Origin of the sequence: Longicatena caecimuris, assembly GCF_004341945.1 — a bacterium.
Classification (GTDB): Bacteria; Bacillota_I; Bacilli_A; order Erysipelotrichales; family Erysipelotrichaceae; genus Longicatena; species Longicatena caecimuris.
The window spans coordinates 115,343-165,580 of record NZ_SMBP01000004.1 but is presented as its reverse complement, the minus strand read 5'-3'; the positions used below and the strand labels follow the sequence as shown (position 1 = coordinate 165,580).

Genomic DNA, 50,238 nt, shown 5'->3' with positions numbered 1-50,238 from the left:
AATGACTTTTCCGTTGGTGTTACTAAAAAGTATGGTTTCCCATCTTTCTTTCTCTTTCTCCAATGTTGAAAATCAAATCCTACGAAAGTAAAATCGTCATCATGAAAATCTACTATCTTTGTCTTGTTCATGGCTATTTCCAATCCTAATTCTTGGATTACTTTTTGCGCCAGTTCTCCTGCCTCTATGATTTTCTCTTCACTTTCCGCAAACAGTAGAAAATCATCGGCATATCTTACAAAGTAGATTCCTGCTTTCGCCAGTTCCCAGTCCAGTTCATTCAAATAGATGTTTGCCAGTAATGGAGAGATTACTCCTCCCTGTGGTGTTCCACTATTTGTCTCAAGATATTTTCCTTCTTCCATATATCCTGCTTTCAGCTATTTCCATATGAGGTTCAGCACTGTACCATCTGCGATATATTTATTCAATACGCGCATTAACTGTTTATGTGGGATATTATCAAAGAATCCTTTTATATCACAGTCGTAGATATAATTTCTTCCTTTTTCTATATTCCACAGTATCAACTGCATTACTTTCTCCATACCATAATTTGGTCTGTATCCACAGGAACATTTATGAAAGATTCCATTCTCAAACTTTGGACTTAGTATATTCACTAGGGTCTGTTGTATGATTCTATCTTCTATCACAGGTATTCCAAGTGGTCTTTTACCTCCACTCTTCTTAGGTATATACACTCTTCTTACAGGTGCTGGTGTATACGTTTTTGTCTTAAGTTTTTCTAGGATTTCAAGGATTCTTTCTTCCGACTTTTTATCAAATTCCGCAATGGTCTCCCCATCTATCCCTCCGCTTCCTTTATTTGTCTTTACTTGTTTCCATGCCTCCCTCAGTTTCCTGTCTCTTAGCATTTGACCATATAAAGAATGCCACTTTAATTTTAGTGGTTCGTTCATAAAACTCTTTTCCTCCTTCCCCACACATTTGGTTCGTCTATACCTCAGTATCGTGACCATTGCCATTGTGTGAAATTTAGTTAAGTCGCATAAGGTCAAGCCTCTTCACATTCAGTCAAGCTTTGGTTTCTTGACCTACTCCGCTACTACAAGCTTGTCTGACTACTCCATACGTCTTATGAATTTCGCATTACGCTTATATCATAAGACCCTTTGCGAGTATGGAGTCCTCACAGGGTCATCGCTATATCCCTACTGACATGCCAACTATCATCACGTTAATACTCCTATCTTCCCATCCAATTCATTGAAGAAGATTAGTACATAGACTTCCCATTTTTTCGCATGGTCGCCAAGTATTCCCGCCGCCTATATAGTTCACACTACATTTCGGCCTGCCAGTCCGTCTATGGACCTCTCGGTTATCCACAACTCCTTCATACGATTTCTCACAAAACCGCACTAGTTTAGACTTTCTGTCTTGCATTGGAGCTCAACAGAGTAGGACTTTCACCTACATGACACCTATCTTTTCAGGATTCATTTATTTTCGTTTATACTCTGTATCGTAAATACAATCCTTAATAAGAAAGAAAATTCAACCATGCCTGTACATGGTTGAATTATAGCGACTGCCTGTCGCACAAAAAGTCATTCACCTTTTATGAATGACCCTTTCCCTTGATTATTTTTATTTCATTTCAAAAAATCGCCGATTCTGTTCTACTTCTCGACTCTTAGGCTTATACACTCCGGCCAATTCGTTATATTGAACCGCTCGATCCTTATCCCCTAAACGCCACCAGCAGACACACAATTGAATGGCTGGTATATACCCATAACAATCTTCACGAATAAAAGCACCACTGGTTTCATTCATCGGTACTTTCATAGCACATTCATACCAAAAGATAGCCTCTTTATACTTCGCTCTATCCATAAAATGCTTTGCGATATCGCAACATAACTCGGCGTGTGGTACTTCATATTGTAAAGAGCATAAAAAACTTTCTAATGCCTTTTCTTCTTTATGCAAGGCATAGTAACAATATCCCAGCATCTCACAGGCATCAATTTTATTTTCTATCCAGCCGCTATCTTCTTTTAAAAACTTTTTGAATGCTTTAACGGCATCTTTATAGCGCTTATGATAGTATAGCTCTCTGGCATAATAAAACTGTTCCCGCGGATTTAACTTTTTTCCTTTATCCAACATAGCTTCAAAGATGCGCAAATTGCGATTGGCATCACTCACATGCACCTTGCGATGACAGATTCCGATATCGGTATAAAGCAGTCTGCCTGTTAAGGGAATCACTTCATGAATTTCCCCTTCCCATAAATGCAATTCTTCCCGTTTTACCATACGTTCCCGATAATACGAAAAAGAAGGATTTCCATCTTCATCAAACGCCGTATGATATTTCATCATAACGATGGAAACTTTTTTATCTAGTTCTTTTTTTAGTTTCTGTATCTTCTCAATATCCTCATTTTCTACCACATCATCCGCATCCAGCCACATACAATACTCCATACTCGCCTTGGAAAAAGAAAAGTTACGAGCCTTGCTGAAATCATCACACCATGAAAAATCATATAACTTATCCGTATACTTCTTTGCGACTTGCTTTGTCTTATCCGCACTTCCCGTATCGACGATGATGATTTCATCCGCAAACTTCTTTACACAGTCTAAACATCTTGCCAATACATCTTCTTCATTTTTTACGATCATACATACACTGATGCTTATCAACGATATTCATCCCCTCTCTCTCAAAGAAAAGGATAGTTTCCCATCCTTTCACTGTGCATTAGTTATAGACATAATAAGAACTAACGTATCTGATAAATAATCAAATATGCATTTACGGTATGATGATTGCTACAAGATTCTATCGTATTGTGGCAGTCTGATACCAAACGAATGCTATTGTTCGGATGCAATTCTAACATGACACAGCCTCTTACAAATTGGTTTTCGCATACTAATGGCATGCGGGATTCTTCTAACAATTCTTCATTATTAATTTCTAAAGCAAATGCATCGCCATCACATACCGAAGAACTGATTAAAACACCATATTCCGCGATATACGTGCCTTCCTGTTGTGCAATCAGACTTGTATAATCATTTGAAATCGTAAAGCCATCACTGACATTGCCGCAATCAAACACCAAAGCATCTTGAGGACATAGTGATTTTGGTGTAAATGATGTTAGCGATGCGGATGCATAATGGATGATAGGTGCACTTTCTCCGGCAGGTCCGGTGTTTCCTTGCGGTCCCATAGGCCCTGTTGCACCAGTAACACCGGTTGCGCCGGTATTTCCCATAACTCCTTGTATACCTTGTGGTCCGGTAGGTCCAGTAGGCCCCTGAATACCTGGCACTCCTTGTGGACCAGTTACTCCTTGCGGACCTCGAATGCCTTGTAAGCCTTCTCTGCCTTGTTGGCCTTGTAATCCTCTGGGACCCTGTGGACCTCTTGGTCCTCTTGGACCCATGGGACCTGTTGGCCCCATACCTGGCTGAGGGCACCATGCCTCTTGGTTTCGATAATCTTCCATTGGATGAAAATCATCATAAGCACAATTGCCATCCGGATAATCATAATTACCGTTATAGCCAAAATCCGCCTCATTTCCTCTATCATCACAGTTACCATAATCGAAACGGTTTTCATCATTTGGATGATGCTCATAGCCGTAGTCGTTTCCATATCTGTTCTGGTACATAACATTCCCCTTTCCCTTGTACGCTTATCACGTTCAATCCACTATATGCAGGTATCGGGATAGTTGTGCCGATGAAATCGCACAGTTCATGATATATGACCAGAACAAAGAGAATTCAACTTGGCTACTTCATAACCATGGCGCAAAATACGTTCAAAATCATCTTTCTTTACCCGCTCTAAGGTCGTCTTATAAGAACTTACGCGTAATACATCACTTTCCTTTAGCGATGCATGAAGCAATTCTTGTTTACGGGCAAAAGATATATCACAATGACGCAGCATATCCTTACTTTGACTGCCTATTTGTAAGAAAAGTCCTTGTTTATTTTGCTCCATAAAATCTATTACTTCCTGCTTACGGAGGAGCTGGCTTTGTGTCATACTGATTGCTAATAATCGTTTTAGATTACTGAATGAGTATCCAATGGTCCGCATCTTGTGCTCCAGCTTGTCCATAGATGCATTACTGACAATAAGATAATTAATATCTGGACACAGCTTATTTTGCCCTTGAAAGGAAAAAAGCGGGTCTAAGCCCATATTATCATAAACACCGCCATCCCATAGATGCAGGGTTTCATCTCTTACCCGAACAATCATAGAGCCTGTAACATCACTCCATACATACGCTTTTGTCTTTAATGTATATGGTCCGATGAAAACAGGAAAACCGGCACTTGCACAAATCGCATGACTAAGAGGAAAGCGCGGACGTTGCACAAAGCTATACTGTGAGCCCATTCGCTTTGCGGATATGCGAAAATCTTTTCCCGTTTCATAAGCAGTTGTATTGATGGTCCATAAAGGAAGTGTCGGGATATCTTGTAAACAGGCCGTGATCTTCCATCGTTTTTCCATGACATGCGCTAACAGATTTGCTTTTTTATTCCAATAATAAGGGGATACAATAAGCCTGCATAAAGCCGTCCATTGAATATCTTTTGTGATAATATCACGTTTCATAGCCGGAAGAACTTTTGATAAAAATGTTACATCGGATGGCCATTGATTATCATTGTTCGCAAAAATCAGACCTACTGCAATACTTGCCCCGGATACACTTGAAATATGGTGAATCCTTTTCAGCAAACCTTGCTCAGCAAGCCATTTTAAGACACCTAAATGAAAGATGGCAGCACGCATACCGCCACCAGATAATGCCAACCCTATTTTCATATTCTGTTTCAACATGATATAGCCCCCTTTATAGTCTATGCCTAGGATTTTGCCAATATGAAAGGACATGGACCATATCGTACATGCTTTACGATGCGCTGATGAAGCATAGAAAAAAGAGGTGTAACCTCATCAACTTGTCAATCTTGTCTATTTCGTTACATCCTCTTCCATGCATTTGCAAATATCCTTATCCTTGCTCTTTAGGAAATAGTGCCTGACGCACATAACGCTGAGCCTCTTCTAAATCATCATTTCTTACATAAAGCTTATATGCTATGCTCATATCATAAGAAGAGCCTTTTATGACTTCTTCCGTATACTCATCATGAACCTTCGTCGTTTTAACGGTGTATTCTATACCATGTAATGCTAACGTACGAGTTACTTTATCCAAGTTTTCTTTCGTATACGTTATAAATACTTCACTGCGATTAAATACATGTAACATCTTCTTCATCTCCCTTTTCTTATCCTTACTATAGTGCTGCAAGTGGATTTGGTTACATAGAAAATCACCTTATGCGTTTCAAAGTATGCTACTTGATCTTTTTTTCTTGTTTGCTGTTGTGACAAGCATTCCTACTAAGATCGTAAACGTCTGTTTATCTTCAGCAATCAAAAAGGCATCGTTCATAAAGAAATTTACTTTCCCATAATATTTTTTCGCTTATCTTCGAAATGCCTGTTATCCTATTTTTATTATAACGGTTATTTCCATAAAATGTCAGTAAAACATGATAGAATATAAAGCTTTAAATAATACTATAGTATTAAGATGAAAGAGGCTGTAATAGTTGTTTGATGCATAACCGCTTGATGATGGATTCCTTTATTCGCATTCTATATAATGCATAAACCAATTGATGATATATACATGCAAAAGTATTCTTTGGAAGCGAACTCGGCTGTTTTTTTTCGCATACATATATAAAAATACGATGATTGACTTGCTTTGATCGTAGCATTTCCTTATTGTGCTTTCAATCCTACGCCGATAGAAAAAAGTGACAGATTGCTCCATCACTTATGTATTTGCTCATGTGAGATAAAGAAGTAAAAGAAGTGTAAAAAATTTTGCCGTTCCCTGTCCGGCTGACTGCCGGACGGGTCGGGCTTTAGTCGGGCAATTCTACCTTGCCGACAAAAGAGTAATAGATTTCGATTTCCTGTCTGCGGAGCTTCCCCCGGCGTTTCCCGTCAAGGGCTTCCGATTCGTGGATTACGATTTTCTCCACAAACTCCCGCAACAGGGTAGGGGTGAGTTCCTCAAAGCTGGTGTACTTGCGTACCACTTTCATAAACTTTTCAGCGTTTGCCGTGGCTTCCAGCGTTTTAGAAAGTTCGCTCTGCAAAGCGGCGGCTTTCTCTTTCAGTTCCTTTTGCTCGGCTTCGTAGTCTGCCGAAAGCTCCGTGAAACGCTCGTCCGATATGCGCCCGGTCACGCTGTCCTCATACAGCCGCTTGAAGATAGCGGAGAGTTCCGCAATCCGTTTTTCTGCCGCTTCCAGTTCTTTCTTCTTGGCGGCGTTGCGGCGTTTGCTCCCGTCCTCGGTCTGCTCGGTCAACAGCTTCATGAACCGGGCTTCGTGCTTGGCGGCGTAGCTGGTGACTTTCCGTAGGTTCTCGGTCACTCCGGCGGTTAAAAGGTCGGTGCGGATAAAGTGCGCCGTACAGTCTGCCGTGCGCTTCTTGTAGCTGCCGCATATGTAACAGTCCTGTTTCCGCTTGTCCGTCTGATACCTCTGCTGGTACATGACGCTTCCGCAATCCGCACAAAACAGTATGCCAGAAAACAAGCCCACTTCATCATAGCGGTTGGGGCGTTTGCGCTGCTTGCGTAGCTCCTGCACACGCTCCCATGTGTCCTTGTCGATTATCTGCTCGTGATGGTTCTCGAAGATTGCCTGTTTGTCCTCGCTGTTGTAGATAATCTTGCTGCACTTGTAGGATTGCGTGGTGGTCTTGAAGTTCACAAGGCAGCCCGTGTATTCCCGGTTTTCAAGGATATGCACCACGGTGTTCGCCGCCCACTTGCACTCATAGCCGGGGTGGTAGCGGCGGGTTCTCCCTGTCCGGCGGTATTCCAGCGTTCCCGGCGTGGGGATTTCCTGCTCCGTGAGCATACGGGCTATCTTGGTCGGACCGTTCCCGGCAAGGCAAAGGCTGTATATCTGCTTCACCACGGGGGCGGCTTCCTCGTCAATGATGAAATTTTCGTCCTCGTCCATGAGGTAGCCGTACACGGGCTTGCTTGTGACAGGCTTCCCACTCATGCCTTTTGAGCGTTTTACCGCCCGGATTTTCTTGCTCGTATCCCTCACCAGCCATTCGTTAAAAATATTACGCAAGGGCGCAAAGTCATTCTCGCCCTGTGCGCTGTCAACGCCGTCATTGATTGCAATGAAACGGACGCCGTTCTGTGGGAAAATCATTTCCGTGTACATTCCCACTTGTAAGTAGTTCCGCCCTAACCGTGACATATCCTTTACGATAACCGTTCCCACAAGCCCCGCTTCAATGTCGGCAAGCATGGACTGGAAGCCGGGTCTTTGGAAATTTGCCCCGGAGAATCCGTCGTCCGTGTACCATTTGAGGTTGGAAAAGCCGTTCTGTTTTGCGTAGGCTTCAAGGATTCGCTTCTGGTTGCTTATGGAGTTGGATTCGCCTTGAAGCGTGTCCTCGTGCGACAATCTCGGATATAGGGCGGTAATCAGTTTTTGGGTGGTCTGTCTTGTCATGGTTTCCTCCATTTCCGACAGCCAGCCCCACTATTCCGTAGGTTTATTATACCATAGGGCGGGGCTTGCTGTACAGTCCTTTTTGCTACTTTATGTCGAAAAATATCACGTTTTTTTAACAAGGTTTATCACAATAAATGCGTGGTGGAAAATTGGGGCTTCATGTGCTATACTTTACTAAAATCAAAAACCAATTTACAGACAGAGAGGGTCAACATGGACGAAAAAAACAATGTAACAGAGCAGTTAAAGGAACTTATTACCATACACGGTTTTAACAAAAACACGCTTTCCCAATATTTGGGATTACCGCTGGACAGCATAGAGGATTTGTCGAATGGAAACATTGACTTTCTGCCGGACGATTGCTCATATCGGTTTAGGCTGTTTAACAAAATCTCGTTCCTTTATGCAAGCGCAACAGAGGACAAGGATTTGAAATTAACCGCATTTTTACAAGTGCTTCTTTCACATCATGGCTTGTCTAAGAAAACGGTTGCTGCTATGGCTGGTGTGGAAACAAAAGACATTGAAAGACTTTTATCAAACCCGCCCAAAAAAGTATCTGAGGAAATCAAATTCAAAATAGCAGTTACCGTTATGTCATTGCGCTTTTTCTTGAAAGATTGTGAACCACAATTATAAATCCCCTGTTCCAGCGGTCACGCTCCCTGGCATGACCGCTTTCTCATGCCCGGTTTATGCGGTAAAAGGCGACTTGTGCCCGGCTGCGCTTTCTGCTTCCAGCACTTTCATCATCTTGTCGGTGGCGGTGGCGGTAGTGCCTTGTTTGAAATAGCCGGAAACCACAAGGACGGTGTTCCCCCGGCGTACTTCTGTCACGCAATCCGGGCGGCGGGCGGTGGTGGCGGTGCTTCTCTTGGGCGTGTCGGTCATAGGCAAATCTCCTTTCCGTTCAGCAGCTTTTTAAGGTGTTCCATTTTCTCCCGTGCTTTGGCTTTTCTGAAATTCTCCCCGGTAATGCGGACGGGGGTACACATTTCCGTAAGGCGGTCATATATCCGGGCGTGGGCGGTGTCCTCCGGGTTCTGCAATTCTTCCAGTGTCAAATTTGTTGTGACAATCAGCGGCTTGCCGCTGCGGTATCGGCTGTCAACCACGTTGTAAACCTGTTCAAGCCCGTATTCCGTGCCACGCTCCATGCCAAAATCGTCAAGGATAAGCAGAGGGAAGCTGCAAAGGCGGGCTATGTATTCGTTCCTGTCCTTGTAGCTGGCGGCAAGGTCATTGAGGATAAGGGCAAAGTTTGTCATGCACACGGAAACCTCTTTCTCCATGAGGGCGTTGGCGATACACCCGGCGAAATAGCTTTTGCCTGTGCCTACCATGCCCCATAACAGATAGCCGATATTCCCGGCTTTCATTTCCTCCCAACACTCTACATAAGCATGGGCTTTGTGCATTTGGGGGCATTTCCCGTTGTCGTTTTCAAACGTCCATTCCCGCATAGCCGGGTCGGTGAAGCCTGTCCGTTTCAGCCGTTCCACTTCCTCCCGGTGCTTGTATTCCCTATGGCTGGCTTCCAGCATTTCCCGGCGTTTTCTCTGGCAGTCACATTCTTTCGGGTGGCGGTCACGCCCGAAAAAGGTTTTGCCCTCCGGGAAGTAGGCTTCTTTGGGCTGGCGGCAGCTCCCGCAGTATAAAAGCCCGTCCTCCCCGGTGTAGTCCTCCGGCTCTGCTTCCTGTGCCGTGGCAAGCCGGAAAATGGCGTTATTGTAATCACACATAAAATCGTTCCTCCTTGTTCATGGTCTTTTACGCCCTGTTTACGGGGCGTTGTGTCTATGCGGTCAAAGGCTCTCGCCCTCTTTGTAGGAATAATCGGGGATTCCTTTCTTTCCTGTGCCTTTCCTGTCACGTCTTGCCCACATACGGACAGCGGCGGCATGGTTGGCGTACACTTTCCCGTAGGCGGCTATGAACTCGCTCAATTCCTCAATGAACCGTTCCAGCCTGTCCGGGTATTCCCCTTTCAGCTCCGCATACTCGGATTCGGAGAGGAAAAGGTTTTTATATCTGCCAAAGGGTGCGGGCTGCTCCCCACTCACTCCTTTTCGTTGGTTCTCTTTTAGTTGGTTTATAGTAAGTTGGTTAGGGGTCGGTTTTCCGTCCAACGCAAAGGTCGGTTTTCCGTCCTTATGAGGGTCGCTTTTCCGGCTATCAGAGGGTCGGTTTTCCGGCTGTATGGCTGTCATATGGTCGGAAAACTGTACCACTGGCATTTGCGGTATTTTCACATAAAGGCGGTTCGGTGCGGAGAAGCCCCGGCGTTCCCTCACCAGAAGCCCGGCAGCGTCCAGCTCGTTCAGTGCGCTTTTTATGGCGGTGCTGCCTTTATCCAGCGTTTCCGTTATCTCCGAAACGGGATAGACAATATATGTCCTGCCCTCGCTGTCCTGCCAGCCGTTCTTCTGTGAGAGGGTGGAACGGTCAAGAAGCAGCCCATAGAGCAGCCTTGCGGTATGCGACAAGTCCATTTTCAGCAGAAAATAGGGATAGGGCAGAAAACGGGGCAATATGGTGTCGGCTGTGATGTAATCGGTTATGGTTCTCACCTCCTGTCTGTGGCTTCCTGTTACGCAGTTAAAACGCTGTTTTCGGGGGTAAAGGATAAATGTATCGGCTACCCTTTGAGGGCGGTCAAAAAAGCCTTGATTTACGGGGGTCTGGAATATCCTAAAGCGTGACATTTATCCCTCTGTTTCCGCTTGCGCTGTGCGGCTTTGATTCTTTTCATGCGTCCGGCGCACTCCGGGCAGTATTTCCCCCGGTTTGACTTGGGGAGAAAATACCCGCCGCACTCGGTACAGCGTTTCCTGTCTGCCCGGTGGAGCAGGGCGGCTTCCAGTTTCCCGTCCAGCGGCAGAACGGCGGTAATGAACCAGCGGCATAAAAGGGAATAGCTGATACTCTGGACGCATACGCAAGGCTCGCCGTTATCCAGCAAGATACAGTTACCGTTATCATAGTTACAGCACTCATGCACAAGGCGGCGGGCGGCTCTGTACTGTGGGTAGTCCATGCAGGGGCGTTTACCGTTCATTTTCCCGCCCCTTTCCCCGTTCCGGCTCACGGCGCAAGATTTTGTCAAGATTACTTTTCACGGTCTGCAATTCCCGGACGTTCTCTTTCTTCTCCCGGTACTCGTTGTAAAGGGCGTTTTTCTCTTTGGTAAGCTGCTCAATCTCCGCTTGTAAGGTCTTGGAAGCTGGCAGCTTTGGGATTCCCTGTGCCTTGAAATACCGGGCGGCAGATTCGGAAATGATAAACTCGCTTTCGTGCTGCTCCCGGTAGGCTCTCCGGGCTTTCTCTGTTTTCTGCGCCCGCAGTCCGTCACGGGCTGGCTTGGTCTTGATATACGCCAATAGCTGTTTCTGCAAGTCCTTTTTCTCCCGCAAGGTGCTTTCCACGGCTTTCAGTTTCCCGGTAGTTTCATGCAATCCGGCACTGGCGGCGGCAAGGGCGGCTTCCAGTTCTTCCGGGGAAGAAAAGCCGGATTCCTCGTAAACGCTCACGGTAGCCGCCATTTGCTTCAAGTTGTACAAGGTCGCCCATTTCTCGTAGCCTTTCCCCTTGCCCTCGGCTTTCTTGGCGGCTATGTCTACCATGCACTGTACGCCGTCTTGTTTCGGGGCGTTTATGGCGGCTTTGTTACGCTGTAAGCGGTCTTTTATGCTCCGGGGGTATTCCTGTTTGGGTGTGGGCGTTTCGGCGGCTCTGGCGGCGTTCTGTGCGTTTATGGTGAGTGTTTCCAGTATGGCGGCTCGGTCAAAATCATCACCCAGTTTCCGGGCGGTGATGGGCTTCGTCCTGTCCGGCGTGAGATATGACAATCTTCCCCGGCTCTCCTTGACGGTCACACCCTCCCGGAGCAGCAGAGAGGAAAAGTCGTCAAAGGTGGCAGCGGCGACAAGGGCTTTCCGTATGGTCTGCCGTAGCTTCTCCTTGTCGGTTTCAAACTTAGTCTGCTTGGTCGGCTCTCCTGCGGTGGCTTGGGAAGCGTTCTCTTTATCCAGTGCGGCTTGTCCTTTCCGCTTCGCCCAATACTCACGCTCGGTAATGCGATTTTTGCTCCCGTTCAGCAAGTCAATCTGATAGAGGTTTTCCCGGTGGCACATCTCCATGACTTCCGCTTTGAAGTATTCCATAGCTGCGTCCGTACAGCGGTGCTTGCAGCCCTCCCTTGTGTCGGCTGGTCTTTCCATGTAGGGAAGCAGCGGCACTTCCGCAATCCGTAGGGAATTGATTACGATATGCACATGAATGTTGCCGCTGTGGTTATGCCCGTCCGGGTGGGTGCATACAAGGGCTTGGTGTCCGGGGAAATGCTCTTTACAGAACTGCTCGCCTAACTCCTGCGCCCGGTCTACGGTCAAGCCGTTGTCTGGTGCGTCACGGGGGTCAAAGCTGATGATATAGTGGTGGCTCTTTACGTCCTCCCGTTTCTGGTTTTTGCCGTATTTGAGATTGGAGCGCATACAGGCGATTGCAAAATCTTCCTCACCGCAATTCAGAGAGGAAATGCGGTAATCGTCACGGAGAACAAGCCGCCCGTTTCCGTCCAGTGTGGGCTTCATGGTAAACTCGTCATGCTCAAAGGTTAGGTACTGTTCAGCCGCCCCATAATCGGCATTTTTAGAGCTGATATGTTTGAATGTTGCCAACGGCTTCACCTACTTTCTGCAAGACTTCAAACTTCAAGGCGGCAAGCTCCGCTGTGGCGGCTCGTACCTCTTTTGAGAGAGCGTTATAGGGTGCGCCGTACTCGTTTAGACAGCGGGCAATCTGGTTCAAGTTGCCGCCGATTTTCCCGTACTCGGCTGTAAGTTTCCCAACGGCAGAGAGTAACTCATCATTGACCGGGGAAACAGTAATGACCGGGCGTATGCTTGACTTAATGAGGGCTTGTCGGATAAATTCGGCTTGGCTCATTTTGCAGAGGGTGACACGCTCGGAAAACTCGACGTATTCTTCCTCGGTCAAGCGTGTCTTGATTATCCTGTGGCGGTGGGGCGTGTTATATTTCTTCATGGCTGTGAACCTCCTTTCGTGGGTGGATTTTTTCAAGCGGCGCAAGCCGCAAAAAGGCGGGCTTGGGGTGGCAACCCCAACAAGATTCCCATAGGACAAAATGAGCCGGTAGGCGAAATTTGGTACTGTGGTAGAATCTTGCTCTAAGAAAGTGGCGGCTTCCTCTGTGTGGGCTTTTGCTGATACCCCCGGCTTGTTCGGCGTGGATTCTGCCAACTATGCGGCGGTATTTCTCCCTCTATTACTTACTACGCACGGCAAGGCAAATCTGGCAAAGTTCCCCGGAATTTCTTTTCGTGTTTTCATAATAGCATTTGACAAAAACGGAAGAATCAGTTCCGTTTTGCAGTGATATACGGACGGTTTCAAAAAATGCCAAACTTTCCGGCAATTATTTTTCCCCTTATTACCTACTACGGGAAAAAAGAAAATTTAGGCAATGTTTTCCGAAAGTATTTGAATTAATTTATTGCGGCGCAAAATCCGGCTTGGTTTTGGGCGCAAAAAAACAGGAAACCTTTTCTTGATTTCCTGTCTTTGGCTGCCGCTGATGGGCGGCGGTTATTCTGTTATCATTCCCCGGAAGCAAACTTGTAGCCCACGCCTAAAACGGTCTTTATGTAAGTGGGCTTGCCACTGTCCGGCTCTATCTTTTTCCGTAGATTGCATATCACATTTGCCACATTTGACTGGCAGCTTTCGCTTTCCATGCTCCACACGGCTTCAAAGATTTGCGCCTTTGTGAATACCCTCCCCGGACTGGCGGCAAGGTAGCAAAGTGTGCCGTACTCTAAACGTGTGAGAGGAATGTCTGACCCGTCTTTCAGTACCCGGCGTTGGTGTAATCTGATTTCCAATCCCGGAAAAGTAAGTGCCGGGGAGTGGGGCGGCTGCATGGCTTCCAGCGGTATCATATCGGCAAGGGCGGCTATGGCTTTCTCAACCGCTTTTTCTTCGGTGTCGTTAAACATAAGCATAACTATTTTTGCGACAAATCTCACCTCCTGTTAGGTAGGCTGTCCGTCAAAGCGGAACTGGAACAGGGCAGCGATAAGCCGCCGTTTAATGTTGTCCTCGGTGTCCTTGTTGACCTGTCCGTTTTCAAGGGAAGCAAGCCGGATTCGCTTGCTGTAATGCCGTAAAACCTCGTCAATGGCTTCCGGCTCTCCGCTGGTTGCTCTGACAATAGTTTCATACGGTACAAGTTTAGGATTCCTCATGGAAAAGCACCTCCATTTCCTTATGCAGCATTTGCAAGGCACTGTGTATGTGATGCCACGCCGTACTCCGGCAGCGTCCGTATAGTTCCCCGATTTCCTGCTGTGTGTAACGTCCAAAAAAGTATAGGTAGATGATTTCCCTCTTTTTCTCCGGCAGAGAGGACAGAGCTTCGGCAAGATTTCCATTTGTGAGGATAACCCTCTGACCACATATCGTAACAGGGTATTGCTTGTAAGGGTCTATGAAATATGTGTCTGACGTACAAAATGGATAAAACTTTTCTTCTGTGAGGTATTCAAAAGATATTTCCCTTTGCCGCCGCTTGTCCCTGTCACGCCATGCGTTGATTGCTGCATAGTGTATAACAATTCTGCAAAAAGCGTTAAATGTGTATTCGATATGTTCTTTGTATGCTTCCGAAGAAGTCACTGGCAATTCCCCCTTTCCACCACAATAGGAACTGTTATTCAAGCTATAAAAGATAACAAGTCGGCAGGTCTTTCCAAAAAATAATCTGCCCGTATGTGCTTATTATGGCTACCCCATACTGCCAAAGCAAAATCAATTCCAGCATTTTCTGCACTTATACTGTCATATTTGCTATCTCCGATATAAAGCACTTTCCTATGTTCTGTTTTTGATAATTCCACATATTTCAAAAGCGGTGCGGCATTGGGTTTATGTTCCTGTGTATCGTCCGCACATATGATTGTTTTAAAATAATGGCTGATACCAAACTGGCAAAAATCATGTGTAAATTCTTCCCTTGTCTTTGAGGTGACAATTCCCATTTTATAATCCAGACTTAGAAGATTTTTCAATAGTCCGGTTATTCCGTCAAATACTTTAATAGTATCTGCATATTTACACATATTTTTATCCCATAATTCTGTCGCATAGGAAATGTCTTTTATCTCAAGTTTTTTCAAAGCGTCTATCCCGGTAATCCCTAACGCAAATTTTAGTTCAGAGCATGGTATCTCTCTCCCCAACAATGCCCTTATGGTTTCCTGTAAGGAATGTAAGACAGCATATTCCGTATCAATCAGAGTACCGTCAATGTCAAAAACGATATGCTTATATTTCATGTAGCCGCCTTTCTTTGTCTGTATCAAAATGACGTATCACCCTGCATGGATTCCCTACTGCAACACAATTAGCCGGGATAGGGCGGTTTACAACACTTCCAGCCCCTATTACGCTGTTTTCTCCTATGGTGACTCCTGGCAGAAGAATACAGCCGCCGCCAATCCAGACATTATTTTCTATCTCTATCGGACGTGCATAGGTTCTAAAAAATGTTGTCTGGCGTTCCCTCCAATCCGGCACAAGCCTTTCCATTGGTAAAACAGGGTGCGAAGATGTATAAATCTGCACATTTGAAGCAATCAAAACCCTGTCACCAATTCGGATAGTTTTGTTATCCACAAAGGTACAATTCATATTGATTATCACATCATTTCCCAAAAAAATATTTTTTCCATAATCACAATGAAAAGGTGTGTCGATTGCCACATTTTCCCCAATTCCCCCCAACAGCTTCCGAAGAATGGAAGTGCGTTTTTCCATATCTCCATAATCAGAGAAATAATATTCCCGTGTTAATTCCCTTGTGCGGGCAATCTGCTTTAATGTATCGCTGTCCGCAGTTTCTAAAAAATCGCTTGCTTCGTAATACACAATATCCCTCCCTAACGAAAACTGTTTTCCACAACGCCCGGAAGCAGAGTATAAACAGAGCAGCCAATCTGTTCTTCAAACAGTTCTTTAATCTCTAAAATTTTTTTCCACCTGTCTATTGTCGCCGGGTGGATGCCGTACCGTATTGTCACATCTACGAATCTCTTTTCCAAAAGGCAGAACCCCGTAGGCATAGCCAATGCGTCACATAGCTGTACCAGACGGTCATAATCATCATATACCGCATTTGCAACAAAATCTTTCATAAACAGGTAATCCTCATCACTGACATCAAACTCTCCGATAGAAGTATCAATATCCTGTATCATAAATGCGTGGGATATACATATCTGTGCAGCTTTTCCCCACCCACGCTCCATACAGTAACGATAGCCGTCTATCAAATGCCTTTCCGAACTCACTCCGGCATAACGTCCAATATCATGTAACAGCCCGAAAAGATACGCCTGTTCAGAAGATAAATCTTTACAGTGTGACGCAATATTTTTACAGGCTTTGGCTACATACCGGGAATGGTCTACCCATGCCCCCGGATTGGACTGCGCCGCTTCCGTTAATGTCATTTCCACGGTTTGAATGTTTAGTTCCATTTTAACTCCTTTCAAAAGGGCGGGGCTGGCAGATAAACCGTCCAGCCCCTTTATGATGAAATATTTACAGACAAATCAACAATCCCCGGCATAGTATGAAACAATGCTCATATAGTCCGTTGGATTAGGAATTTCTAAAACAAACCGCAGGCAGTTTTTGTTTTGGCGGTACTGCCGCCACAAACTGTCCTGTACCCTTTCTTCCCCATTGATATTTCGTTTTTTACCGTCCGGGCAGAGCATATTTACTTTGCCGGTACAGGCATTGACCGTATCTAAAAAATTTTTCATGTTCAGAATGTTCATTTTTACCACCTTGAACCCACCTCCTGTAAATTGCTGATTTACTTTACAGGTATCATTATAATGCAGGAAGTGCAGGAAAAATATTTCATTTCTGCCCTTATCTATCACTATTCTGCCATTTCTTCCGATATTCTGTTGGTGAACAATGTGCGTACTCCCGAAAAACTTTTCCAAAATAGCTGCTGCTCCCCAAACCGCAGTCATGGCTGATAACTGTAACAGGTTCCTGCCCCTTAGCCAACATCTGACAGGCGGCTTGCAGACGGTAAGCCTTTATATAGTCTACGGGGGTCATGTGCAGACAGTCATGGAACACTCTGTAACATTCCCTTTCGCTTAGATATGCTGCCGCTGCAAGCTCCGGGATAGAAATTTTCTCCTTATAATGCTCGTGAATGTATATCATCATCAACTTTATTTTATCGTTGCTCTTGTTCTGTTCTCCCGCCTTTTCACGCATAGGGCGGGATAGTTCAAAAATCATTAGCCATATTTCCGTTAGGATTTCCCGAAGTCTTATTTCATACCCAAATTCATCACCGGAAAAATGAAATGCTTTAAGAATAAGTTTCAAAATGTTTTCTTCTGCTGCATTGCCCGGAAAAAAAGGAATTAGTTCAATCTGCGGGGCAGTTATAACAGGGGCGATATACTTTTGCTCAATCCTGTTTCCCTGTTCTCCGGCAAGTAGGGAAACATCAAAAATATGAAGTAGTTGTATATTCTTTTCCCACTGTGATATTGCTTTTGTCATATGGAGTACGTTGGAATTTACCATGCCGCCGCTTCCGGCAGGAAACAATAGCTTTCCTCCCGGCGTATCATATTCAATGCTGCCGCTTTCCATGTAAAAAAGTTCCACCGTTTTATGCCAGTGCCACGGAACATAACGCCCTATATACTTGTCAAGTTCCGCTCTCGAAGCGATATAGGGAAAATCCTTTTCAAAATTGGGAAGCAATTCTTCCTTGCTTCCAGTATAAAATTCAATGCTGTGTATATTTTTCATGTCTATTCACCTGTATATCTGCGGTTTCGTCTGTTTTATTAAATATACTGGAATAGCTCTGTGATTGTCAATCAATATAGCGTGTTCTTTAACATCAAAAAAGAAGGAATGAGCGGGATTCCGTAGTAGTCGGCATTGTGGTAATGTGCATAACTTGCTGTCTTATGGAGTTGTGGGAAAGTCTGTTTGCAGAATGTGGGAAAGCTGCACTTTAGCTTTTCCATGTTCTGTGAACGGACTTTTCCATGACGGAATAGCAAGTTATACACATTTCCACGGTGCTTATCTTTTGGTCTTTAGTTCTTTTGTTCGGAATAGTGTGGTGCTGGCGGTCTATCTCTTGTTTTCGGTTGCTTGCTTCTTTACCGTACATGAGCATTAGATTACGGCTTCAAACTGCGGCTTGATTTTTTTCTTTGTGATAAAGAAAGAAATGACTAACAACAAATAGGTGATATCAAAATTTGACGGTGATACCAGCTTAATGAAGACACACGCTAAGATTGTTGCGGCATCGACACGCATATAAAAGCTGCCAAATTGATAACGACGAATGATTCTGCGTTTGATCTTAAAGTTTTGAAAAGCGATAGCCCCAGCAATACAAGCAACGATTGCGTCAATTGCATAATTGGCCAGGTAATCTTTTGTCAACAGATTCTTTAAGAAGAATAAGACCATCGCAATCGCAAATACCATCCAAATACTGCCAATCTGCAGTTTCTCATAATCCTGATTGCGTAATTTCTTTTTCATTTCTTTATACACAGGACCTTTGGAATACTTCGCCACATAGTCTTTCAAATCGCGAGGAATCACAAGTTGTGGCTTTTTCTGTGCCTTCATGCCTTCCATACATTGTTCTAAAGCAATATTGGCAATGATACTTTTATCCAAGTCACTCTTTTTCGTATCCTCTAACAGATAATCATACAACCGATAAAAGGCTTTCTGATAATCTTCATCTAATTTCTTTACTAGATATAAATTATCAATATGCAGTTGTTTTCTTGCCTTTCCATCCGCCATTAGTTCTCTTGTACCTCAATGCTTTCACTATCGGTAATATGTAAATTGGTATTATAGAATGTAGTTAATGCTTTTACCATATAGTAAGAATCTTTAATACCGGCTGTTTCATAAGATGAATGCATTGCCAACTGAGGTAAACCGATATCTACGGTATGCATAGATACTTTCTGACTGGATAAGTTACCTAACGTACTTCCACCGGCTGCATCACTGCGATTAGCAAAGTATTGTACTGGTACTTCGGCTTTTTCACAAATACCGCCAAAGACCGCAGAACTGATAGCATCTGTCGTATATTTCTGATTTGCGCTGAATTTTACAACGATCCCTTTATTCATATATGTACAATTGGTAGCATCTGTTTTTTCCGGATGATTTGGATGTACCGCATGCGCATTATCACAAGAAACCATGAAGCTTTTTGCGACTGCTCGATAGTAATCTTCCTTTGTGAATCCCATGTTGTCATTTATACGCTGTAACACATCGTATAAGAAGGTTGAACATGCACCTTGTTTTGTCCCTGAGCCGACTTCTTCGTTGTCGAAACAAGCAAATACATTTACCGCATGAGTATTCCCTTTACTTTCTAATAATGCTTTTAAAGATGTAATGGCACACTGTAAGTCATCCAGTTTAGGGGATGAAATGAATTCTTCTTTTGCACCCCAGATAGATGGTGCCATACGATTATACAAATACAAGTCACAACCGAAGATGTTTTCTCTGGTAGTGCCTAAAGCATCGGCAATTAATTCATAATAATCATTTTCTGCACATTCTCCTGCGGAAAATAATGGCAATAGATCTACTTGATTATTGTATTTCATACCATTGTTTACATCGCGGTTCATATGGATTGCCACATTAGGAATTAATACAAGATCCTTATCGAAGCTAAGCAGCTTACTGACAAAGGTATTGCCTTCTTTTACTAAGACACGTCCGGCAATGGATAATGGACGATCCATCCATGTTGCACATAACATACCGCCATAGCCTTCTGTATTCAGTTGTACATATCCGCCTTTTCCTTTTAATTCCGCAACTTCTTTCACTTTGAAAGTAGGTGAATCGGAATGTGAGGAAGTTACCTGGAAATGATAATCATCTAAATCATTTCCTATCGCAAAAGCAATCAAACTGGAACCATTGCGTGTCGTAAAATATTTACCACCGCGCTTTAATTCCCAGCTTTCACACTCTCTTAATTCTTCATAACCAGCATTTTTTAACATTGCAGCCATTTCCGCAACAGCATGGAAACAGCTTGGACTTTTTTGAATGAAATCTAACACTTGTTTTGCAGTTTCTTTATACATATATAAGCCTCCTAAATTACTCGTTTGTATTATAGCATTTTTCCATGTACAAGCCAAACAAAAAGGCAAGACTCCTTAAGAATCTCACCTACTTTGTTTTTATTTTGTGCTAGCTTTTTCGTTTTTCTTAATCAAAGGCAGAATCATACCTAATGCAGTCAGAACGATTGGTGTCACTACGTTTAAGAACATAGTGAATAAATCATCTGAATACATACCCATGATACAGCAAGCTGCTGTGACAAAGAAGCACCAGAAGCCCATTACCAGTGCAACCGGCTGATTCTTCGTGAAACGATATTCCGGATGGAATTTATCTCTAGCTTTACGCAATGCGATATAAGCCGCAAATACCCACAGATAACGCAAAGGCATCGTTACAGAGTTCAGCTTGTTTAACTGTGCCAATACACCGGCTGCCCCTGAACCACCAATGATCTGAATCAGGATGATCGCACCTGATAGTGCAACAACCATCCAAATACCATTGATGTAAGCACCAAATTTGTTCTGTTTCAACAGTTTAGTTGGAATGAACTGACGTGCATCTTCGTTATCCAACAGCATACGCAATGGTGCATCAATGCTGACAACCAACGTAGAGAACTGACCGATTGCATTACAAGCCGCATAGATGATCATCAAAAGATTACCTACATGATAGTATTCACCCAGCTTCTGGAAGGCCCAGTAAGAACCATTGGATACATAAGAGTTAAAGCTTTCAGTAGAACCATTGATCAAAGCAGGATCAAACATCATGCCCATTGCAATTGTTCCCAGAATTGCACATACCATAACCATGATTGCCAATGCAATCATACCTTTTGGGAAGCCCTTTGCAGGATCTTTTACCTTGTTTACGTATGGTGAAATCTTCTCACATCCACCAACAGCAAATACCAGAATGGATAGTGATGTAAAGTAATTTACATTGAACTGTGGAATGATGTTATCCCAACTGAAATCCATGCTTAAGTAACCACCGTTTGGATTGATGATAGGTGCCGCAAACATCATGACGATGTAAAGAATTGACATAACGAACATACTTGTTCCTGCCAATGTTGCTAATTTCTTCAATGGATTTAAACCACGGCTGGCAACCCAGCAGAAGAATAAGAATACACCTAATGTTGCTAACTGCACACCGATCGTAGGGAAGGTATCGTATGTAGAACCATCTTGGAAGACCATCCAGCTTAACGCTTTCAAGCCGCCGCTGCCCTTACTTGCGATGTAAGTGATGTGGCATGCCCAATAAGTCCAACCTGCATAATAAGCAAATTTAGGACCGATTGTTTCGTGAATCCATGAAGAAACACCGCCACCTGAGTTTTTAAATGCGGAACCAAGTTCACCAACCATCAATGCATAAGGCACGAAGTATAAAGCGAACATCAGAACCCAGCTGAATATAACCTGAATACCGTTGAAATAAACGAAACCATTTAATACGTTTCCGAATCCCCAAACAGTAGAGAATGCCATGAAGGCAAGGTTATACCAGAGAATTTTCTTTGAACTTTCCATTGTAACCTCCTTAAACTCAACGTTCCAATAATAGCATAAATCAAAACTGAACGCTACAATAATTTAGCTTTATACTTACATTTCGTATATTTTGTCTATCGCATGAAAACATGAATTGCTAACTATTGGAATATCATTTTTAGATAATTACGCAAAAAAAGGAACCTCATCAAAAAGGTTCCAAATATGCTAAGCAATCGTTAATTAAATATCCATGTATTTCTGTGCAGCTGTCACAATCGCCATTTTGAATACTTCTTCGGCATTGCAGCCACGAGATAAGTCATTGATAGGTGCATTTAATCCCTGCAGGATTGGTCCGATAGCTTCCCAGCCGCCTAAACGCGCCGCGATCTTGTAGCCGATGTTACCGGCATCAATATTGGGGAAGATAAACGTATTGATCTTACCAGCCACCTTAGAATCAGGTGCTTTTAATTTTGCTACTTCTGGTGCTACGGCACAGTCAAACTGAATCTCACCTTCTACCCCGAAGTCTAATGGCATACGTTTTAAACGTGTTGCAGCCTCTTTTACTTTATCCACACTGCTGCCCTTTGCTGAACCTAAGGTAGAATATGATAACAAGCCAACACTTGGTTCAATACCAAACTGGCGAACCGTATGTGCTGTCTGTAAAGTGATTTCCACCAGGTCATCTGCACTTGGATCAATATTGATAGAGCAGTCACCCATAACCAACTGTTCTTTATCTTTTAATAAAATGAAACAACTTGATACGATAGAGTTTCCCGGTCTTGTTTTTACCAGTTGTAGTGCAGGACGCACTGTATCCGCTGTTGAATAGGTAGCACCACCTAACAAACCATCTGCACAGCCTAATTTTACATACATAGTACCGAAAAAGTTTGTTTTCAAACAAGCTTCACGTGCCTGTGCTTCATCTAATTTACCTTTACGTAATTCAACAACTTTGGTAACCATCATATCCATATTCTTATATTCTCTAGGATCCAGCATTTCAATGCCTTCCAGATCATATCCCAAAGATGCGGCAGCACCTGTAATTTCAGCACGGTTTCCTAACAGTACAGGCACCAGGATGTTTTCCTTATGTAAACGAACAGCAGCTTCCAGAATACGTGCATCTGAACCTTCTGTAAAGACGATACGTGTTCCTTTACCCTTAATTTTTTCAATCAATGTGTCAATCATGAAAATATCCTCTCTTTCTTATTTTCTTGCTTTACCATTTTTTATTATACACCGCTTGTTTGCATAAAAAAAGGATTTTTTCACAAATGATTATTTTCACAAAGAAAGATACTGCCATTTGTCAAAACGGTTATATAAAAGGATGGAAAAAGGGATACGTCTTTTGATACGTTCCCTTCTTTCATCTATTATCCTAAAATGCCAAAATAAGTTAATGCAATTGCTGCGATCATGATACCGAAAATCAATCTTACCGCTTCCTTGCCATTGGTTTTCTTCAAACGCCAATAACAGAATAGCGTAACTAATACCGGTAAGAAACAAGGCATGATCTTATCAATGAGTTCCTGAACGACAATCTTGCCATCACCACTGGCAAATTCTAAAGGGACACTTAATTTAACGGTTGTGGAAACCAAGCAACCGGCTACACAAAGACCTAAAACGGTAGCAGCACCGGAGATGCGTTTAATGACTTCATCACCCGAACCGGAGTTAATGATATCCATGCCTTTGGTATAACCGATACGGAAACCAAACCATTTCACTCCCTGATTGATAACATTGAAAACGACAAAGGTGAAGATTGCGCCAAAGATATTTCCGGTAACCGCCATAGTTGCGCCGATACTTGCGCAAATTGGCCACAAGGTAAACCAGAATAAGCCATCACCTAAACCGGCAATCGGTCCCATCAAACCTGTTTTAATGGAAGTGATGCTGTCTTTTTCCGCTTCTGGTGTATTTACCTCCAAAGCGGCGATAAGACCAAACAATAATGGAGCTAGGGTTGCATGTGTATTAAAGAATTCCAAATGCCGTTTGATTGCTCGTTCTCGTTCCTCAAGTGGTGCATCCTTATATAACCGTTTTAAAACTGGTGTTAAGGTAAACAAACAGCCATCCGCTTGTTGGCGTTCATAATTCCATCCCCATTGGAAGGTCAGATGATTGATAAACATTTCACGATAGACCTTATTGGTCATTTCAAATTTTTCACTCATTATAAATCAATGCCTCCTTCCAGCTCCATCGCTGTATCACGTTCTAATTTTTTACGTTGTACATAATTGTAATCGTGAATACCGGCAAATACGATGCCAATTAAAGAAACTCCTAATACCGGAAGACCTAAGTATGCGGCAAAGACAAAACCAGCCACCAGATACATCCACATATCTTTTTTCAACATCATTGTCAGCAACATACTAATACCTACAGCAGGAATGATACCGCTGGCAACATTTAAGCCATTAATGATAAATTCAGGCAACCATTCGATGAAATCAGATAATACGGTATTGCCAATATAAACAGCGATAAAACATGGAATCGCACGTGCTAAGAATAACAGAACACCACTATACAAATGCCAGCGATTCGCTTTGTTGAAGTCACCCGTCGCAGCATCAATTTCCGCGCGGTGAATATGAACGGATAAATAAGTTTGTAACAAGACAATCAGCTGCAGAATCAAGGTTGCTGCCGGAACGGCAAAGGCAACACCGGCTGCCACACCGCCGCCACTGGTAATACCCACAGTAACACCGACAATAGCTCCACCGGTGATATCGGGAGGTGTATAAGCTCCGACAGAATTTACACCCAGCCACATCAATTCCAAAGTACCGCCGATAATCAACCCCTGTGTAAGATCCCCCAGAATTAAACCGGTGATGGTTCCGGCTAACAGCGGTTTACGAATCTGCAGCTGCATACCTCCATCATCGAGTGAACAAAGACCAGCCCATAAGGCCACAAGCAATGCTTTCACTAACATAATCTTTTTCTCCTTTTCTTATTTGGTTTTTGTTAAGACATCTTTCATGTTTAATAATTCATCTCTTGGTACCATTTGTATTTGTACATCGATTCCCATTTCCACAAGTTTCTCAAACGCTTCCCTTTCCTTTGTCGTAACGGAAACAGCCTTGGCGATTTTAATTCGATCATTTTCAAAACGCATACCACCTACATTCAATACCGGAAAATTGACACCTCCTCTCGCCAAACGGTATGCATCAATCGAATTCGTTAAGATCAGCATCGTACGACGATGAATCGGATTCTTCTTATACACCTCAATAAAGGCATCTACACCAAAGACTTTTACCTTCACATTCGCAGGTGCCGTCATCGATATTACGGATTGTTGCATCTTATCTAATAAAATCTCATCATTAATGATCAATACCTGTTCAATCGAATAGTTGTTGATCCAAGTCGTCGCTATTTGACCATGAATCAATCGATCATCAATTCTCACTAACTCGATAGCCATTTACATTTCTCCTCTCTTATTCATGATGCGTAAGGATGAAGCCAAGATTTCTTTACTATCCTCAATCAGCTCACACACCTTCATCGCTGTTGTATTGCGGCGGTTCACAAGTTCCACCAGAATCGCTAAGTTATAGCCGGTCAAAACCGTGATATCTTCTTCATCCATCATTAAGCGAACAGCTACATTGTTTGGCGTTCCACATAATAAATCTGTGAATATCAATACCTCATCACATTGTTGATGCAAACTTTCATACGCACGCTTCATCTGCTGACGTGCTTCTTCATTGTTCATCTGCGGTGTTATGGACACACATAGCAGATGGTCACAGGGACCAATAATCATCTCCAGGCTGTCTTTAGCGCCCAGACAATACTGCCCATGACTTGCCAGCAGAATACCCACTTTACTCTCCATGTTCTTCCACGTCCTTTCACTTTTTTATTAGCAAATCTCATGCCAAAATTGAAAAAAGGCTTATTTATCAGCCTTTTCCTCTCTATGATACACATGAATACAGTGATGACATCAAATGGATACATGCGCATTCTCATCTGTATCATCTAAAATGATCTGCATAAGATAGTAACACTCTTCCTGATTGATGGTGATGTGAAAACTCGAACGAATTGCCTCCAGCTGCTCAGTTACGATTGTATACAGCTTTGAATGTTCCTTTACTTGTACCATTGTTTCTTCGTTTTGCTCAAAATGATATTCATCAAATAACAAACGTTCGATCATGCAAGACATATGAACAATCAAGCGTGTTAATGTTCGATTATTTAACGTCTTCTGTAATTCTTTTTCAACCCCTTCGATAAACTTCATCAACAATGGATAAAGTTTTTTAGAATTCAAATACATCAGATATTTATCAATCGATTCAAATGCTACATCGACAAAGACATCACGCTCAAAGCTTTTAACTACATCACTTTTATGAAGGACATCAATATCACCGATGATTTCAAATAAACGCTGCACCCCATCACTCATTAAGATATCTTCCATTGAAATAAAGGGATATTCATGAAGTCCTGGATCTACATTGCCGATCATACACAGCACTTCTTTGTTTTTGGAAGTTTCTTCTATCATACTGCGAATCTTTATCAAAGAATCATTACTCAGCGCAAGAATATCAATTGAAAAGATACCTTCCTGCTCTAACAAATCTTTTAAATATTTCTCTAAATAATGTGCCGTACCATCACCGGAATAACATATTGTATAAATGATTTTTTCACTGCTTTGCGCAATATGGTTATGAATATGATGTTCCAAGGTTGCATCGAGCTTTTGATTCATCCGCATGACATCCTGTAAAATATTACTCAGGGTATATTGCATAAAGACGGCTTTTCTTGCTGCATCAAGCAATAACAGAGTGTTGATTGTTGGGATGACAACTACATGATAAGATGTTTTCTGACGCAGCGTTTCTTCTAGGGAAGTAAGGGAACCCATATCGACAAATAATAAAATTTCATTCCCTTTTGGTTCCTGTTTGATCTTAAGAATCAACTCATCCATAATTTGATTTACATTTTTGGTCAAAGGCATATCCATCGGAATCAGATAATGGATTGATAATAATTCATTGACCACATCGGCAATATTACTTGCCAGACTTGTCCCATGAGCAACAACAAACATACTAATACCACAGCTTTGTAAGGTATTCGTTGTAAAGGTATTTAAGATACATGCTAAGGTATGCAGTTCCTGTGCAGGAATGCGCAAATGAAAATGTTGTTCAATCGCACGAATGAGACTGCGGGCATCTTCCATGGTCGCCACATCATAATCCTTCAGATCCTCTTCATGAGAAAAGGCATCCAGACGATTCTCACGGATATTTTTTAAATAAAAGGCAAGTGCCGCGCTTTGGCTGCGGCCAATAAGCACATTCATATTATGTAATACCCATTCATGAATAAAAGCCATAATTTCACGGATTTCGGTATCTATGATAAAGGATGGCAATTGATCATGTTCCAATGAACGGGCTATCTTTTCTACATACTCCTCAAAGGAAGTCTGAATATCTGATTTCGTTACATCTAATTGTGGTGGCGCAAATAAGGCCGTGTCATCTTCTTCAACCATAATTACATCATATGGCTCTACGATATACGTATCTTGTACCAACACCTTTTCAATCTCTCTTCGCTGTTCGATATCCAAATCACTCATACCATCTTTAACCTGATAAGATAAAGCATAGTTATGAATACGTATTTCATTGGTTATTTCCTTATTTTGTTGATCACGCATTTCAAGATAACTGCGGGCAATTGCCAGTTTTATATCATTCTTTAATTGTCCGATGTTGCCCTTGGGCTGATAAAGCAGTAAAGTTGCCATTGTATCCTTATCTATCACGATCGGACAACCGATAGCAGATGCTTCTAATGAAAATAAATACAAGATCATTTGTTTACGTTCATTAAAAGATTTCTCTTTCAAACTTGGTATTTTTATGACCATCGGAATTCTTCGTAAAAAGGTGGTTAATAAATGATTATCCGGATCTTCAGTAGTTGCTAAAACTAAGGTTACTTTTGCCTCATGCTCACTGTTAGCTTCTCCCAGCATACGATACTTTTTCTTATCGATGAAATAAAACAGCATCTCTTGTCCTTCGGGTGGTAGACGATGCACTTCATCTAAAAACAGCATACCGCCATCCGCTCGTTTTAATAAGCCTTCCTTTGTTGCATCGGCTCCGGTATATGCCCCTTTGACACTGCCAAATAGCTGTGAAAGTAACAATTCTGCATTGTTGGCATAGTCGGCACAGTTAAATACGACAAACTGACTATCAGCAGTAAAAATGCCCTCTTTTTTTCCAAAGGTGAAGATTTTCTCGGCAAACAAACTTTTTCCGACGCCACTTTCACCCAACAGCATCGTATGCAAAGCTCCTCCCGGATACAATATTCCTGCCTTTGCCGAAAGAATCGCATTCTTTAGGCTGGCATTATATCCGATTAACGCAGTAAAGGGATCTTCATAATCTCTTACCTCATGAAGATCACCTAATAATTCATTCAAATTGGAACAGGTTGTTTGTGCTGACAGCGTCTTATGCGTTACTCGCATAAAATGTTCCTGTGAATAAAACCGATACATCTTATTACCGCAAATCTTGATAACCTTGCCTTCTTGAAATAGCTTATTCACATCTACATTCACATTATTGCGTAACAGATGCAATTTCTCAGCAATTTCATAAACACTGATCCCCTGTACGCCTTGTTTTAAATCGGTGAGCGTGTGTGTTTGACAATAAGCATTGATTACTTGCATAATACTATCCTTGCGCATATTCACACCTCCTGTGTATGTGTATTATACATTATTTTACTAAATTTGTGATGGTATGGTAAGCGAGATGAGCATAGTCTACACAGGAAACTTTTGGTAATTTTTCACACATTGCGCATGTTTCTAACGACACAACACCATCAAATTTTATCTTTTTTAATGTATTCACAAAACGTTTCCAATCAATTGTTCCCATTCCACATAACAAATGCTGATCTAGGGCGGCATAATTATCATGAACATGCAAAACCTCAACATAGGAGCCTAACACTTCGGCCATATAAGAAGGATCTATGCCATTCACATTGGCATGACCGGTGTCCAGGCAAGCCACAAATACATCACGGGAAAGTTCTTGCAGATATGCCAGGAGTTCTTCTGCGGTGCGAAAAATGGTATCAACAGGTGTGTGTGTGATAGGATGATAGGCAAACATATTTTCTAAGGCGATCTTTACATGATGCTTTCTTGCCAATTCCTCATATTCCCGATACATTGCTAAATTATATTCCTTGGCATACGCATGTGCTTCTGCACTGCCATAATGTAGCAGTTTGCGTGGATGCATCACCATATAGTTACATCCTAACAACTCAGCAACCGCAAAGCCGCGCATCGTCATTTTCTTTAAAAAGGCCTCTTGCTTCTTTTCTTCTGGTGTAGCTGCTACATCAATGCGTCGATGGTACAACGGGGCATGCATCTGGTGAATACGTATACCAACTTCATCAGCGACGGCTTTTAATTGTTTTGCATAAGCGACATAATCCTCTTGATCATAGATAGAGCCTTCATAGGCATGCATATCATAACTATAATCAACGGCATCAAAGCCGATTTCCTTATATATCCGTAACACATCTGTTTCACTATAATGATGAGCCAGTTCTTCTGTTGTCATTCCATAGTACATATCCTTTCCTTCCTTTCATGATTTTACGATACACTTTGATACAGTTGCCTCATCGCAGGAAGCTTCCTGTATTTTCTGTTCATTCCTTTGTAGGAGTAGTTTTAATACCTGTGTCTGTAAGATGGTAAAACCAATACCGATCAATATCGAAATGCCGCCATAGGAAGCAAAGCCTAATAAGATAACACCAATATTGATATAGCGCATCGTTATGGCAACATCCAGTTTTTCATAACGTTTATGTAAGACAAGTGCTAAGACATCAAACCCCACGGTGCTAGAACCGGCACTGATACATAAATAATATCCTATTCCTACCAGTATGGCCGCTAAGATAATTGCAGGTAATACTGGTATGGACAGGCTATAACCGATTGCGTGAAAACTGCTGAACATGACCATATAACAGATACTGCTAAGCAATGACTTCATCAAAAATGCTTTTCCCAGGAAATACAGACAAATCCCCAACAGCACTACCGTAACACAATTGGTTATGACACTGATATCCACTGGAAGAAACGCATGCAGAATCATGGAAAAGGAGGTCACTCCGCCATTTACCACATGACGAGGTACCGTGATAAATGCATAGGCCGATGTAATACATATATTTCCAATTACGATACGCAAAATTTCCCTCATAACAAACACCTCCACCTTTTTTGTAGCAATTTCCATGCCAATACACGAACAAGGTATTTCTAAAAGCGCTTACTTACGTTATAATACATACAGGTGATGTATATGAAAATGAAACAGGAAATGCGTCCTACACTAAAACAAAAACAAGTCTTAACCATGAAACAGCAGCAGGATCTTAAGATCCTGTCCTTTTCCAGCAGTGAATTACAGACATATATTGAAGAACAGGTAGAAAGCAATCCCTTATTGGAACAGGATATCCAATATGAAACCGGCTATATCCAAAAGTGTGAGCGCAATTTTGAACTTATGATGAATTATGTCATTCAAGAACAAACACTCAGTGAGGTATTGCAGGAACAAATTCATCAATACAATAAACCACTTTTTGTTGATTTAGCCGTATTTCTTGCGGATCTATTGGATGATAACGGCTATCTGCCTTATTCCAATAAAGCTATTCAGCGATATTTCCCACAATATAGCTATGATGATATTGAAGAAACAATCAATATTTTACAAAGTTTTGAACCAAGTGGTGTAGGAGCCAGAAATCTTCAGGAATGTCTTTTAATACAACTGGCAAACCTTGCTCATCCCTATGCGAAACTGGCCATTCTTTTGGTGAATGAATATTTAAGTGAACTTGCTCAACATAAGTTAACGATTTTGGCCAAAAAGTTGGATGTGGCTATCACCGATATTCAAGAGGCTTTAAAACTAATCCAAAGCCTTCACCCAAAACCAGGATCGATGTATGCTGCTACTGCGGTATATTTGAATCCGGATGTTTATGTCGCCTGTGAAGATGGAGAAATCACGATTGAATTATTCCGTAACACCTATGGACTGCGTATGAATATGGAAGACTTTCCTGCTCATTATGAAGAAATGAAAGACTATTTGAAGCAAGAAAAGAAAAAAGCCGAAAGTTTATTAAATGGTATAAAAAAACGCAGTGACACACTGCTGCACTTAACAAAAGCCATTGTGGCACATCAACTGCCTTTTTTCACAGAAGGAAAACCGTTACAGCCGTTAACCATGAAAACCATTGCGGATGCCTTATCTATGCACGAATCAACCATCAGTCGTTGTGTAGCCAGTAAATCCATGATTTTTCAAAATCAGACCATTCCGTTAAAATACTTCTTTGTTCACGCCTTATCAAATGGCAGCGTAAAAGAAGTACAGGAACGCTTGAAAGAACTCATACGAAACGAAGATCACAAGAAGCCCTACAGCGATCAAAAACTATGCGATATCTTACTTCATGAAGGCTATACGATCTCACGAAGAACCATCGCCAAATATCGGGATGAATTTAAAATTCCATCAGCTGCGAAACGAAAATCTTATGAATCCTAAATTTCGATAATTTTTTTCTTGTAAAATACTACATACTATCCTATAATCAGCATGTAAGCAGAGTAGAGATTGAAGCGTTAAGTATCCGCGAACGGGGAGTTGTCGTCGGGGCGAAAAGAGTTTCTCTTGCGATTTCAGTCTTGCATCCCGCTGTTGCATAAGAAAAAAGGAGATACCTCTTTTTCCGTATGCATCACAGGAAAAGGAGGTATTTTTATATGAACTTTGCGAAAGAAATTATGCAGTTGCCAAAATTAATCAAAGAAAGCAGTAAAGAGATGAAGAAAGTGAAATCCATTTGCGGATGTGCGATGCTGACAACGTTAAATGTAGTAGCAGGCACCTTCTTTATTCCTCTTTCACCAACTTTACGTATTGGCTTCTCAAGTATATTTGCCGGTGTTTCCGGTATGATCTATGGGCCTGTGTTAACTGGCTTTGCCGGCATCATTGCCGATACCTTAAAATACATTGCCCGTCCGGATGGCCCGTATTTTCCCGGTTTTGCCTTGAATGAATTTTTAATCGGCATGATCTATGGCTGCTTTTTCTACAAGAAAGAATTATCGTTTCTCCGTGTTTTAGCCGCTCGATTGTGTATTACCGTCTTCATTAATCTTTTCTTAACTTCGTTATGGTTAAATATACTGTATCAAAGCCAGCTTTTTACCCTGTTGCGTATTTTCAAAAATGTAATCATGTTCCCTATCGATGTTGCCCTGTTATACTTTGCTTTAAAAGCAACAAAACGTATCCCTACGTGAGGATACGTTTTTTTATGACTATATGTCATCACGTTGCTTATAATCAGCTTAAAAAGCCTTTCAAAACCTTAAGTCGTTTATAAAATAAAAGAACCCCAAAAGGTGGATAACTACGATAAGGGGTTCAGTATAAAGATATTTACGTTTTACTTTACTATAGAGCACAGCTGCGTGGCCCGCTTTTACCGCCAACACGGATGATTTCCGCTTTCGGTGTGGTTTGTTTTACTTTAACAATGGCACCGGAATTTTCTCTTCCGATATATAAATCCAGATGACTTCCATAAATGGCTCCACCGCGATCTAATACGATTGCGTAATAAGGTTTATCCGGTGAAATACCACTGCCGCTAAGTCCATGGTTGCTAATCTTAATGATGGAGCATAAAGGAATACTTGGATCAGCTGCTATGATGTAATACTTCCCATATCGAATGCCTCTTTGCCAGCTGCCATCCGGCATCATAACGCCCATATCGGCATCCAAAGTAACGCCAAGTGAAGTTCCTCCACGTCCATCTTCACCGCCACAGCCATAACAGTCAACACCATAGGTTGTTGTCATAGGAGTAAAGGTTCTCGCCTCACGTTTTGCCTGTTCTTGTTGCTTTTTGCGAATGCGTTGATTCATTTTCACACTGTAATTTTTTATCGCTTTCTGTGTACGAAGGCTTCCTTTAACATCTCGGTTTTGTAACAGTGTGCTGAATCTTTGTGATACACTTGCATCATTTGCCATGAGCGAAAGTGCGGATACGTCCTCGGTGATATTCATCATTTCAGTTGTATGAAGTGCAGGCATCTGCGCTGCATCTGTTTTATTAATCGTTGTTATGTTCGCAGTGCTTAGCGTCTGTGTTGATGTCGATTTACTCCCGCTTGCACACCCATATAAAGCGAAAACACTGATGAATAAAGCGAATTTTATTCGTTTTGAGTTCATTGATGTTCCTCCTTTTGTACGAAACAAGCAATAGTCTAGCATACTTTTTTCAACTTGTCCAATTTTTTTGCTTTTTAACATGTGTTATTACCTATTTTTCCCTTAATTTATAACTTTATACCGAGAATTTTTCTGTCGAAATTTAGTTTTATGCCCTAAATATCGTCCCACTATCAAAATATGTATGTTGCAAAGCTTTATAATATGCGTAAAATCACTTGTGAATTTCGTTATATTTTCACATATAAAAGTGTTTTTTATCTTTTGTTTCATTTTCTGAAATCGGTATCACTCCCCTGTTTATCAGATATTCTGAAATTATCCGGCAATTGTGAAAAAGCAAAGAAAAACACCTGTAAATTACTGGGAATTTCTCCTCGTTTTACAGGTGTCATCAACAAATTCTTCAAATCACAAAACCCAATTCGCGCCTTTATAATTTTTTCTCAAACATAAGTTTTGTGCGTTTATGCAAATTTAAACCATAAACAATTTCATGATCGACAATTTCAAAACATTTTTTATCTGCATATTTTTCAGGTGTATGAGCATCCAGTCCATAGACTACATCCACAGGATACTGTTCTGCTACTTTCCAGAACGCGCGATATGGATAAGTATAACGCCATTCCTCACCAATCTGGCGTTTACCATATTTCAATCCATTTAGGTTTATCTCAATAGGAATGTTGGCATCACAGGCACTTTGACAAATGATGCGTGCTGCTTCCTCACATGCAGGTGTCCACTGTGGCTTACTGAACATAAATAAGTCAGGATGTGCGATAATATCCGGAAGTCCTTTTTCACACGCTTTACGGATAAGATTTGCATAGCGCAATACATCCTCATCCGTATTCGCTTCATAAAATTCCGGTTCATACAAGGCCGGACCATGCTGTCCGATAATCATATAGTCAAAGCGATCGCGATATTCCAACAATTCTAGCAACTGATCTTCAAAATACTCAAACTCTAAGCCAATGCGTATTTCAATTTCCTTTTCATATTTCTTCTGCAACGCTTTTACACTGGCGATATAGCCTTCCAATGCTTCCTTATCCATACGCTCTCCCGGTGTATGAACACCTGCATATGGCGCATGATCACTAAAGCCCATAACTTGAAAACCGTTGGCAATGGCTGCTTTTACATATTCTTCATCTTCTCCAATGGCATGCTCGCAGCGTTTTGTATGACTGTGATAATTAAAGTTCTGCATAGTTGATCTCCTCATCCTTATATAATATGATGTTTCCCTTATAACTCTTCTTCATAAGTAAAGCCTAATCCCTGTACTTCATTTGTATCTGTCACAATTACAAAAGCTTCTGCATCAATGTGACTGATCATATGCTGTAACTCCGGCAGCTGTTTTTTCGTTACAACAACCATTAAGACCGGTTTTCGCTCATTTGAATATCCGCCATTGGCCTCAAGAATGGTCGTGCCTCTTTCCAAACGTTCATGAACCTTATTCATGATCTCTTTATACTTTTCGGAAATTATCATAACGTTTTTAGCATCATGTCCACCTATCAACATGGTTTTATTGATCATAAAGCTGCTGACCCAAACAGATAAAATACCTGTCAATGCTGCCTGCAAGCCATATACCGCAGCCCCCAGTAAGACAGTCAATGCATCAATAATCAATACCAGAGATGGTAAAGGAATATGCGTGTATTTATTTATGATCAGTGGTGGAATGTCCATACCACCGGTGCTTGCGCCGGTACGGAAAACACAACCGACCCCAATCCCCATCAAAGCACCTCCATAAATAGTCGCCAAATATTTATCCATAATAAAAGTATCTGCCGGTATATAATGCGCTGCTAAAAATGATAACAGTGATAAGAATAATGGATAACAGATGGTACTTAAAATGGTCTTCATCGCAAATTTCTTTCCTAATATGAAAGAACCTGCCACGAATAAAACAACGGTTAATACATTTATCACAATTTCCGGTGTAACATGAATTAATGGCTCTAAGGCAATCGCCACACCAGCTAAACCTCCGGTCAATACATTATTGGGCAATATGAACCAGGCAACACCGATTGCCAACGTAATATTACCTGCTAAAATCCAAGCCAGATCCCGCAGCGTTTCTTTTGTATTCAGCTGCACAATGACCACCTCATTTCATAACGTTAATATTATACCATTCTTTTTTTTCTTCGTCTTCTAAAACCTAAGCACATTCATAATATTTACAAGCCATAAGAAAAGCATGAAACCTATGTTCATGCTCAATGAAATAATTCTTGTAGGAAAGAGCGCGGTTGTACTTTTGGCATACAGACACTTTGGGCAACCAATTCACCTGTGATGGTCGTCCCTTTCCCATCTCCTTCTATGATATGCAGATGGTTCTTTTCCCATTTGGCATGTACGTTATCAGACACCTCAAACATATCTAGATTATGTAATACCATTAAAATATAAGATTCTTCATGTACACCGCTCACCAATTCGGTATATGCATCTTGCATCTTTTCCTTAAACGGATATGTTTTTTGTGTTGTACTGTCAAAATGAATTTCATACTGCAAGGATGTCTTACTGCTACAAGTCATGATCGTCATAAGCACTGCCAGCCAAATACCTCCAATTACCATATATTTCTTCATACATTCACCTCATAGCTGAAGTATGCTCTATCTATCTTGTTTTAAACATAGCCGCTCACAATTTTATCCAAGTTCTCCATCACAAATACTGAAATGGAACATACACATGCAAAAGAATCATACTTAAATATGCTATAAATTATATAAACTCACAATGAATATACAAATTAGTGGTATAACAGAGGGGATTCGGGCTTAGCTTATTAAATGACGATACATACTAAAAAAGCCTTCTAGCTAAAAAGATATTTACGCTCAACCACCATAAAGATACTATTCTCGATAAATTGTATCATCGTTTTCCTTATAATATATTAAAGAAAACAGCCAACAAGTAAGACAATCACACTCTTATTCGATAAAACGATTCGTTAATAAAGACAAAACACTGGTATTTTAACAGGAATGTGTTAAAATACTCTAGGAAATTTCACGTTTCCCTTAAACTAGTCATGTAAGACACGGAGGTAAACTATGAAGTATGATTTGCTGATAATCGGGGCAGGGCCCGGCGGGATTTTTTCGGCTTATGAAGCAATGAAATTAAACCCTGAATTAAAGATCGGTCTATTTGAATCAGGCACATCTTTGGAAAAACGTAAATGTCCAATCGATGGTGATAAGATCAAATCCTGTGTAAATTGCAAATCTTGCAGTATCATGAATGGATTTGGCGGTGCCGGCGCTTTTTCTGATGGTAAATATAATATCACGAACCAATTCGGCGGAACACTTTACGAATATATCGGCAGAAATAAAGCCATAGAGTTGATGGAGTATGTGGATAAAATTAATGTTGAAAATGGTGGTAAAGGTACAAAGCTTTATTCTACCGGCAACACACATTTAAAAAAGGTATGTATGCAGAACGATTTACATTTGCTAGAGGCAAGTGTTCGTCATCTTGGTACCGATGTAAATTACATTGTACTGGAACACCTGTATCATCAATTAAAAGATCAAATCGACATTCATTTTAATACCCATATCGATAAGGTAGAAAAAGTAGAGGATGGTTATCGTATATGGAGCGGTGAACATAGCTTTACCGGAACCAATTGCATTATCTCTACTGGTCGTAGCGGCAGTAAGTGGATGGAAGCTATTTGTGATTCTTTGCATATTCGCACGAAAAGTAATCGCGTGGATATCGGTGTTCGTGTAGAGCTTCCTTATCGTATCTTCTCTGATCTGACAGATGAACTTTATGAAAGTAAAATTGTTTACCGAAGTGAAAAATATCAAGATAAAGTACGTACGTTTTGTATGAATCCACGTGGTGTAGTCGTAAGTGAGAACACCAATGGCATCATTACCGTAAATGGTCATAGCTATGAAGATCCAAAACGTTATACCGAAAACACCAATTTCGCGCTTCTTGTCAGCAACCATTTTACGGAACCATTTAAAAACAGTAATGAATATGGCGAAAGCATTGCCCGTTTATCGAATATGTTAGGTGGCGGTGTCATTGTTCAGCGCTTCGGTGATTTGATTCGAGGACAACGTAGTACCGAAGGACGTATAGCAGAAAGCTTTGTCACACCGACGTTATCCGCAACTCCCGGCGATTTAAGTCTGGTAATTCCAAAACGTCAGTTGGATGATATCATTGAAATGATTTATCGTTTGGATAAGGTTGCACCCGGGACGGCAAATGATGATACCTTGTTGTATGGTGTAGAAGTCAAATTCTACAATTTAGAAGTAGAAATTAATAAAAATCTGGAAACCTGTCATAAAGGGTTATTCGTTATTGGCGATTGCAGTGGCGTTACTCATTCCTTAAGTCATGCCAGTGCCAGTGGAGTGCATGTTGCCAGATATTTATATCAGAAATAGAGCAAAAATGAAAAATGAAGCACAAAAAAGGTTTGTATCCTTAGGTGAATATAGTAGCCTGATACAAACCTTTTCCTTTTATAATTCGCTTCTTCAAGCTTTCGTATAAGCCTTTCTTAAAATAGCGAAGAATATACATAATACTTCTAAAATAAGCTGTATGATGTATAAAAAACCATCATTTTATACTTTATATAGCTATTTATAGTATATTTCTACATTCTCTTATTCTCTGTTTTCCTTATCTTTTTCAGGGCGATAGGCAGCTAAACGTGTTTTCAGATCTTCCCCTTGCTCATGCAAATCATCCATAGTGAATACTTCTGCTAAGCGTCCATTTTCTAAAACAAGACAGCCATCCGCAATTGTCTCAATTTCAGCGATATCATGTGTGGATATTAACAAAATTCGTTCTTCCATAACTTCTTCTAAAACAGCATGAATACAATCTTCCTTAGCATACATATCCAAAGAAGTAAAGGGTTCATCCATTAATATCAATTTGGCATGTTGCGCAAAAGCAGCGGCCAGTTCTATTTTCATCTTTCCCCCTTTTGATAAAGACGCTATACGCTCTTGTGCATCTAGTTCAAAACGATTGAGAAAATGTAAGTAATCCTCCATTGAGAAGGATGGATAGTACTGCGCTAGAAATTGTCCGTATTCCTTTCCTTTCATATAAGGAAGACTACTGCCATCAGCACTTGCAAATGCGATATCCTGCAACTGTTCACAGGCAGGCTTTCCATTTAGCAAAATCTGTCCTTTATCTACTTCTAATAAGCCTAATATACACTTCAACAAGGTTGTTTTACCACTGCCATTGCGCCCTAAGATGCCATAAATTTCCCCTGACTGAAACGTAATTGTTATATCGTGGATACCCTTATCTCCTAAAAACAATTTTTCAACATGATGCAATTCTAGCATGTCCTTACCTCCTGTTTCTTCCTTTTCCAACACTGTGTAGCTACACCAATATTCGCGAAGATGCACAATGTATAGAATAGTATTTGAAAATATTCAGTCGTATACGTAATACGTAAGAAACAAACACATAACGAGAAAATTAAATACATCTTGGTGATAGGTTTCACCTGTTCTTTCCATAACGTCATGACCGCTGCGACAAGCAAGCTGGATAACTGCACAATTAATAAAATCATGCTGATAAAACTTAACACATTCACAGGCAAAAGCTTTGCCATAATCGTTTGTTGTTTTACCATTTGCCAAAACACCGGTGAGACATCGTTCACTTTGATATTCGTTGCCAGATAAGCGATAGAATGTTTATAATAGATGCCGTAAAACAGGAGATAGCCTATCATGAGAATACCCGCTATCACGATAATGTCGGCGATGACCTGTAAGAAATGCTGCTGCATCACCAATTGCCAACGCACCTTCCCTTTTTGATACCATGTGTACAATTGTAGAAAAGCGATAAGCAAAACAGGAACTACAAAAAACAAAAGCATAAGAAATGACATATCTGTTTCTTTCGGATAATCATGGATCTCTTGATATACACAATGAAAGTTATCAGAGAAATTCAGAAAGGTAAATGCTAAGCCATACAATAGTAAGATTTTCCACCATAATATGCTAAGATGATGCCTTATCTGATGCAGAACCACCTTCATGATCATCACCTCCGGATACGCGCTTGATAAAACATATAATACGCATCTTCATCTTCACGATAGTCACCTAACTGCCATTTTCCTTGATACACGTTTTGTTCATGTTCTATGACTTGGATATAGATACAAGATGCATCTTGCGTCAACACATAAGTTTTCCCATCACGATAATACACATCATCAACACTAACATTATCTAATTTAATCGTATCATAAGGGCATACACATGAGAGTTTCATCGTGTTGGTATCTAGACGATATAGTTTTCCATCCGCAAAATAATGGATATAGCCGTCGTTTTGCCATGTAAACTCATCGAATAATATTTTTTGTTGGGTTTTTAACTCTTTCTGTAAATTCCCTTTTTCATCATAGAGCATAGCATAAGTATTTCCCTTCGTATCATAGGCAATCACCAACAAACGATCAGCAACCTTTTCCATGATAAAATAAGAACGCTTAGCCGGCAGTGTAACCATTGGTGTAATTTCTTTTATCTTAACTTTATTCTCCTGTATCAAAGCTTTATCTTGCGATTCACAACTGATTTTATAAATATGATTAGCGCCGTGAAATTGTGTATTTGTCTGGGGCATGAAGTAGTAAACATTCTCATCTTTACCACGAATCAGACTTTCCGTAGGAAGAACATCTGTATACTTTTGTACTCCTCTTTCATTTACATCCGTATCCAATTGTTCTAACGTGATATAAGAAGTATCATCCGTTTGTTCCTTTATATCATAAAGTGTTTCCTGTAATTGATAGTGCTCATTGGATTTTACATGCTGTGTAGGTATTTTTATATTATTTGAACTATAGAACACATAAGCCGCATCAGCCTGTGGTATAACTCTTTTTATCTCATGTCCCTCTTCACTTAGATTCTTTGGTTTTCCTATGGCCTTTTTTGTCTGTTCATCCATTTCAAAAATACGTTCCATAGAAATTTCATAATCTTTTTGCTTTTCTTGTGTACTTTGACGAGTATATCTTTGGGTGATCTCTCCATCTTTAAGATCGAGATATAGGGTTCTGCCCGAATCTTGCATGCCGAATGTTGTTTCGATCGTCATCCCCGCTAAGGCGGATCTTGCTTTATCACTATTATCAAATGGAATATCTTTAGGAAATAATTGATTGACATGATAACCAAGGCATGTCAACAGCAATACTGTTGATGTTGTAAGATATAGTATAATTTTTTTCATATGGATTTCCTCCTGACGAATGCATGTTCCAACTTTCGATGCAATAATAGAATAAGCAGCAAAGCTTCTCCGGCAAAAATTTCATAGCGGTAAGGTAACATCAGAGAAGAAGAAAACAAAATCATATTCAGAAAAAGGATGATGACAAAGGTTATGAGCAGCACCATAATTAGGCTTATACGGCGGTCTAAATCAATTGCCGTAAAAGAGAAAGCGACCATGATATAGGCAATACCTAATAAAATAAGCAACAGACAACCACATTCAATAGCATTGATTGGCATCCAATCAGTAATGGAGATGAGCAAAGTTGCATACGCATATAGATTATTCATAAAAGGAAAGTGAAACGGTTGAAGGGCAATCATCATAAACCATACAAGAAAAGGGACACTTGCCAGCAATAAGACACTCGCATAATTGAAGAGTACTTCGCCAAAGATAAAAGAACGTTTCGATACCGGCAATACCTGTATGCGGGTAAGTCCGCCACTTTTGGCAAAATGGGTGAATCGCTTTACCTGTATCCATAATAATAGGATAAACCCTATGAGGATTATCATGATGTTTATTCCCATATCATGATAGTATAAGAGTTCTATATTTTTTAATTGCAGAAACAGCCATGTTCCTTCTGCCAATAGCACACAAAGAAATAAAAGGATAATTTGTGAGATTGCTGAGCGGCAAGTCATATTCATTAATTTCAACATGTTTTTCATAAGCTTCTCCTTACTGTATTATATTCATAATACACTCATTCGATAAAAAAATTATATTTTATCCCATAATGTGGTCATGATAGCAATCGTCTGCTGAAAATTCATGCCACAGCTTTTACAATCCGTGATAAAGGTTTTTACTTGTTGTTCTATGAGCTGGCAGCGAATACGTTCTTTGGTGTCTTGGGTTACGACAGCAATACTGCGAATATTGGATATTGTACGAATAAATCCTTCATCTTCCAGTAATTTATAGGCCTTTTGAACAGTATTAGGATTAATGGATAAGCGCAAAGCCAACTCTCGGCGACTCGGCATATCTTCACCATCCACAATTTCTCCCAGTAAAATGCCTTTTTTGATATAGTCAGCTAATTGCGGATATACAGCAGCTTTTTGATGAAATTCTATATCCTGCAGTTTTATCACGATACCACCTCCTAACTGTATTATACCCGTAATACACCAATGCGTCAATACATCTTTCTTCATAAGTTGTCCATTCGATAAAAAAAGGGTATACTAATACTAACACAAGGAGGAAATGTTACATGAAGATCATAAAACGTCTTTCGTTATTAGCCTTATCCGGCATCATGGCACTATCGTTAGGTGCCTGTTCTTCAAAAGATCCCCAGGAAGAACAAAAGAAATTCGACCATTTTATTGAAAAACAGTTCATACAGCAGATGGAAAGCGACTATACGACCATGCATGTATATCTGAAACAACCACAAAAACACGGTGTCGACCCAACGAATGTAAAAGTAAATTTAGGAGAACGTCCAACGATCGAAAACCAGCATAAAGCTGCTGAAAAAGCGAAGAAGGTCTGGGATGAATTTAAGGAATTTAAGCGTGATATCTTAAGCGATGAGCAGAAACAGACATACGATTGTTTCGAATATCAAGGAAATATTGAACTACAGCTGATGGATAAAAAGTTTGACTATTATCAACAGATGTTTGCCAGCATCTCGGGGATACATTATCAGATGCCAACCTTATTCTCTGACTGGGATTTACGTAATGAACAGGATGTTAAGGATTTAATCTTATTAGTAAAAGATGTAAAGCCTTATGTTGATTGCGTTATCCAATATACAAAGGAACAGGCAGATAAAGGACTGCTTATGACAAATTTGGATGATGTAAAGAAATATTGTGATGGCATTTTAAAAAAAGGTGAAAACAGTGCCATATTAACATCCATGTATCAAAACATCGATACTCTCAAGCTGAGTAAAACAAAAGCCGAATCCTACAAGAAACAATTGAAACAGGCTTTTACTACTTCCTTTCTGCCAGCCTATCAAGATATTAGTGATTTGATGAAAGACTTGAAAAAAAGTGGCAAAAACAATGACATAGGACTTGCTAAATTTGAAAATGGAAAAGCATATTATGCTTTATTATTACAGAAAAGCATTGGCAGCAATAAGAGTGTGGATGATATCAAGAAAATGATGAACACCAGCTTTAACACGCATTTACAAAATTTGCAAGGCATCGTAATAAACAATTTAGATATCGTTAAAAAAATTACAGAGAACAAACTGCCTGTCACTTCATTTAAGAGTTATGATGAGATATTATCTTATATTAAAACGCAAATACCAAATGATTTCCCGAGCGTTAAAGAATTAAAATATAATATTAAGGCAATAAATGACGAAATTGCCTCTAGCAGCGGTGTGGCAGCTTATTTTAACATTCCTCCACTTGATGGTGATGGTACAAAACAATTGCGCGTAAATCCAAAGACAGGGGCCATTAATAAGATTCAGACATATTCCACGGTTGCTCATGAAGGATTTCCTGGACATATGTTCCAATATAGTTTCATGTATGAGAATCAGCAAAACCTTTTCCGGAATGCCTGCATAGATTCCAGTGCTTATGTTGAAGGTTATGCTGTTTATGCTCAGTATTATGCTTATAATTATTTAAAGGATATAGATCAGAATCTCTTACTTGCTTTAAAAGAAAATGAGCTTGCCAGTTACAATATGATCATACTGGCAGATATCGGCATCCATTATGAAGGCTGGTCGTTAAAGGATTTCAAAGATCATTTCAATGCTATCGGCTTTCAATTAAGTGATCATGACGCTATGGTACAATATAGTCAATTACAAGCAAATCCTTGTGCCTTTGAACCATATTATGTTGGTTATGAAGAAATCGCTTCTTTAAAAGAAAAGGCGGTCAAGAAACTTGGCGATGCATTTGACGATAAAGCTTTCCATACGGCATTGTTAAAGAGTGGTGTTGCCCCTTTCAATGTTGTTGAAGAAAACATTAATGCCTATATTGAAAAAGGTAAATAAGAATAAAGTTCTATTGGTTACAAGCTTTTAAATAACACTTCTTTAGAAGCAAGGTTACTTGTGCATTGCGCAAGCACACTCTTTAAGAAAACAGTATACGCTTTTCCACATGATTATCGCTTTTGTGGATAAAGAAGTTCAGCTTTTTGAAAGATATATATAAAGAGTATCTAAAAAAACATGGTAAACTGAAGTCCACCGCAAAAACATGTGGTGCTTCAGTTTTTTTCTATACATTTACCGATATAAAAAAACGGTTTATGTAACACATGCATACGATATCATAATGGATAACGCCGCATTGTGTTTCTTTAACCGTTTTTTATTTTATCCTAAGGCATTTAACATTGCTCTGGATAGGGTTGGTACGATCTGGTTTTTACGTGATAATACATCTTCATGGAAACTGTGTTCCTCTTCTTTCTCATTTGGAAAGGCATCAAAGATGGCCTGTGCCTTATCACCGGATGAATAAAAGATAGAACCATTTTCAAGTATGCTGGTAAAGACAATCACACATAAATCTAAACCTTTATTTCTGGTGAATTCATCCAATTCTTTTTGTAATTCACCCTCTATTTCTTTCACTTCACCAACACTGGAAACAATCACCTGTCCAATCATTACCACATTATCATCTATTTCAAAACGTTTGATATCTTGATTGATCAGATCATGTACACTCTTTTGACTGATGTTGGAGCTTACCTTAAACATTTCCTTCGCAAATACATCGATATCCAATCCTGCTTTATCTGCCAATGTCTTGGCAATACCGATATCTTTGGCAGTGGTTGTGGGAGAGCGGAATTTCAATGTGTCTGATAAGATTGCCCCTAACAAGAGTCCTGCTAAGTCTTTCGCAATATCCATCTGATTTTCCATATAAATTGAAGTGATGATGGATGCCGTACTTCCGATGATTTCATTACGGAAGGAAATGGGGCGAGATGTGATGATATCACACACGCGATGATGATCGACAACTTCCAATAGATCGGCCGCCTCTATTCCTTTGACAGATTGCGAATACTCATTATGATCCACCAGAATCACTTTTTTATTGTGATGGTCCAAGATATGGAAACGTGATATATAGCCCTTTAAATGATTATCATTATCGACAACCGGGTAACTGCGATATCGTGTTTTTAACATTTTTTTACCGACATCTTCTACAAATTCATCCATATTAAAGCTGACAACATCACGCTTCATTAACAGTTTAACAGATGGTGAGAAATATAAATAACGAGAAGTATTCATTGTACCATGACCACTGATGATAATAGGACAATGATGTAGTTTCGCCAATTCCAAAACTTCATCATCAATAGAATCACTCCAAACAACGATTAAGATACCTGCCCCTTTGGTAATGGCCGTCTTTTGAGCTTTTGCATCATTTCCTAGCACAACCAGTCGATCTTGAACATCATAATTAGCCAGACGTGTTTCCGTCATGGCTATGATGCTGACTTTTCCATTAAAATGAAGTTTAGGATCATCATATATCATTCTGCCATTGATCGTACGACAAATATTTTCAATTGGCGTTTCTCTTAATAAAGCAATACCGACAGCTGTATCTCCCAAACCGACCGTTGCCAGATCACTCTTTGTTACCATGCCCAATAACTGACCTTTTTGATTCACTACACCATAAGACTGCTTGTTTTGTTCATTCATCATCTGCAGTGTTTCATAAATCGTCGTTGTAGGTGAAATCGTAAGTGGCTCATCCATTTCAATTTCATCAAGAGTAGCTCTTGCGTCTTCAAACAGCATTGGTTCTTCAAAACCAAAGCGGTCTAATAAATACTTTGTTTCTGCATTCAGTTCTCCTAAGCGGCATGGAATCGCACGAATTCCTTTGCGCTGTTTAAATAAGGCATAAGCAATAGCCGATATAATAGAATCAGAATCAGGATGTCTGTGTCCTGTAATATAAACGATGTCCTTTTTCATACATAACTCCTTTATTGTTATTACGTTTACTATTATACCCGACATCTAATAAATTGCAATTTATAGCCCTCTGAATTTTACGGTAAAGAAAAAGGTGTTGTATACCATTCACGTTTTTATCTTTACCAGATAACAACATGCATCGTATGCTAACACCTTATCTAACATCAATGATTTATAAACTTTTGAAATTCATCGATAAGCTTATTTTTCTCTTTATTCAACGTATCCTTCCATGAAGAAATCATATTACTACTTTCCTTAATGATTGCATCCTTTTTATCATCTGCCGCTTTATATACATCACTTGCATATGTATGTATATCTTTCCCTAGTTTAGCTAACTTTTGACTTGATTCAGTAGCACCGGCTTTGGCAGCTGCCTCTAAATATGTTCCTGCCTTAATCAGATTCTTCACAACCTCATCATCTTTTACTTTATTCATATTTTCATGTATGTACGTTGTTGCTTTCTTTATATCTTCTTTACTATATTCTTGCACATCTTGAAGCGTTTTTTTCGCTTCTTCTTCTAATTTTGTAACTTCGGCATCGATGTCTGCCTGTTTGTTATTGCTGCATCCCATAAGGCATATGGTAACAGCTAAAGCAGATGCCACTATGTGTTTCCCTTTCATAAAATAACTCTCTTTCTTATTTATGCTATGTCCTTCTTATGTAGGATTTTCTTCCTAAAAAACGCCGTTATCATCATTAGACATGCCAACAATAAGGTGATGGCACCCAGTATTAATGTATAACGTTCTAATTGAGCAATGTTGTCCTGCAAAGCAGCCGCCACTTTTGTATTCGCAAAGACATGTGCTAACAGTTGTGGTATTGTTTGTGATACAACAAACATCAGCAAACAGCCGCTTAACCATACCATGGTTAATCCTCGCAAACCTTTCTTTTGCATGACTAGCAATAACGAACATAATAGCATACCCAATTGGCTGATATAATGACAGATATCTCCCTTTAAAAAATATAAGATTTTAAATGCTGTCAGCTGTACATCACTAAGCTCTTCTTTCATGATATGAAGTGAAACATCATATAAGGCCTGTACGTCCATGGCATCAATTACCGTTGTCATAATGGCGGATACTTCTTTTTCACTTAAAAGCCCTTCGGTAAATAAGCTTAGTTCACTCGCATGTTGATTCGCCTGCTGTTTCAGTGTTTCATTGATCTTCATCGTTGTTTCACTTTGCGTATCTTTGACAATGTCGGCAACAAACGCTTCTGTATATACATTCAAGACAGCTAACACTTCTTCATCATTTACAATATCTTCTAAAATTTTGGTTAACTTTTCCGATTCTTCTTCTGCTTTTGGAAAGTTGATCGAGTTTAACCTTTCTGCTAATTTTTTCTCAATGTGGATCTGATTTAATACGACATGAACCATGGAGTGCTGAATCATTCTGGAACAAAAGGTGTAACCGCCAAATAACGTGATACAGCAAAGCAAAGCAATTCGATAAAACCATGTGATCCCCGACTTCATATGAATTTCTCCTCTTTTTTATTTCAAAAAAGCAATCGGATATATGCTTATTCTGTGTCCGGACTGGCAATAAATTTCCAAACAAGAGCAGCAATAGCTGCACCTACAAGTGGAGCTAAGATAAATAGCCAAACTTGTGATAATGCATCTCCTCCAGCGAACAATGCCGGTCCTAAGCTTCTAGCCGGATTGACACTTGTGCCAGTGAAAGGAATCCCCAAGATATGAATTAATGTCAATGTTAAGCCAATGACCAAACCACTTACTGCACTGTTTTCAATCTTGCTGGTAACACCTAAAATAGCCAGTACAAAGGTAAAGGTTAAGACAACTTCCACAACAAAAGCTTGTCCCATTTCAGTATGCAAAGCACTTAGCGCCCCATAACCATTTGTCCCCAAAGAAGCATTTGATCCAAACATGAAGACCAATAAAGCAGCTCCAACTATTGCACCTAAACATTGTGCAATAACATAACTTACAAAATCCTTTGTATCAAGTTTCTTACTGATCCACATAGCGAAAGACACTGCGGGATTAATATGGCATCCGGATATATTCCCAATAGAGTATGCCATAGCGACGATAGATAAACCAAAAGCAAATGCGATAAGTAATGTGGAGAGTGCCAAAGGCACATTGACACCAGTAGCTTGTACAAGTGTATTCGCGGCCACAGCACTGCCACAGCCAAATACCACAAGCACACAAGTGCCGATAAATTCTGCTAGATATTTTTTCATAACTTCCTCCTTGTATTTATTTCATTGTAGAACATGCCTGACAGCATGTCAAACAAGCCTTGTACTATTAGGTACATGTAGACAAAAAACATAAAAAGAAAAACAACTTAACGATAATTTATAACCAATATCCTATGATAATCACATAATCATTAAATAAATTGAAAAGAAAAATACAACCGCTTTCATTCATGGTGTATAATACACTTGTACTATCACGTGCAAGTTGTAAAGTACAAGTGCAGGGGAGCAAACAAGAATGAAAGAAAGGGAACTTATTATGGAAAACAAGAAAAAGCACTGGTTTCAAAACATGCTGCCATGGCAGAAAAAAAGACTCTACTGGAGCCTGTTTTTATTCCTTTTGATCTCAATTTCTTTCCTGGTATATACGGTTAGCTCATTATATCAGGATAAAGTTTCAGAAGATCAATATTGGAATAAATATTTACAGGTTGATCCAGCAGTTAAGAAAAGAGCTGATCAATACAGCAAAAATGCCACCGAAGTTAAGGTTGGTACCTATGTAGAAAATCTAAAAGAGATTAATTTGAAAGCAAATAATTTTTCATTAGATTATCTGGTTTGGTTTAACTGGGATGGAAAGCCCGATTTGGACATGGCACACAACTTCAGAATTTATAAAGGAAATATTACAAAACTTGAGGTTGTAGATGAATATCATCAAGGCAATCATAATTATCAATTAGTCCGTGTAAGTGTCACTGTATCAAAGACGTTCTGGACACCGCGTTTCCCATTAGAAAGTCATCAATTGCGTATTTATTTAGAATCAAATCATCTCATCAATGATGTCATCTTTGTAAAAGATGATGAAAACAAGACAAATCCAAACATAAGTATTGCCGGTTATAAATTTACGAAAAGTGGAAGTGCCGCCGTATTAAATGAATATATTAACAATCATGGCGATCCACGCTTTCAAGGAAATAAGATCACAAGTGAATATGTAACGCAAATAGAAATAAACCGTTCTGATTTTGGTACATACTTTAAATGCTTTATTGCCTTGTTAGGCACATCCATCTGGGTATTTATTACCTTATATATCAATACGAACCATCGCGTGGACCCTTTGGGTATGATTCCTGCCGCATTATTCGGTACTGTTTCCAATATTATGGTTGGAGCGAATCTGTTACCGGATGCTTTACAAACCGGATTAATGGAATACGTCAATTTCTGGGGTATATTAACTATTCTATCGGTAACCTTTACCGTGATAAATGTGAATCGTATCCGTAATAAATATGAAGACCGCGATTTTGCCAACCATTATGGCTTAACGATGTTTGTCGTAATATTAACTGTAATTCTAATCGGACATATCTTACTGCCATTAAGTGCCTATCGTTTCTGATAAGAGGTGATAAATATTATGAGAGAAGACATCTATCATCTAATTAGGAAAGCCAATAAACACGAAAAATGGAGCAAGCTCTATAACTTCTTTATATGTGGGGTTGCTATTCTTAGCATTGTCCCTTTAATGTTTAAAAAAAGTAATGCTATTTTGGATATGCTAGATTTAGTTACCGTGTACTTGCTGTTCATGGATTATATCTTTCGTTGGATCGTCGCAGACTATATGATGATAAAACCAAAAGGTGTTTGGGCTTTCATCGTTTATCCCTTGACACCTTATGCATTGTTGGATTTATTGTCTATCCTACCTTCTCTTGGATTACTATCTGGAGGATGGCGAATCTTACGAATGTTCCGTATTACTAAACTAGCACATTATTCAGAGAATTTCACTTATATCGTAAATGTATTTGAGAAAGAAAAACAATCACTGTTATCCGTCTTATGCGTAGCTCTTGGTTATATCTTTATTTCCGCATTAGCTATGTTTTGTTATGAGCCTCAAACCTTTGACAGTTTCTTTGATGCTTTATATTGGGCAACCACCGCATTGACAACGGTAGGTTATGGCGATGTTTATCCAACCACGATGATTGGACAGCTCATCAGTATGATTTCTTCCATCTTCGGTGTTGCTGTCATTGCCTTACCGGCTGGTATTGTGACCGGTGGTTTCTTGGAAGAAATTAATAAGCGAAAAGAACAAAAAGAGAAGGAGGAGGAAGCACATGAATAGAAGAAAACGTTATGTAATCGTTATGGCAATTTCCGTAATCTTCAATACGGTCTTCTATCTGATTGCCCATTTCTGTCACCTTCCTGTATGGCTGGATTTACAAGGAACAGCTTTTGCCGCCATCGTTTTGGAACCTGCTGCCGGACTGTTGGTTGGACTTGTTAACAATTTCATTTCTTCCATCTTCTTCTATGATGCCAGTTCGCTGATTTATTTTGCCGTGAGTGCGGGAGTTGCCTTAGTTACTGGTATCATGTTGAAAGTAAACGGAAAAATCAGTATAAAACGTATACTTCCAACTTTTATCACGGTAATTGTAGTCGCATCTTTCATTTCTGCCTTATTAACCATGTGGCAATCCGGTGGGATTCCAGATAGTAAATGGGAATTGCACTTTTATAAGATTGCTATGGCACAAGGAGTACCACAATTCTTTTCCGTCTTCTTTGGAGCTATGGTCTTAAAGTTAGGAGATGCAGCAATATCGCTTGTTTTGATTACCGGCTTATATTGGCTGTTACCAAAATCACTTCGTTATGATACTGAGGCTTTAAAGCAGCAAAATAAAACTAGTTTAATTAAATAAAAAACACAAAAAAACGTATGATCTTAACTAGCCTTGTCAAGGTAGTCAAAGTAATCATACGTTTTTAGTTTAATAAAAGGTAACGAATTCACTTATCTCTTTACGTTTTGGCATTGTTGGTGTCGCATCACCATATCCTA

At 40.3% G+C, this 50,238-nt stretch carries 52 protein-coding genes, 1 pseudogene and 1 riboswitch (1 of these 54 running past the window's edge); of the genes and pseudogenes, 8 read left to right on the top strand and 45 right to left on the bottom strand.

Translation table 11 applies throughout. From position 1 onward, the window contains the following. From ltrA to EDD61_RS04030, 6 genes and pseudogenes are all read right to left on the bottom strand, one after another. Positions 1-878 (bottom strand): annotated as a pseudogene (ltrA, locus tag EDD61_RS14055) (group II intron reverse transcriptase/maturase); the annotation flags it as partial. 736 nt (positions 879-1,614) lie between these two features. Then, positions 1,615-2,682, bottom strand: coding sequence for a glycosyltransferase (locus EDD61_RS04050; protein ID WP_481277016.1), 1,068 nt, complete (start codon positions 2,680-2,682; stop codon positions 1,615-1,617). A gap of 80 nt (positions 2,683-2,762) precedes the next feature. Beyond that, positions 2,763-3,665 carry a collagen-like domain-containing protein gene (locus EDD61_RS14160; RefSeq protein WP_117547856.1) on the bottom strand — a complete coding sequence of 301 codons (903 nt, stop codon included), beginning with the start codon at positions 3,663-3,665 and terminating at the stop codon, positions 2,763-2,765. Positions 3,666-3,751: 86 nt separating this feature from the next. Further along, on the bottom strand, positions 3,752-4,858 hold the full coding sequence (locus EDD61_RS04040) for a patatin-like phospholipase family protein (RefSeq protein WP_132224129.1): 1,107 nt from the start codon (positions 4,856-4,858) through the stop codon (positions 3,752-3,754). A 175-nt stretch (positions 4,859-5,033) separates the two neighbouring features. Further along, on the bottom strand, positions 5,034-5,294 hold the full coding sequence (locus EDD61_RS04035) for a hypothetical protein (protein ID WP_132224127.1): 261 nt from the start codon (positions 5,292-5,294) through the stop codon (positions 5,034-5,036). Positions 5,295-5,961: 667 nt separating this feature from the next. Beyond that, positions 5,962-7,584 carry a recombinase family protein gene (locus tag EDD61_RS04030; RefSeq protein WP_132224125.1) on the bottom strand — a complete coding sequence of 541 codons (1,623 nt, stop codon included), beginning with the start codon at positions 7,582-7,584 and terminating at the stop codon, positions 5,962-5,964. Between the two features lie 216 nt (positions 7,585-7,800). Between EDD61_RS04030 and EDD61_RS04025 the strand changes: the two genes are divergently transcribed. Then, the gene (locus tag EDD61_RS04025; protein WP_132224123.1) at positions 7,801-8,229 is read left to right on the top strand and encodes an HTH domain-containing protein; all 429 of its coding nucleotides are present in this window, start codon (positions 7,801-7,803) and stop codon (positions 8,227-8,229) included. A gap of 54 nt (positions 8,230-8,283) precedes the next feature. Here EDD61_RS04025 and EDD61_RS04020 read toward each other — a convergent pair whose 3' ends face one another. The 25 genes from EDD61_RS04020 to EDD61_RS03895 all read right to left on the bottom strand — a co-directional run bounded on the left by EDD61_RS04020 (position 8,284) and on the right by EDD61_RS03895 (position 29,701). Beyond that, positions 8,284-8,481 carry a transposon-encoded TnpW family protein gene (locus tag EDD61_RS04020; RefSeq protein ID WP_132224121.1) on the bottom strand — a complete coding sequence of 66 codons (198 nt, stop codon included), beginning with the start codon at positions 8,479-8,481 and terminating at the stop codon, positions 8,284-8,286. Beyond that, a complete protein-coding gene (locus EDD61_RS04015; RefSeq protein ID WP_132224119.1) occupies positions 8,478-9,332 on the bottom strand; it encodes an ATP-binding protein in 855 nt (284 codons plus the stop codon). Before EDD61_RS04015 ends, EDD61_RS04020 begins: the two co-directional genes overlap by 4 nt. A 63-nt stretch (positions 9,333-9,395) precedes the next feature. Further along, complete coding sequence (locus EDD61_RS04010; protein WP_207900962.1) at positions 9,396-10,295, bottom strand: replication initiator protein A; 900 nt, start codon at positions 10,293-10,295, stop codon at positions 9,396-9,398. Continuing rightward, entirely contained in the window at positions 10,262-10,627 is a 366-nt protein-coding gene (locus EDD61_RS04005) for a cysteine-rich VLP domain-containing protein (protein WP_455769148.1), read from the bottom strand. The genes EDD61_RS04010 and EDD61_RS04005 overlap by 34 nt, the downstream gene beginning before the upstream one ends. Before the next feature lie 10 nt (positions 10,628-10,637). Then, positions 10,638-12,269: a relaxase/mobilization nuclease domain-containing protein gene (locus EDD61_RS04000; protein WP_132224115.1), complete on the bottom strand. Its 1,632-nt coding sequence runs from the start codon at positions 12,267-12,269 to the stop codon at positions 10,638-10,640. Further along, on the bottom strand, positions 12,241-12,636 hold the full coding sequence (locus EDD61_RS03995; RefSeq protein WP_132224113.1) for a plasmid mobilization protein: 396 nt from the start codon (positions 12,634-12,636) through the stop codon (positions 12,241-12,243). Before EDD61_RS03995 ends, EDD61_RS04000 begins: the two co-directional genes overlap by 29 nt. Positions 12,637-13,208: 572 nt before the next feature. Further along, complete coding sequence (locus EDD61_RS03990) at positions 13,209-13,607, bottom strand: winged helix-turn-helix domain-containing protein (RefSeq protein ID WP_207900961.1); 399 nt, start codon at positions 13,605-13,607, stop codon at positions 13,209-13,211. Between the two features lie 36 nt (positions 13,608-13,643). Then, the gene (locus EDD61_RS03985; protein WP_004056518.1) at positions 13,644-13,856 is read right to left on the bottom strand and encodes a helix-turn-helix domain-containing protein; all 213 of its coding nucleotides are present in this window, start codon (positions 13,854-13,856) and stop codon (positions 13,644-13,646) included. After that, entirely contained in the window at positions 13,843-14,286 is a 444-nt protein-coding gene (locus EDD61_RS03980; protein ID WP_004056520.1) for an RNA polymerase sigma factor, read from the bottom strand. The genes EDD61_RS03985 and EDD61_RS03980 overlap by 14 nt, the downstream gene beginning before the upstream one ends. Before the next feature lie 38 nt (positions 14,287-14,324). Next, complete coding sequence (locus EDD61_RS03975; RefSeq protein ID WP_132224111.1) at positions 14,325-14,945, bottom strand: HAD family hydrolase; 621 nt, start codon at positions 14,943-14,945, stop codon at positions 14,325-14,327. Continuing rightward, positions 14,935-15,537 carry a sugar O-acetyltransferase gene (locus tag EDD61_RS14155; RefSeq protein ID WP_016220908.1) on the bottom strand — a complete coding sequence of 201 codons (603 nt, stop codon included), beginning with the start codon at positions 15,535-15,537 and terminating at the stop codon, positions 14,935-14,937. The genes EDD61_RS03975 and EDD61_RS14155 overlap by 11 nt, the downstream gene beginning before the upstream one ends. Positions 15,538-15,548: 11 nt before the next feature. After that, positions 15,549-16,148 carry an HDOD domain-containing protein gene (locus EDD61_RS03965; protein ID WP_004056527.1) on the bottom strand — a complete coding sequence of 200 codons (600 nt, stop codon included), beginning with the start codon at positions 16,146-16,148 and terminating at the stop codon, positions 15,549-15,551. 75 nt (positions 16,149-16,223) lie between these two features. Further along, positions 16,224-16,454, bottom strand: coding sequence for a hypothetical protein (locus EDD61_RS03960; protein ID WP_004056529.1), 231 nt, complete (start codon positions 16,452-16,454; stop codon positions 16,224-16,226). A 97-nt stretch (positions 16,455-16,551) separates the two neighbouring features. Beyond that, the gene (locus tag EDD61_RS03955) at positions 16,552-17,463 is read right to left on the bottom strand and encodes a helix-turn-helix transcriptional regulator (RefSeq protein WP_004056530.1); all 912 of its coding nucleotides are present in this window, start codon (positions 17,461-17,463) and stop codon (positions 16,552-16,554) included. A gap of 378 nt (positions 17,464-17,841) precedes the next feature. Next, positions 17,842-18,492, bottom strand: coding sequence for a threonine/serine exporter family protein (locus tag EDD61_RS03945; protein ID WP_008978079.1), 651 nt, complete (start codon positions 18,490-18,492; stop codon positions 17,842-17,844). Beyond that, entirely contained in the window at positions 18,492-19,817 is a 1,326-nt protein-coding gene (locus tag EDD61_RS03940; protein WP_008690341.1) for a M18 family aminopeptidase, read from the bottom strand. Before EDD61_RS03940 ends, EDD61_RS03945 begins: the two co-directional genes overlap by 1 nt. A gap of 99 nt (positions 19,818-19,916) precedes the next feature. Continuing rightward, positions 19,917-21,350, bottom strand: coding sequence for an amino acid permease (locus EDD61_RS03935; protein WP_008978078.1), 1,434 nt, complete (start codon positions 21,348-21,350; stop codon positions 19,917-19,919). Positions 21,351-21,554: 204 nt separating this feature from the next. Next, positions 21,555-22,526, bottom strand: a complete 972-nt coding sequence (pta, locus tag EDD61_RS03930; RefSeq protein ID WP_008690338.1) for a phosphate acetyltransferase — start codon at positions 22,524-22,526, stop codon at positions 21,555-21,557. A gap of 188 nt (positions 22,527-22,714) precedes the next feature. After that, positions 22,715-23,530 (bottom strand): PTS system mannose/fructose/sorbose family transporter subunit IID, encoded by an 816-nt coding sequence (locus EDD61_RS03925; protein ID WP_008690336.1) that lies wholly within the window; start codon positions 23,528-23,530, stop codon positions 22,715-22,717. After that, positions 23,530-24,306, bottom strand: coding sequence for a PTS mannose/fructose/sorbose/N-acetylgalactosamine transporter subunit IIC (locus EDD61_RS03920; RefSeq protein WP_008978077.1), 777 nt, complete (start codon positions 24,304-24,306; stop codon positions 23,530-23,532). Before EDD61_RS03920 ends, EDD61_RS03925 begins: the two co-directional genes overlap by 1 nt. Before the next feature lie 18 nt (positions 24,307-24,324). Next, positions 24,325-24,807, bottom strand: a complete 483-nt coding sequence (locus EDD61_RS03915; RefSeq protein WP_008690331.1) for a PTS sugar transporter subunit IIB — start codon at positions 24,805-24,807, stop codon at positions 24,325-24,327. Then, positions 24,808-25,227 (bottom strand): PTS sugar transporter subunit IIA, encoded by a 420-nt coding sequence (locus tag EDD61_RS03910; RefSeq protein ID WP_132224107.1) that lies wholly within the window; start codon positions 25,225-25,227, stop codon positions 24,808-24,810. Between the two features lie 111 nt (positions 25,228-25,338). After that, complete coding sequence (locus EDD61_RS03905; protein WP_132224105.1) at positions 25,339-28,143, bottom strand: sigma 54-interacting transcriptional regulator; 2,805 nt, start codon at positions 28,141-28,143, stop codon at positions 25,339-25,341. A 31-nt stretch (positions 28,144-28,174) separates the two neighbouring features. After that, positions 28,175-29,056, bottom strand: a complete 882-nt coding sequence (locus tag EDD61_RS03900) for a sugar phosphate isomerase/epimerase family protein (protein ID WP_132224103.1) — start codon at positions 29,054-29,056, stop codon at positions 28,175-28,177. Positions 29,057-29,071: 15 nt separating this feature from the next. After that, positions 29,072-29,701, bottom strand: a complete 630-nt coding sequence (locus EDD61_RS03895) for a YitT family protein (protein ID WP_008978073.1) — start codon at positions 29,699-29,701, stop codon at positions 29,072-29,074. A 102-nt stretch (positions 29,702-29,803) separates the two neighbouring features. Between EDD61_RS03895 and rpoN the strand changes: the two genes are divergently transcribed. Beyond that, positions 29,804-31,069 (top strand): RNA polymerase factor sigma-54, encoded by a 1,266-nt coding sequence (gene rpoN / locus EDD61_RS03890; RefSeq protein WP_132224101.1) that lies wholly within the window; start codon positions 29,804-29,806, stop codon positions 31,067-31,069. Between the two features lie 56 nt (positions 31,070-31,125). Beyond that, a riboswitch (THF riboswitch) is annotated at positions 31,126-31,224 on the top strand. A 63-nt stretch (positions 31,225-31,287) separates the two neighbouring features. Further along, positions 31,288-31,833 (top strand): folate family ECF transporter S component, encoded by a 546-nt coding sequence (locus tag EDD61_RS03885; RefSeq protein WP_132224099.1) that lies wholly within the window; start codon positions 31,288-31,290, stop codon positions 31,831-31,833. A 154-nt stretch (positions 31,834-31,987) separates the two neighbouring features. Here the strand turns inward: EDD61_RS03885 and EDD61_RS03880 are convergent, their stop codons facing one another. The 4 genes from EDD61_RS03880 to EDD61_RS03865 all read right to left on the bottom strand — a co-directional run bounded on the left by EDD61_RS03880 (position 31,988) and on the right by EDD61_RS03865 (position 35,415). Continuing rightward, positions 31,988-32,776 carry a 3D domain-containing protein gene (locus EDD61_RS03880; RefSeq protein ID WP_008978070.1) on the bottom strand — a complete coding sequence of 263 codons (789 nt, stop codon included), beginning with the start codon at positions 32,774-32,776 and terminating at the stop codon, positions 31,988-31,990. A gap of 433 nt (positions 32,777-33,209) precedes the next feature. After that, complete coding sequence (locus EDD61_RS03875; RefSeq protein ID WP_132224097.1) at positions 33,210-33,998, bottom strand: histidinol-phosphatase; 789 nt, start codon at positions 33,996-33,998, stop codon at positions 33,210-33,212. Between the two features lie 38 nt (positions 33,999-34,036). Next, complete coding sequence (locus EDD61_RS03870) at positions 34,037-34,912, bottom strand: YitT family protein (protein ID WP_008690320.1); 876 nt, start codon at positions 34,910-34,912, stop codon at positions 34,037-34,039. A 122-nt stretch (positions 34,913-35,034) separates the two neighbouring features. Further along, a complete protein-coding gene (locus EDD61_RS03865) occupies positions 35,035-35,415 on the bottom strand; it encodes a multidrug transporter (RefSeq protein ID WP_132224095.1) in 381 nt (126 codons plus the stop codon). A gap of 474 nt (positions 35,416-35,889) precedes the next feature. Between EDD61_RS03865 and EDD61_RS03860 the strand changes: the two genes are divergently transcribed. Beyond that, on the top strand, positions 35,890-37,257 hold the full coding sequence (locus EDD61_RS03860; protein WP_008978014.1) for an NAD(P)/FAD-dependent oxidoreductase: 1,368 nt from the start codon (positions 35,890-35,892) through the stop codon (positions 37,255-37,257). 225 nt (positions 37,258-37,482) lie between these two features. Here the strand turns inward: EDD61_RS03860 and EDD61_RS03855 are convergent, their stop codons facing one another. Genes EDD61_RS03855 through EDD61_RS03835 form a run of 5 tightly spaced genes read right to left on the bottom strand, consistent with a single transcriptional unit; the run spans position 37,483 to position 41,265 of the window. Then, a complete protein-coding gene (locus EDD61_RS03855) occupies positions 37,483-38,187 on the bottom strand; it encodes an ATP-binding cassette domain-containing protein (RefSeq protein ID WP_132224093.1) in 705 nt (234 codons plus the stop codon). Further along, a complete protein-coding gene (locus EDD61_RS03850; RefSeq protein ID WP_132224091.1) occupies positions 38,181-38,903 on the bottom strand; it encodes a hypothetical protein in 723 nt (240 codons plus the stop codon). Before EDD61_RS03850 ends, EDD61_RS03855 begins: the two co-directional genes overlap by 7 nt. A 5-nt stretch (positions 38,904-38,908) precedes the next feature. Beyond that, on the bottom strand, positions 38,909-40,114 hold the full coding sequence (locus EDD61_RS03845; RefSeq protein ID WP_132224089.1) for a hypothetical protein: 1,206 nt from the start codon (positions 40,112-40,114) through the stop codon (positions 38,909-38,911). Further along, entirely contained in the window at positions 40,111-40,836 is a 726-nt protein-coding gene (locus EDD61_RS03840) for a hypothetical protein (protein ID WP_008690314.1), read from the bottom strand. The genes EDD61_RS03845 and EDD61_RS03840 overlap by 4 nt, the downstream gene beginning before the upstream one ends. Positions 40,837-40,887: 51 nt before the next feature. Next, positions 40,888-41,265: a GntR family transcriptional regulator gene (locus EDD61_RS03835; RefSeq protein ID WP_017144738.1), complete on the bottom strand. Its 378-nt coding sequence runs from the start codon at positions 41,263-41,265 to the stop codon at positions 40,888-40,890. Between the two features lie 122 nt (positions 41,266-41,387). Here EDD61_RS03835 and EDD61_RS03830 point away from each other — a divergent pair, with 122 nt between their 5' ends. Then, on the top strand, positions 41,388-43,166 hold the full coding sequence (locus EDD61_RS03830; RefSeq protein WP_132224085.1) for a DUF885 domain-containing protein: 1,779 nt from the start codon (positions 41,388-41,390) through the stop codon (positions 43,164-43,166). 327 nt (positions 43,167-43,493) lie between these two features. On the opposite strand, the gene EDD61_RS03825 is transcribed toward EDD61_RS03830, so the two are convergent. The 4 genes from EDD61_RS03825 to EDD61_RS03810 all read right to left on the bottom strand — a co-directional run bounded on the left by EDD61_RS03825 (position 43,494) and on the right by EDD61_RS03810 (position 47,390). After that, the gene (locus EDD61_RS03825) at positions 43,494-45,134 is read right to left on the bottom strand and encodes a putative manganese-dependent inorganic diphosphatase (protein WP_117547844.1); all 1,641 of its coding nucleotides are present in this window, start codon (positions 45,132-45,134) and stop codon (positions 43,494-43,496) included. Between the two features lie 167 nt (positions 45,135-45,301). Further along, the gene (locus tag EDD61_RS03820; protein ID WP_132224083.1) at positions 45,302-45,772 is read right to left on the bottom strand and encodes a hypothetical protein; all 471 of its coding nucleotides are present in this window, start codon (positions 45,770-45,772) and stop codon (positions 45,302-45,304) included. Positions 45,773-45,792: 20 nt separating this feature from the next. Continuing rightward, entirely contained in the window at positions 45,793-46,647 is an 855-nt protein-coding gene (locus EDD61_RS03815; RefSeq protein ID WP_117547843.1) for a glutamyl-tRNA reductase, read from the bottom strand. A gap of 47 nt (positions 46,648-46,694) precedes the next feature. Beyond that, positions 46,695-47,390, bottom strand: coding sequence for an MIP family channel protein (locus tag EDD61_RS03810; protein ID WP_008978004.1), 696 nt, complete (start codon positions 47,388-47,390; stop codon positions 46,695-46,697). A 259-nt stretch (positions 47,391-47,649) separates the two neighbouring features. Here EDD61_RS03810 and EDD61_RS03805 point away from each other — a divergent pair, with 259 nt between their 5' ends. Genes EDD61_RS03805 through EDD61_RS03795 form a run of 3 tightly spaced genes read left to right on the top strand, consistent with a single transcriptional unit; the run spans position 47,650 to position 50,098 of the window. Beyond that, positions 47,650-48,771: a ligand-gated ion channel gene (locus EDD61_RS03805; protein WP_008978003.1), complete on the top strand. Its 1,122-nt coding sequence runs from the start codon at positions 47,650-47,652 to the stop codon at positions 48,769-48,771. Positions 48,772-48,789: 18 nt separating this feature from the next. Then, positions 48,790-49,512, top strand: a complete 723-nt coding sequence (locus EDD61_RS03800; protein ID WP_243642685.1) for a potassium channel family protein — start codon at positions 48,790-48,792, stop codon at positions 49,510-49,512. Next, a complete protein-coding gene (locus EDD61_RS03795; protein ID WP_132224079.1) occupies positions 49,505-50,098 on the top strand; it encodes a hypothetical protein in 594 nt (197 codons plus the stop codon). The genes EDD61_RS03800 and EDD61_RS03795 overlap by 8 nt, the downstream gene beginning before the upstream one ends. A 69-nt stretch (positions 50,099-50,167) precedes the next feature. Here the strand turns inward: EDD61_RS03795 and EDD61_RS03790 are convergent, their stop codons facing one another. Further along, positions 50,168-50,238: the end of a nitroreductase family protein gene (locus EDD61_RS03790; protein ID WP_017144737.1), read on the bottom strand. Its footprint extends 469 nt past the window's final position; the window shows 71 of its 540 coding nt (coding positions 470-540); the start codon falls outside the window, past its right edge; the stop codon is at positions 50,168-50,170.

Excerpts from the sequence above, each read along its gene's own strand:
- EDD61_RS03955 (WP_004056530.1), bottom strand. The coding sequence starts at position 17,463 with ATGAAAAATATACACAGCATTGAATTTTATACTGGAAGCAAGGAAGAA.
- EDD61_RS03820 (WP_132224083.1), bottom strand. The coding sequence starts at position 45,772 with ATGAAAGGGAAACACATAGTGGCATCTGCTTTAGCTGTTACCATATGC.
- rpoN (WP_132224101.1), top strand. The coding sequence starts at position 29,804 with ATGAAAATGAAACAGGAAATGCGTCCTACACTAAAACAAAAACAAGTC.
- EDD61_RS04030 (WP_132224125.1), bottom strand. The coding sequence starts at position 7,584 with ATGACAAGACAGACCACCCAAAAACTGATTACCGCCCTATATCCGAGA.
- EDD61_RS14160 (WP_117547856.1), bottom strand. The coding sequence starts at position 3,665 with ATGTACCAGAACAGATATGGAAACGACTACGGCTATGAGCATCATCCA.
- EDD61_RS03800 (WP_243642685.1), top strand. The coding sequence starts at position 48,790 with ATGAGAGAAGACATCTATCATCTAATTAGGAAAGCCAATAAACACGAA.
- EDD61_RS03910 (WP_132224107.1), bottom strand. The coding sequence starts at position 25,227 with ATGGAGAGTAAAGTGGGTATTCTGCTGGCAAGTCATGGGCAGTATTGT.
- EDD61_RS03985 (WP_004056518.1), bottom strand. The coding sequence starts at position 13,856 with ATGAGGAATCCTAAACTTGTACCGTATGAAACTATTGTCAGAGCAACC.
- EDD61_RS04035 (WP_132224127.1), bottom strand. The coding sequence starts at position 5,294 with ATGTTACATGTATTTAATCGCAGTGAAGTATTTATAACGTATACGAAA.
- EDD61_RS03865 (WP_132224095.1), bottom strand. The coding sequence starts at position 35,415 with ATGAAGAAATATATGGTAATTGGAGGTATTTGGCTGGCAGTGCTTATG.
- EDD61_RS03935 (WP_008978078.1), bottom strand. The coding sequence starts at position 21,350 with ATGGAAAGTTCAAAGAAAATTCTCTGGTATAACCTTGCCTTCATGGCA.
- EDD61_RS03860 (WP_008978014.1), top strand. The coding sequence starts at position 35,890 with ATGAAGTATGATTTGCTGATAATCGGGGCAGGGCCCGGCGGGATTTTT.
- EDD61_RS03895 (WP_008978073.1), bottom strand. The coding sequence starts at position 29,701 with ATGAGGGAAATTTTGCGTATCGTAATTGGAAATATATGTATTACATCG.
- EDD61_RS03830 (WP_132224085.1), top strand. The coding sequence starts at position 41,388 with ATGAAGATCATAAAACGTCTTTCGTTATTAGCCTTATCCGGCATCATG.
- EDD61_RS03925 (WP_008690336.1), bottom strand. The coding sequence starts at position 23,530 with ATGAGTGAAAAATTTGAAATGACCAATAAGGTCTATCGTGAAATGTTT.
- EDD61_RS03875 (WP_132224097.1), bottom strand. The coding sequence starts at position 33,998 with ATGCAGAACTTTAATTATCACAGTCATACAAAACGCTGCGAGCATGCC.
- EDD61_RS03945 (WP_008978079.1), bottom strand. The coding sequence starts at position 18,492 with ATGGCGGATGGAAAGGCAAGAAAACAACTGCATATTGATAATTTATAT.
- EDD61_RS03850 (WP_132224091.1), bottom strand. The coding sequence starts at position 38,903 with ATGAAGGTGGTTCTGCATCAGATAAGGCATCATCTTAGCATATTATGG.
- EDD61_RS03900 (WP_132224103.1), bottom strand. The coding sequence starts at position 29,056 with ATGTACTATGGAATGACAACAGAAGAACTGGCTCATCATTATAGTGAA.
- EDD61_RS04025 (WP_132224123.1), top strand. The coding sequence starts at position 7,801 with ATGGACGAAAAAAACAATGTAACAGAGCAGTTAAAGGAACTTATTACC.
- EDD61_RS04005 (WP_455769148.1), bottom strand. The coding sequence starts at position 10,627 with ATGGACTACCCACAGTACAGAGCCGCCCGCCGCCTTGTGCATGAGTGC.
- pta (WP_008690338.1), bottom strand. The coding sequence starts at position 22,526 with ATGATTGACACATTGATTGAAAAAATTAAGGGTAAAGGAACACGTATC.
- EDD61_RS03825 (WP_117547844.1), bottom strand. The coding sequence starts at position 45,134 with ATGAAAAAGGACATCGTTTATATTACAGGACACAGACATCCTGATTCT.
- EDD61_RS03810 (WP_008978004.1), bottom strand. The coding sequence starts at position 47,390 with ATGAAAAAATATCTAGCAGAATTTATCGGCACTTGTGTGCTTGTGGTA.
- EDD61_RS04020 (WP_132224121.1), bottom strand. The coding sequence starts at position 8,481 with ATGACCGACACGCCCAAGAGAAGCACCGCCACCACCGCCCGCCGCCCG.
- EDD61_RS03845 (WP_132224089.1), bottom strand. The coding sequence starts at position 40,114 with ATGAAAAAAATTATACTATATCTTACAACATCAACAGTATTGCTGTTG.
- EDD61_RS03915 (WP_008690331.1), bottom strand. The coding sequence starts at position 24,807 with ATGGCTATCGAGTTAGTGAGAATTGATGATCGATTGATTCATGGTCAA.
- EDD61_RS03920 (WP_008978077.1), bottom strand. The coding sequence starts at position 24,306 with ATGTTAGTGAAAGCATTGCTTGTGGCCTTATGGGCTGGTCTTTGTTCA.
- EDD61_RS03815 (WP_117547843.1), bottom strand. The coding sequence starts at position 46,647 with ATGAAGTCGGGGATCACATGGTTTTATCGAATTGCTTTGCTTTGCTGT.
- EDD61_RS03805 (WP_008978003.1), top strand. The coding sequence starts at position 47,650 with ATGAAAGAAAGGGAACTTATTATGGAAAACAAGAAAAAGCACTGGTTT.
- EDD61_RS03975 (WP_132224111.1), bottom strand. The coding sequence starts at position 14,945 with ATGAAATATAAGCATATCGTTTTTGACATTGACGGTACTCTGATTGAT.
- EDD61_RS03885 (WP_132224099.1), top strand. The coding sequence starts at position 31,288 with ATGAACTTTGCGAAAGAAATTATGCAGTTGCCAAAATTAATCAAAGAA.
- EDD61_RS03965 (WP_004056527.1), bottom strand. The coding sequence starts at position 16,148 with ATGGAACTAAACATTCAAACCGTGGAAATGACATTAACGGAAGCGGCG.
- EDD61_RS04040 (WP_132224129.1), bottom strand. The coding sequence starts at position 4,858 with ATGTTGAAACAGAATATGAAAATAGGGTTGGCATTATCTGGTGGCGGT.
- EDD61_RS03995 (WP_132224113.1), bottom strand. The coding sequence starts at position 12,636 with ATGAAGAAATATAACACGCCCCACCGCCACAGGATAATCAAGACACGC.
- EDD61_RS03960 (WP_004056529.1), bottom strand. The coding sequence starts at position 16,454 with ATGAACATTCTGAACATGAAAAATTTTTTAGATACGGTCAATGCCTGT.
- EDD61_RS03840 (WP_008690314.1), bottom strand. The coding sequence starts at position 40,836 with ATGAAAAACATGTTGAAATTAATGAATATGACTTGCCGCTCAGCAATC.
- EDD61_RS03940 (WP_008690341.1), bottom strand. The coding sequence starts at position 19,817 with ATGTATAAAGAAACTGCAAAACAAGTGTTAGATTTCATTCAAAAAAGT.
- EDD61_RS03880 (WP_008978070.1), bottom strand. The coding sequence starts at position 32,776 with ATGAACTCAAAACGAATAAAATTCGCTTTATTCATCAGTGTTTTCGCT.
- EDD61_RS03855 (WP_132224093.1), bottom strand. The coding sequence starts at position 38,187 with ATGCTAGAATTGCATCATGTTGAAAAATTGTTTTTAGGAGATAAGGGT.
- EDD61_RS03905 (WP_132224105.1), bottom strand. The coding sequence starts at position 28,143 with ATGCGCAAGGATAGTATTATGCAAGTAATCAATGCTTATTGTCAAACA.
- EDD61_RS04015 (WP_132224119.1), bottom strand. The coding sequence starts at position 9,332 with ATGTGTGATTACAATAACGCCATTTTCCGGCTTGCCACGGCACAGGAA.
- EDD61_RS03795 (WP_132224079.1), top strand. The coding sequence starts at position 49,505 with ATGAATAGAAGAAAACGTTATGTAATCGTTATGGCAATTTCCGTAATC.
- EDD61_RS03990 (WP_207900961.1), bottom strand. The coding sequence starts at position 13,607 with ATGTTTAACGACACCGAAGAAAAAGCGGTTGAGAAAGCCATAGCCGCC.
- EDD61_RS04010 (WP_207900962.1), bottom strand. The coding sequence starts at position 10,295 with ATGTCACGCTTTAGGATATTCCAGACCCCCGTAAATCAAGGCTTTTTT.